This is a genomic window from Dactylosporangium salmoneum (assembly GCF_039532525.1).
GTDB lineage: Bacteria > Actinomycetota > Actinomycetes > Mycobacteriales > Micromonosporaceae > Dactylosporangium > Dactylosporangium salmoneum.
The window spans coordinates 31,511-83,653 of sequence record NZ_BAAARV010000012.1 but is presented as its reverse complement, the minus strand read 5'-3'; the positions used below and the strand labels follow the sequence as shown (position 1 = coordinate 83,653).

At 74.6% G+C, this 52,143-nt stretch carries 54 protein-coding genes; 24 read left to right on the top strand and 30 right to left on the bottom strand.

Annotated elements, in window-relative coordinates; translation table 11 throughout:
• On the top strand, positions 1–233 hold a 233-nt coding region (locus tag ABD352_RS06770), incomplete at its 5' end, for a hypothetical protein (protein ID WP_344611344.1).
• Between the two features lie 559 nt (positions 234–792).
• On the top strand, positions 793–1,656 hold the full coding sequence (locus tag ABD352_RS06765; RefSeq protein ID WP_344611343.1) for a S1 family peptidase: 864 nt from the start codon (positions 793–795) through the stop codon (positions 1,654–1,656).
• Positions 1,657–1,781: 125 nt separating this feature from the next.
• On the opposite strand, the gene ABD352_RS06760 is transcribed toward ABD352_RS06765, so the two are convergent.
• Positions 1,782–2,225, bottom strand: coding sequence for a nuclear transport factor 2 family protein (locus tag ABD352_RS06760; RefSeq protein WP_344611342.1), 444 nt, complete (start codon positions 2,223–2,225; stop codon positions 1,782–1,784).
• 91 nt (positions 2,226–2,316) lie between these two features.
• Here ABD352_RS06760 and ABD352_RS06755 point away from each other — a divergent pair, with 91 nt between their 5' ends.
• From ABD352_RS06755 to ABD352_RS06680, 16 genes are all read left to right on the top strand, one after another.
• Positions 2,317–2,886, top strand: coding sequence for a TetR/AcrR family transcriptional regulator (locus ABD352_RS06755; RefSeq protein ID WP_344611341.1), 570 nt, complete (start codon positions 2,317–2,319; stop codon positions 2,884–2,886).
• Between the two features lie 62 nt (positions 2,887–2,948).
• Positions 2,949–3,413 (top strand): peroxiredoxin, encoded by a 465-nt coding sequence (locus ABD352_RS06750; RefSeq protein WP_344611340.1) that lies wholly within the window; start codon positions 2,949–2,951, stop codon positions 3,411–3,413.
• Between the two features lie 68 nt (positions 3,414–3,481).
• Positions 3,482–3,784 carry an urease subunit gamma gene (locus tag ABD352_RS06745; RefSeq protein WP_344611339.1) on the top strand — a complete coding sequence of 101 codons (303 nt, stop codon included), beginning with the start codon at positions 3,482–3,484 and terminating at the stop codon, positions 3,782–3,784.
• 11 nt (positions 3,785–3,795) lie between these two features.
• Positions 3,796–4,407 carry an urease subunit beta gene (gene ureB, locus ABD352_RS57540; RefSeq protein WP_425553489.1) on the top strand — a complete coding sequence of 204 codons (612 nt, stop codon included), beginning with the start codon at positions 3,796–3,798 and terminating at the stop codon, positions 4,405–4,407.
• Between the two features lie 3 nt (positions 4,408–4,410).
• Entirely contained in the window at positions 4,411–6,126 is a 1,716-nt protein-coding gene (locus ABD352_RS06735) for an urease subunit alpha (RefSeq protein WP_344611338.1), read from the top strand.
• 15 nt (positions 6,127–6,141) lie between these two features.
• Positions 6,142–6,672, top strand: coding sequence for an urease accessory protein UreE (locus ABD352_RS06730; RefSeq protein WP_344611337.1), 531 nt, complete (start codon positions 6,142–6,144; stop codon positions 6,670–6,672).
• Entirely contained in the window at positions 6,669–7,361 is a 693-nt protein-coding gene (locus ABD352_RS06725) for an urease accessory protein UreF (protein WP_344611336.1), read from the top strand. The genes ABD352_RS06730 and ABD352_RS06725 overlap by 4 nt, the downstream gene beginning before the upstream one ends.
• A 37-nt stretch (positions 7,362–7,398) precedes the next feature.
• Positions 7,399–8,025, top strand: a complete 627-nt coding sequence (ureG, locus tag ABD352_RS06720) for an urease accessory protein UreG (protein WP_344611335.1) — start codon at positions 7,399–7,401, stop codon at positions 8,023–8,025.
• Positions 8,026–8,035: 10 nt separating this feature from the next.
• Positions 8,036–8,944: an urease accessory protein UreD gene (locus ABD352_RS06715; protein ID WP_344611334.1), complete on the top strand. Its 909-nt coding sequence runs from the start codon at positions 8,036–8,038 to the stop codon at positions 8,942–8,944.
• A 37-nt stretch (positions 8,945–8,981) separates the two neighbouring features.
• Positions 8,982–9,986, top strand: coding sequence for an urea transporter (locus ABD352_RS06710; RefSeq protein WP_344611333.1), 1,005 nt, complete (start codon positions 8,982–8,984; stop codon positions 9,984–9,986).
• 49 nt (positions 9,987–10,035) lie between these two features.
• On the top strand, positions 10,036–10,941 hold the full coding sequence (locus tag ABD352_RS06705) for a PfkB family carbohydrate kinase (RefSeq protein ID WP_344611332.1): 906 nt from the start codon (positions 10,036–10,038) through the stop codon (positions 10,939–10,941).
• Positions 10,942–11,020: 79 nt separating this feature from the next.
• The gene (locus tag ABD352_RS06700; protein ID WP_344611331.1) at positions 11,021–11,740 is read left to right on the top strand and encodes a VOC family protein; all 720 of its coding nucleotides are present in this window, start codon (positions 11,021–11,023) and stop codon (positions 11,738–11,740) included.
• 26 nt (positions 11,741–11,766) lie between these two features.
• Positions 11,767–12,573, top strand: coding sequence for a class I SAM-dependent methyltransferase (locus ABD352_RS06695; RefSeq protein WP_344611330.1), 807 nt, complete (start codon positions 11,767–11,769; stop codon positions 12,571–12,573).
• 22 nt (positions 12,574–12,595) lie between these two features.
• Positions 12,596–12,907: a nucleoside triphosphate pyrophosphohydrolase family protein gene (locus ABD352_RS06690; RefSeq protein WP_344611329.1), complete on the top strand. Its 312-nt coding sequence runs from the start codon at positions 12,596–12,598 to the stop codon at positions 12,905–12,907.
• Between the two features lie 42 nt (positions 12,908–12,949).
• Positions 12,950–13,726, top strand: coding sequence for an alpha/beta fold hydrolase (locus tag ABD352_RS06685; protein WP_344611328.1), 777 nt, complete (start codon positions 12,950–12,952; stop codon positions 13,724–13,726).
• A 207-nt stretch (positions 13,727–13,933) separates the two neighbouring features.
• Entirely contained in the window at positions 13,934–15,271 is a 1,338-nt protein-coding gene (locus ABD352_RS06680; RefSeq protein ID WP_344611327.1) for a condensation domain-containing protein, read from the top strand.
• On the opposite strand, the gene ABD352_RS06675 is transcribed toward ABD352_RS06680, so the two are convergent.
• Positions 15,259–16,104, bottom strand: a complete 846-nt coding sequence (locus ABD352_RS06675) for an alpha/beta fold hydrolase (protein WP_344611347.1) — start codon at positions 16,102–16,104, stop codon at positions 15,259–15,261. The two genes, ABD352_RS06680 and ABD352_RS06675, sit on opposite strands and share 13 nt — an antisense overlap.
• Before the next feature lie 74 nt (positions 16,105–16,178).
• On the opposite strand from ABD352_RS06675, the gene ABD352_RS06670 reads away from it, so the two are divergent.
• Positions 16,179–16,724 carry a helix-turn-helix domain-containing protein gene (locus ABD352_RS06670; RefSeq protein WP_344611326.1) on the top strand — a complete coding sequence of 182 codons (546 nt, stop codon included), beginning with the start codon at positions 16,179–16,181 and terminating at the stop codon, positions 16,722–16,724.
• 1 nt (position 16,725) lies between these two features.
• Here ABD352_RS06670 and ABD352_RS06665 read toward each other — a convergent pair whose 3' ends face one another.
• From ABD352_RS06665 to ABD352_RS06595, 15 genes are all read right to left on the bottom strand, one after another.
• Complete coding sequence (locus ABD352_RS06665) at positions 16,726–17,664, bottom strand: GH25 family lysozyme (protein WP_344611325.1); 939 nt, start codon at positions 17,662–17,664, stop codon at positions 16,726–16,728.
• 39 nt (positions 17,665–17,703) lie between these two features.
• Entirely contained in the window at positions 17,704–18,081 is a 378-nt protein-coding gene (locus ABD352_RS06660; protein ID WP_344611324.1) for a VOC family protein, read from the bottom strand.
• 200 nt (positions 18,082–18,281) lie between these two features.
• Complete coding sequence (locus ABD352_RS06655) at positions 18,282–19,727, bottom strand: FtsX-like permease family protein (protein ID WP_344611323.1); 1,446 nt, start codon at positions 19,725–19,727, stop codon at positions 18,282–18,284.
• The gene (locus ABD352_RS06650; protein ID WP_344611322.1) at positions 19,724–20,407 is read right to left on the bottom strand and encodes an ABC transporter ATP-binding protein; all 684 of its coding nucleotides are present in this window, start codon (positions 20,405–20,407) and stop codon (positions 19,724–19,726) included. Before ABD352_RS06650 ends, ABD352_RS06655 begins: the two co-directional genes overlap by 4 nt.
• A complete protein-coding gene (locus tag ABD352_RS06645; RefSeq protein WP_344611321.1) occupies positions 20,404–20,940 on the bottom strand; it encodes a PadR family transcriptional regulator in 537 nt (178 codons plus the stop codon). The genes ABD352_RS06650 and ABD352_RS06645 overlap by 4 nt, the downstream gene beginning before the upstream one ends.
• A gap of 67 nt (positions 20,941–21,007) precedes the next feature.
• Positions 21,008–21,517: a DUF1360 domain-containing protein gene (locus ABD352_RS06640; RefSeq protein ID WP_344611320.1), complete on the bottom strand. Its 510-nt coding sequence runs from the start codon at positions 21,515–21,517 to the stop codon at positions 21,008–21,010.
• 75 nt (positions 21,518–21,592) lie between these two features.
• Entirely contained in the window at positions 21,593–21,799 is a 207-nt protein-coding gene (locus ABD352_RS06635) for a hypothetical protein (RefSeq protein ID WP_344611319.1), read from the bottom strand.
• 129 nt (positions 21,800–21,928) lie between these two features.
• Positions 21,929–23,806 carry a ricin-type beta-trefoil lectin domain protein gene (locus ABD352_RS06630; protein WP_344611318.1) on the bottom strand — a complete coding sequence of 626 codons (1,878 nt, stop codon included), beginning with the start codon at positions 23,804–23,806 and terminating at the stop codon, positions 21,929–21,931.
• 94 nt (positions 23,807–23,900) lie between these two features.
• On the bottom strand, positions 23,901–24,926 hold the full coding sequence (locus tag ABD352_RS06625) for an aldo/keto reductase (protein WP_344611317.1): 1,026 nt from the start codon (positions 24,924–24,926) through the stop codon (positions 23,901–23,903).
• Positions 24,927–25,027: 101 nt separating this feature from the next.
• Positions 25,028–25,537, bottom strand: coding sequence for a hypothetical protein (locus ABD352_RS06620; protein ID WP_344611316.1), 510 nt, complete (start codon positions 25,535–25,537; stop codon positions 25,028–25,030).
• A 143-nt stretch (positions 25,538–25,680) separates the two neighbouring features.
• Positions 25,681–26,685 carry a hypothetical protein gene (locus ABD352_RS06615; protein ID WP_344611315.1) on the bottom strand — a complete coding sequence of 335 codons (1,005 nt, stop codon included), beginning with the start codon at positions 26,683–26,685 and terminating at the stop codon, positions 25,681–25,683.
• Between the two features lie 12 nt (positions 26,686–26,697).
• Complete coding sequence (locus ABD352_RS06610; RefSeq protein ID WP_344611314.1) at positions 26,698–31,341, bottom strand: hypothetical protein; 4,644 nt, start codon at positions 31,339–31,341, stop codon at positions 26,698–26,700.
• Positions 31,338–33,458 carry a CHAT domain-containing protein gene (locus ABD352_RS06605; RefSeq protein ID WP_344611313.1) on the bottom strand — a complete coding sequence of 707 codons (2,121 nt, stop codon included), beginning with the start codon at positions 33,456–33,458 and terminating at the stop codon, positions 31,338–31,340. The genes ABD352_RS06610 and ABD352_RS06605 overlap by 4 nt, the downstream gene beginning before the upstream one ends.
• Entirely contained in the window at positions 33,455–34,852 is a 1,398-nt protein-coding gene (locus ABD352_RS06600; RefSeq protein WP_344611312.1) for a hypothetical protein, read from the bottom strand. Before ABD352_RS06600 ends, ABD352_RS06605 begins: the two co-directional genes overlap by 4 nt.
• 123 nt (positions 34,853–34,975) lie before the next feature.
• Complete coding sequence (locus tag ABD352_RS06595) at positions 34,976–35,650, bottom strand: MmyB family transcriptional regulator (protein WP_344611311.1); 675 nt, start codon at positions 35,648–35,650, stop codon at positions 34,976–34,978.
• Here ABD352_RS06595 and ABD352_RS06590 point away from each other — a divergent pair.
• Positions 35,630–36,007: an SRPBCC family protein gene (locus tag ABD352_RS06590; protein ID WP_344611310.1), complete on the top strand. Its 378-nt coding sequence runs from the start codon at positions 35,630–35,632 to the stop codon at positions 36,005–36,007. The genes ABD352_RS06595 and ABD352_RS06590 overlap by 21 nt on opposite strands.
• Here the strand turns inward: ABD352_RS06590 and ABD352_RS06585 are convergent.
• Positions 35,917–37,275: an FAD-dependent monooxygenase gene (locus ABD352_RS06585; protein WP_344611309.1), complete on the bottom strand. Its 1,359-nt coding sequence runs from the start codon at positions 37,273–37,275 to the stop codon at positions 35,917–35,919. The genes ABD352_RS06590 and ABD352_RS06585 overlap by 91 nt on opposite strands.
• Before the next feature lie 82 nt (positions 37,276–37,357).
• On the opposite strand from ABD352_RS06585, the gene ABD352_RS06580 reads away from it, so the two are divergent.
• Genes ABD352_RS06580 through ABD352_RS06570 form a run of 3 tightly spaced genes read left to right on the top strand, consistent with a single transcriptional unit; the run spans position 37,358 to position 39,118 of the window.
• Positions 37,358–38,002 carry a TetR/AcrR family transcriptional regulator C-terminal domain-containing protein gene (locus ABD352_RS06580; protein WP_344611308.1) on the top strand — a complete coding sequence of 215 codons (645 nt, stop codon included), beginning with the start codon at positions 37,358–37,360 and terminating at the stop codon, positions 38,000–38,002.
• 59 nt (positions 38,003–38,061) lie between these two features.
• The gene (locus ABD352_RS06575; RefSeq protein WP_344611307.1) at positions 38,062–38,871 is read left to right on the top strand and encodes an SAM-dependent methyltransferase; all 810 of its coding nucleotides are present in this window, start codon (positions 38,062–38,064) and stop codon (positions 38,869–38,871) included.
• Between the two features lie 28 nt (positions 38,872–38,899).
• Complete coding sequence (locus tag ABD352_RS06570) at positions 38,900–39,118, top strand: hypothetical protein (protein ID WP_344611306.1); 219 nt, start codon at positions 38,900–38,902, stop codon at positions 39,116–39,118.
• Here ABD352_RS06570 and ABD352_RS06565 read toward each other — a convergent pair.
• The 7 genes from ABD352_RS06565 to ABD352_RS06535 form a co-directional block, all read right to left on the bottom strand.
• Positions 39,115–39,261 (bottom strand): hypothetical protein, encoded by a 147-nt coding sequence (locus ABD352_RS06565; protein WP_344611305.1) that lies wholly within the window; start codon positions 39,259–39,261, stop codon positions 39,115–39,117. The genes ABD352_RS06570 and ABD352_RS06565 overlap by 4 nt on opposite strands.
• Positions 39,262–39,390: 129 nt before the next feature.
• Positions 39,391–39,978, bottom strand: a complete 588-nt coding sequence (locus ABD352_RS06560) for a hypothetical protein (protein WP_344611304.1) — start codon at positions 39,976–39,978, stop codon at positions 39,391–39,393.
• A gap of 226 nt (positions 39,979–40,204) precedes the next feature.
• Positions 40,205–40,462: an SDR family NAD(P)-dependent oxidoreductase gene (locus tag ABD352_RS06555; protein ID WP_344611303.1), complete on the bottom strand. Its 258-nt coding sequence runs from the start codon at positions 40,460–40,462 to the stop codon at positions 40,205–40,207.
• A 44-nt stretch (positions 40,463–40,506) separates the two neighbouring features.
• Positions 40,507–41,397 (bottom strand): Ppx/GppA phosphatase family protein, encoded by an 891-nt coding sequence (locus tag ABD352_RS06550; protein WP_344611302.1) that lies wholly within the window; start codon positions 41,395–41,397, stop codon positions 40,507–40,509.
• Between the two features lie 81 nt (positions 41,398–41,478).
• Positions 41,479–43,395: an elongation factor G gene (locus ABD352_RS06545; protein ID WP_344611301.1), complete on the bottom strand. Its 1,917-nt coding sequence runs from the start codon at positions 43,393–43,395 to the stop codon at positions 41,479–41,481.
• A 129-nt stretch (positions 43,396–43,524) separates the two neighbouring features.
• Complete coding sequence (locus ABD352_RS06540; protein ID WP_344611300.1) at positions 43,525–43,851, bottom strand: alkaline phosphatase D family protein; 327 nt, start codon at positions 43,849–43,851, stop codon at positions 43,525–43,527.
• Between the two features lie 68 nt (positions 43,852–43,919).
• Positions 43,920–45,065: a hypothetical protein gene (locus ABD352_RS06535; protein WP_344611299.1), complete on the bottom strand. Its 1,146-nt coding sequence runs from the start codon at positions 45,063–45,065 to the stop codon at positions 43,920–43,922.
• 228 nt (positions 45,066–45,293) lie between these two features.
• Between ABD352_RS06535 and ABD352_RS06530 the strand changes: the two genes are divergently transcribed.
• Positions 45,294–46,547 carry a glycoside hydrolase family protein gene (locus tag ABD352_RS06530; RefSeq protein ID WP_344611298.1) on the top strand — a complete coding sequence of 418 codons (1,254 nt, stop codon included), beginning with the start codon at positions 45,294–45,296 and terminating at the stop codon, positions 46,545–46,547.
• A gap of 101 nt (positions 46,548–46,648) precedes the next feature.
• Here the strand turns inward: ABD352_RS06530 and ABD352_RS06525 are convergent, their stop codons facing one another.
• The 5 genes from ABD352_RS06525 to ABD352_RS06505 form a co-directional block, all read right to left on the bottom strand.
• Positions 46,649–46,792 carry a hypothetical protein gene (locus tag ABD352_RS06525; protein ID WP_344611297.1) on the bottom strand — a complete coding sequence of 48 codons (144 nt, stop codon included), beginning with the start codon at positions 46,790–46,792 and terminating at the stop codon, positions 46,649–46,651.
• A gap of 44 nt (positions 46,793–46,836) precedes the next feature.
• Positions 46,837–49,257 (bottom strand): SpoIIE family protein phosphatase, encoded by a 2,421-nt coding sequence (locus ABD352_RS06520; protein WP_344611296.1) that lies wholly within the window; start codon positions 49,255–49,257, stop codon positions 46,837–46,839.
• A gap of 143 nt (positions 49,258–49,400) precedes the next feature.
• Positions 49,401–50,546 (bottom strand): ROK family transcriptional regulator, encoded by a 1,146-nt coding sequence (locus ABD352_RS06515; protein WP_344611295.1) that lies wholly within the window; start codon positions 50,544–50,546, stop codon positions 49,401–49,403.
• 138 nt (positions 50,547–50,684) lie between these two features.
• The gene (locus tag ABD352_RS06510; RefSeq protein ID WP_344611294.1) at positions 50,685–50,948 is read right to left on the bottom strand and encodes a hypothetical protein; all 264 of its coding nucleotides are present in this window, start codon (positions 50,946–50,948) and stop codon (positions 50,685–50,687) included.
• A 77-nt stretch (positions 50,949–51,025) separates the two neighbouring features.
• Positions 51,026–51,919, bottom strand: a complete 894-nt coding sequence (locus ABD352_RS06505; RefSeq protein ID WP_344611293.1) for a GNAT family N-acetyltransferase — start codon at positions 51,917–51,919, stop codon at positions 51,026–51,028.
• Between the last annotated feature and the right edge of the window lie 224 nt (positions 51,920–52,143).

Sequence of the window (52,143 nt, the reverse complement as noted above, 5' to 3'; positions counted from 1 at the left end):
TGCTGCTGGCCGAGCCCGCCGCGCCGCGCGGCACACCCGGCCTGCTGACCCTGGCCGCGGAGACCGCCGCGGCCGCTCCGGGGCCGGTCCGGATCGCGGGTCTGGCGGAGGTCGCCGCCCGGCGCGGGTCGACCCGCCTGGTCACCGAGGCCCGCCGCCTCGCCGCCATGCCCTGCGTTGGCGTCGAATCCGCCGACGCCTCGACGCCCGCCTCCGGCCCGCCCACAGGCTGACCACCGCAAGGACGCTCACCTTCGGCCCGCCCACGCACTGACCACCGCTAGGACGAACGCGGCCGGGTCTTCCAAACATCTTGCGCGCGACGCACCGGCCGGCACGTTTCCCGCGCCTTGCGCGCCCGGGCAGGGACGACCGGCGGACGCCCGGGCCCGCGCTGTCACCGGCGCCGCCGCTGCCCTGCATGACGGAGACGGCGTTGTCGAGCACCTCCCGCAGGCGGCCGGCCTCCGGGCCCTCGCCTTCACCGCCGACGGCCGGCTCAACGGCGAACGATGACCGCGCCCGCGAGCGGGCGTGTCCGGCCGGCCCCGCGCCCGCTGACGGCCCGCCCCGCACTACCCAGCCGGAGCCGGCTCGCGGTCGGGGCGGCAGCCCGATTCGCACGGATGCCCGCGCCCGCTGACGGCTCGTGGTCGGGGCGGCGGCCCGATTCGCACGGATGGTCGCCGTCGCACCACTTGCGATCTTATCGATAGATATAAATACTCAGACGCACGCGTCAGGAAGCCGGCGGGACCACCCTCCACCCGCCCGGCCTGAAAGGAGTTGACGATGGTCAACACGATGCACGCACGACGCCACGTCGCACGGCTGATCGCCGTCGCCGCTGGTGCACTCGCGGCCGGGGCCCTCGCCCTGCCCGGGGCCGCCTCCGCGGCGCCCGTGTCGTACAGCTCGGGCCAGCTCGCGGCCGCCAGCGACGCGGTGGAGCGCACCGGAGTCGCCGGGATCGCCTGGCACACCGACGCCGCCACCGGTCGCGTCGTGGTCACCGCCGACAGCAGCGTCTCCGACGCCGCACTCGCCAAGATCCGGCAGAGCTCGGGCGCGGTGCGCATCGAGCGGACCGCCGGGGTGTTCTCGCCACTGCTGTCCGCCGGGGCCGCGATCTACGGCGGCTCGTACCGCTGCTCGCTCGGCTTCAACGTGGTCAGCGGCAGCACCTACTACTTCCTCACCGCCGGGCACTGCGGGGCGGTGGCCTCCACGTGGTACACCAACTCGAGCCACGCCACCCTGATCGGCTCGAACGTGGGGTACACCTTCCCGGGCAGTGACTACGCGCTCGTGCGCTACTCCAACACGTCGCTGTCCCACCCCGGCGGCTTCACGGTCGCGGACGCCTACGTCGGCGAGAACGTCACCCGCACCGGCTCGACCACCGGCACGCACACCGGCAAGGTGACGGCGCTCAACGCCACGGTCCGCTACAGCGGCAGCCCGGGCGGCACCGTGACCGGCCTCATCCAGACCACCGTGTGCGCCGAGGGCGGCGACTCCGGCGGCCCGCTCTACGACGGCAACAAGGCGCTCGGCCTCACCTCCGGCGGCAGCGGCAACTGCACCAGCGGCGGGACGACGTTCTTCCAGCCCGCCCGCGCGGCGGCCAGCCACTTCGGCGTGACGATCTACTGAACCCGGCTCCAGCAGGGCCCGGCCGCTTCCCGGCCGGGCCCTGCTGCGTGCGGCACGGCCGCGTCAGCCCTCGCGGGCGGGCGGCACGGCCGCGTCAGCCCTCACAAGCGGGCGGCACGGCCGCGTCAGCCCTCGCGGGCGGGCGGCGCAACCAGGGCGTCCAGCTGACCGCGGACCTTCGCGGAGGCCAGGTGGTCGAAGTAGTCGCGGGAGCTGACGATCTGGCCGTCGCGGACGCGCAGGACGAAGATGCCCGGCAGCGCGAACGGCTCCCCGGTCCCGGCGACGGTGCCCTCGTACTCGAACTCGGCCACGACGACCTCCGGGTCGGCCGTCTCGTGGATGGTGATGTTGACCGGCCGGCGGATCAGCAGGGGCCCGAGGCCGGTCGGGCGGAAGTGTTCGCGCAGCTCGTCGCGGGTGCGCAGCGCCGGGGCGCGCCGCGGGTCGAACGGGTGCACGACGTCGGTCTGTTCGGCGTACAGCTCGGGAAGCTCCTCCCAGCGACCCTCGGCGACGCCGTGCACGAGGGCGAGGAAGACCTCGCGCGGGGTCCGGGGCTCGGCCATGCGATTCTCCTGTCACCAGCAACGCAATATCCGAAGTCTTGACTCCGATACTACGGAGTCGCGACTTCGGATACAAGGGACGGAGGACGGGATGGGCGAGCGGACCCAACGCGTCGACGCGCGGGCCAACCGCGGGCGCATCCTGGACGTGGCCGAGGACGTGTTCGGCCGCGGCGGGGAGGCCGCGTCGACCGAGGAGGTGGCCCGCCTGGCCGGGGTTGGCATCGCCACCGTCTTCCGGCACTTCCCCACCAAGGCGGTGCTGCTGCAGGCGGTCCTCGTGCGGCGGTTCGACCGGCTGCGCTCGCAGGCCGAGGCGCTGCTCGGCGCGGCGGACCCCGGCGCGGCCTTCTACGACTTCTTCCGCCACCTCGTCGCCGACGCGGCCACGAAGATCGCCATCGGCGACGCGCTGCTCGGGGCGGGTGGCGACGTGAGCGGCGAGGCCATCGAGGCCGGCAACGGGCTGCGCCGGGCGGTGGGCGCCCTGCTCGAGCGGGCCCAGCGGGCCGGCGCGGTGCGCGACGACGCCGAGCTGCCCGAGGTGTACGCCCTGCTGGTGGCCATGTCCCGGGCCGCCGCCCACCGCAGCCTCGACGACGAGGTCCGGGACCGGGCGCTCGCCATCGTGTTCGACGGCCTCGCCCCGGCGACCCGGTAGCAGACGGCGGACGGCGGGCGGGCACGATAGAGGCGGACATGATTCCCGGGAAGGAGAACACCGTGGACGTCGGTGACGTGGTCGAGGACTTCGTGCTCCCCGACGAGCAGGGCACGCCCCGCTCCCTCGGCGAACTGCTCGCCGACGGCCCCGTCGTGCTGTTCTTCTACCCGGCCGCGCTCACCGCCGGCTGCACCATGGAGGCCTGCCACTTCCGCGACATCGCGGCCGAGCTGCGGGCGGCCGGCGGGCAGCCGGTCGGGGTCAGCGGCGACGAGATCGAGCGGCAGGCCGAGTTCGCCGCCAAGCACAGCCTCGGCTACCCGCTGCTGTCCGACCCCGAGGGCACGGTGCGCGAGCAGTTCGGGGTGCGCCGCTCGATCGGGCTCCTGCCGACCAGGCGCGTCACGTTCGTCATCGACACCGACCGGCGGGTGCTCGCCGTGGTGAAGAGCGAGATCCGCATGGGCGTGCACGCCGACAAGGCCCTCGACGCGCTGCGGAAGCGGACCGCCCCGCCGAGGTGAGCCGCCGGGCCACCTCACCTGCGTACGGTCGTCGCGGCAGACCGCCGTACACGCAGAAGGGGCCGGCTGTGCATCTGACGCCTCGGGAGCTGGACAAGCTCACGATCCTCTCGCTCGCCCAGATCGCGACCGCGCGCAAGGAGCGCGGCCTGCGGCTGAACCATCCCGAGGCGGTGGCGGTCATCGCCGCGGCCGCGCTGGAGGGGGCCCGCGAGGGGCGGACCGTCGAGGAGGTCATGGCGCACGCCCGCACGGTGCTGAGCCGCGACGACGTGATGGACGGTGTGGCCGACATGGTGCCGTTCATCCAGGTCGAGGCCGTCTTCACCGACGGCAGCCGCCTCGTGACCGTGCACGGCCCGATCCAGTAGGGGGCCGCCTCATGCCGACGAACCCGAAGAAGCAGGCCCGCCCGGCGAAGACCGCGGCGCCGGGCAAGGCCACGACCGCGAAAGCCGCACCCGCCAAGGCGGCGAAGGCCGCACCCGGCAAAGCGGCGAAGGCCACGCCCGCCAAGGCCACGAAAGCCACGAAAGCGAAGGACGAAGCCAGCCGCCCCGGGCCGGTCGCGCACGGCCACCCGAGCGAGCTGGCCGTGCACACGATCGGCGGGTACGTCCTGCGCGACGAGCCCCTCCAGCTCAACGAGGGCCGGCCGACCGTCACCATCGAGGTGGCCAACACCGGCGACCGCCCCATCCAGGTCGGCTCCCACTTCCACTTCTTCGAGGCCAACCGCCTGCTGCGCTTCGAGCGCTCGAAGGCCTTCGGCATGCGCCTGAACATCCCGGCCACCACGGCGCTGCGGTTCGAGCCCGGCGACAGCCGCACCGTCGAGCTGGTGCCCTTCGGGGGCCGGCAGCGTGTGTACGGCTTCAACGGCCTCGTCGACGGCTGGTCCGGCGAGGGCCCGCGCCCCGGCTACCAGCCACGGCGGGTGGAGGCCGAGAGGCTGGCCGAGTTCCGCGGCTTCCTGACCCGGAAGGAGTCCTGACGGGTGGAGATCTCCCGGCAGCAGTACGCCGACCTCTTCGGCCCCACCACCGGCGACCGGATCCGCCTGGGCGACACCGGCCTCTTCATCGAGATCGAGCGCGACCTGCGGATCCTCGGCGACGAGGCGGTCTACGGCGGCGGCAAGACGCTGCGCGACGGCATGGGCAGCGACACCCAGCTCACCGCGGCCGGCGGCGCCCTGGACCTGGTCATCACCAACGTCACCGTGCTGGACGCGGTGCAGGGCGTGGTGAAGTGCGACGTCGGCATCAAGGACGGCCGGGTCGTGGGGCTGGGCAAGGCCGGCAACCCGTCCACGATGGACGGTGTCAGCCCGGACCTCGTGGTCGGGGCGGCGACCGACGCCATCTCCGGCGAGCACCTCATCCTCACCGCGGCCGGCATCGACACGCACGTGCACTACATCTCGCCGCAGCAGGCGTACGCGGCGCTGAGCAACGGCGTCACCACGTTCTTCGGCGGCGGCGCCGGGCCGACCGACGGTACCAACGGCACGACCATCACCTCGGGCGTGTGGAACCTGGAGATGATGCTGCGGGCGGTCGAAGGCCTGCCGGTCAACTACGGGTTCCTGGGCAAGGGCAACTGCGCCGGCCGCGGCCCGCTGGACGAGCAGCTGGCGGCCGGCGCGGCCGGGCTGAAGATCCACGAGGACTGGGGCTCGACGCCGGCGGTGATCCGGGCCGCGCTGGCCGCCGCCGACGAGTTCGACGTGCAGGTGGCCATCCACACGGACACGCTGAACGAATCCGGGTTCGTGGAGGACACCATCGCCGCGTTCGAGGGGCGGACCATCCACACCTTCCACACCGAGGGGGCCGGCGGCGGGCACGCGCCGGACGTCATGAAGGTCGCCGGCGAGCTCAACGTGCTGCCCAGCTCGACCAACCCGACGCTGCCGTTCGGCGTCAACTCGCAGGCCGAGCTCTACGACATGATCATGGTCTGCCACAACCTCAGCCCGAAGATCCCGTCCGACGTCGCGTTCGCCGAGTCCCGGGTGCGCGCGGAGACCATCGCGGCCGAGAACGTCCTGCACGACCTCGGGGCCATCTCGATGATCTCCAGCGACTCGCAGGCGATGGGCCGGGTCGGGGAAACCTGGCTGCGGGCGATGCAGACCGCCGACGCGATGAAGCGGGCCCGCGGGCCGCTGCCGGAGGACACCGGGGGGCACGACAACGCGCGGGTGCTGCGCTACGTGGCCAAGGTGACCATCAACCCGGCCGTCGCGCAGGGCATCTCGCACGTGCTCGGGTCCGTCGAGCCGGGCAAGATGGCCGACCTGGTGCTGTGGGAGCCCGCGTTCTTCGGGGCCAAGCCGAGGATGGTCCTCAAGGGCGGGGCGATCAGCTGGTCGCTCATGGGCGACCCGAACGCGTCGCTGCCCACCCCGCAGCCGGTGCGCTACCGGCCGATGTTCGCCGCGTACGGCGGCGCCCGGGCCGAGACCTGCGTGACGTTCCTGTCCCGGGCCGGCGTCGAGGCCGGCGTGCACCAGCGGCTCGGGCTGCGCCGGCAGGTACTGCCGGTGTACGGCACGCGCACGCTGACGAAGCGGGACATGGTCCGCAACGACGCCGCCCCGCGCATCGAGATCGACCCGGAGACCTTCTCGGTCACCGTCGACGGCACCCAGGCCACCGTCCCGCCCGTGCAGTCGGTCGCGCTCGGCCAGCTGTACTTCTTCAGCTGAGCCGGGGGGTACCGGATGCTGATCGAAGCCGTGCAGGGCAACATCGCCGACGAGCGCTGGCGCGGCGCCGAGGCCGACGAGCTGGTGCTGGACCAGTGGGAGGCGCAGAAGAACCGGCTGCGCAAGGCGACCCGCGGCGGCACCGTCGTGGCCCTGTCGCTGCCGCGCGGCACCCACCTGCACGACGGCGACGTGCTGTGGTCCGACCCGTCCCGGGCCTCGGTCATCGTGGCGCGGCTGGAGCTGGGCGAGGTCATGCTCGTCGACCTGCCCCGCCCGGACCCGGCCGACCCGGACGCCGCCATCCGCGCCGCCGTGGAGCTCGGCCACGCGCTGGGCAACCAGCACTGGCCGGCGGTGGTCAAGGACGCCCAGCTGTTCGTGCCGGTGACCGTGGACCGGGCGGTGATGGACTCGGTGATGCGCACCCACCACTTCGCGCTGAGCCGCCACCGGTTCGTGCCCGGCGCCGAGGTCATCCCGTACCTGGCCCCGCACGAGGCCCGGCGCCTCTTCGGCGCGGCCGAGCAGCACACCCACACGTGACGGCGGACCTCGCGACCGTCGTCAAGGCCGTCCAGCTGGGCGACTCGTTGTTCCCGGTCGGCGCGTTCGCGTTCTCGGCCGGCCTGGAGACCGCGGTCGAGGAGGGTGCCGTGCGCGATACCGGGTCGCTCGCCGCGTTCGTGGAGGGCGTGGTGCACCAGACGGCCGGCTGCGACGGCGTGGCGCTGCTGGTCGCGCACCGGGCGACCGGCCGTGGCGACGACGACGGGATCCTGGCGGCCGACGCGGCGCTCTACGCCCGCAAGCTCAACGAGGAGCCCCGCCAGCAGTCCGTGCGCATGGGCGGCAAGCTCGCCGCGGCCGGCTCCGTGCTCACCGGCGCGCCCGCGCTGCACGGCTGGCGCCGGGCGATCGCCGAGGGCCGCACGCCGGGCACCTACCCGGTGGGGCTGGGCGTGCTGTGCGCCTGCCTCGGCCTGCCGGAGACGGCCGCGTTCGCGGTGCACCAGCACGGCACCGCCGCCATGCTCACGGGCGCGGCCATGCGCCTGATGCGCCTGGACCACCTCGACGCCCAGCGGGTGCTGTGGCGGGCCAACGAGCGGGCGGCCGAGGACTACCGCCGCGTCCGGGCGCTGTCCCTCGATGACATGTCGTCCTTCGCGCCGCACCTCGACGTGCTGGCCGCCGCCCACGTCGACGCCCACGTGCGCATGTTCATGAGCTGAGACCCCGCACCTGTACCGCACCAGCCAGGAGGACACCGTGAAGAAGATCAGCCGGATCGGCGTCGGCGGCCCGGTCGGCAGCGGCAAGACCGCCATCATCGAGGCGATCGTGCCGCACCTCGTCCGGCACGGCCTCAAGGTCCTCGTCGTCACCAACGACGTCGTCACCACCGAGGACGCCAAGCACGTCCGGCGGGAGCTGACCGGCGTCCTGGTCGAGGAGCGCATCATCGGCGTGGAGACCGGCGCCTGCCCGCACACCGCGGTGCGCGAGGACCCGTCGATGAACCTCGCCGCCGTCGAGGACATGGAGGCCCGCTTCCCCGACACCGACGTGGTCCTCATCGAGAGCGGCGGCGACAACCTGACGCTCACGTTCAGCCCGGCGCTGGTCGACTTCTTCGTGTACGTCATCGACGTGGCGGCCGGCGACAAGATCCCGCGCAAGAACGGCCCCGGCATCGCCCGCTCCGACATCCTCGTCGTCAACAAGACCGACCTCGCCCCGCACGTCGACGCCGACCTCGGCGTGATGGCCCGGGACGCGGCGGCCCAGCGCGGCGGCAGGCCGGTGGTCTTCACCAACTGCCGCACCGGCGAGGGCATCGACGAGCTGATGACGCGCCTCGGCGAGGACGCGCTGTTCGACCTCGCCCTGACGTGACGCGCCCGGCGTGAACACCGTCCCGCCCGAGCTGGCGCCCTACGTGGATGAGCCGGCCCAGCGCCCGGCCGGCAGCGTGGGCAAGCACGGCGTGCTGCGGATGCGGCTGCAGCCCCGCCGCGGCCGCACCGAGCTGATCGAGCTCTACCGGCAGGCGCCGCTGCTGGTCCAGCAGGCCCTGCACTACGACGAGACGCTGCCCGACTGCGCCTGCCTCGTCATGGTCACCACCGGCGGCGGCGTGGTCCAGGGCGACCGCTACGACGTCGACGTCCGGCTCGACCCCGGCGCCCGGGTCCACCTCACCACCCAGTCGGCGACCAAGGTGCAGCGCATGGACGCCAACCACGCCACCCAGCAGCAGACGCTGACCCTGGGCGAGGGGGCCTACCTGGAGTACCTCCCGGAGCCCACCATCCCGTACCGCGGCAGCCGCTACCGCGCGCACACCCGGGTCGTGCTGCCGGCCGGCGCCACCGCCCTGCTCGCCGAGGTGGTACTGCCCGGGCGGCTGCACCACGACCCGGCCGAGCGCTTCGGCTACGACCTGCTCTCCCTCGGCGTCGAGGCGGCCCGCCCGGACGGCACCGTGCTGTGCGCCGAGCGGCTGGTCGTCGAGCCGGCCGCGTGGCACCCGGCGCGCCCGGGCGGCATGCACGAGTACGCCGTCTTCGGCACCGTCTGGATGCTCACCCCGCCCGAGCGCGCCGAGGCCGTGCGGCCGCGGCTGCCGGTGGGCACGGACCGGGCCGGGGGCTGGGCCGCGGGCGCCACGCGGCTGCCCAACGACGCCGGCCTCGGCTACCGCGTCCTCGCCCGCGACACCGAGACGGCCAAGCGGCTCGTGCGCGCCTGCTGGGACGCCACCCGCCGGGCGGTCACCGGCCGCCCGGCCCCGCCGCCGTTCGCGTGGCGCTGACCCGACGGCCGCCACACCGAGAGGACGACGACCACCGATGCGCTTAGCCGTCCGGTTCGCCACCACGCTGCTGCGCGGCGCCAGCCAGGTGTACCTGCAGAACCACCCGGCCACCGGCGCGCTGTTCCTGCTCGCCATCGCCTGGGCCGCCGCGTCCGGCCACGACCTGGACATCATCATCGGCGCGGTCGTGGGCCTGGCGGTCGGCACGGTCACCGCGATCCTGCTGGACGTGGAGGTGGGGTCGGTGGGCCAGGGCCTGTACGGCTTCAACGCCCTGCTGACCGGGATCGCGCTGCCCACCTTCCTGCCCAACACCGCCCACCTGTGGATCCTGCTGGTCGCCGGCACCGCGGTGACCGCGATCATCACCCTGGCCATCGGCAACATCGCCCAGGAGTGGGGCGTGCCGCCGCTCACCTCCCCCTTCGTGCTCACCACCTGGCTGCTGCTGCTCGCCGCGTACCAGTTCCGCAACGCCCACGCCGCCTCCCTGGGCCCGCCGCGGCTGCCGTCCCCGATCGACGCGCACGCCGCCCACGCGAACCTCACGCCGGGCTCGTTCTGCGCCGCGGTGCTGCGCGGGGTGGCCCAGGTCTCCCTCCTCGACAACTGGGGCAGCGGCCTGTTCATCCTGGCCGGCCTCGCTGTCAGCAGCGCCTGGGCCGCGGTCTACGCCCTGGGCGGCAGCCTCGTCGCCACCCTCTACGCGCTCTGGGTCGGCGCCGACGCCGGGCTCACCACCAAGGGGCTCTACGCGTTCAGCGCCGTGCTGACCGCCGTCGCCCTCGGCACCGTGTTCTACCCGGTCACCGGACGCACCGCCGTGTACGCGCTGCTCGGCACCCTCTTCGCCGTCGTCGTGCAGGCCGCGCTGGACACGGCGCTCTCGCCGGTCGGCGTGGCCACCCTGACCGCGCCGTTCGTGGTGGCCACCTGGCTGTTCCTCATCCCGGCCCGCGACCACGCCCCGATCATCGGGCACACCCGGCTGCGCGACCGCCTGCTCAGCCCGCACGACGGCCCCCCGCCCGAGTCATGATCGGCCGGTCCGGTTGCGCCCCGCGGCCCCGTCTGCTGCGCTGTGCCTCATGAGCGTGTCCGTTGTGGTGGTCGGCAGCGCCAACCTCGACCTGGTGGTGAGCGCCCAGCGGCTGCCCGGCCCCGGCGAGACGGTGCTCGGCGGGGACTTCCGCACCGTCCCCGGCGGCAAGGGCGCCAACCAGGCCGTGGCCGCCGCCCGGGCCGGGGCCGCCTGCGCGTTCGTCGGCGCGGTCGGCGGCGACGCCTTCGGCCGGCAGCTGCGCGACGGCCTCGTCGCCGCCGGGGTGGACGTGCGGGGGCTGCGCACCGCGGACGGCCCGTCCGGGGTCGCGCTCATCACCGTCGACGCGGCCGCGGAGAACTGCATCGTCGTCGCGCCGGGCGCCAACGCCACCCTGACCACGCTGGAGCCCGCCGACCGGGCCGCGATCGCCGCCGCCGACGTGCTCCTGCTGCAGCTGGAGGTGCCGCCGGGGGTCGTCGCCGAGGCCGCCGCCGCGGCGTCCGCGGCCGGCACCACGGTCGTGCTCAACGCCGCCCCGGCCGCGCCGCTGCCCGGGGACCTCCTGGCCCTCGTGGACGTCCTCGTGGTGAACGAGCACGAGGCCACCATCGTCGCCGGGGATGCCTCGATCGACGCGCTCCTGCGGCTGGTGCCCCGGGCGGTGCTCACCCTCGGCGCCCGCGGGACCGCCTACGGCGACCGGTCCGGCGCCCGGGTGCGGGTCGCCGCCCCGAGCGTCGAGGCCGTCGACACGACCGCCGCCGGGGACGCGTTCACCGGCGCCCTCGCCGTGGCCTGGGCCGAGCTCGGCGCGGGCGCCGTGGAGCACGCCCTGCGGTGGGCGTGCGCCGCCGGGGCGGCCTGCGCCGAACGTCCCGGCGCGTCGGTCGCGCTACCCGGCCGGGCGCGCATCGACGCGCTCTTCCACGCCGCCTACGGCCGAGCCTGACGGTGAGGGTCACGGACGCAGGCACGCCGCCATCGTGCCAGTGGCGACGTCGCCCGGGTGGCCCCCGTATCCTCGGCAGATGATCGGGACCCTGGACGTGGTCGTGCTCGACGCCGCGGACTACCGCGGCCTGGCCGCCTTCTACGGCGCGCTGACCGGCTGGGAACAGACCTACGCCGACGAGGACTGGGTGTCGCTGAAGGCCAACGACGGCTGGAAGGTCGGCTTCCAGCTGGCCCCGGACCACACGCCGCCGCAGTGGCCCGGCCAGGACCGCCCCCAGCAGGCCCACCTGGACATCCGCGTCCCCGCGCTCGAGCCCGCCCTGGAGCGGGTGCTGTCCCTGGGCGGCACCCTGCTGCGCCGCAACGAGCGCTGGATCACGGTCGCCGACCCGGCCGGGCACCCCTTCGACCTGGACTGGCAGCCCGGCGCCACCGGCTGGACGCTGCTCGGCCCGGTCCTGGACTGCCCGGACCCGTGGGCGCTGAGCCTCTTCTACACCGCCCTGCTGGGCAAGGAGCTGACCCAGAACAACGGCGACGGCCTCACGATGATCGGCGAGGCCGGCGACCGGCCGATGCTGTTCCAGGAGGTCGCCGGCTACAACCCGCCGCGCTGGCCCGACCCGGCCCACCCGCAGCAGCTGCACCTGGACGTCCTGGTCGACGACCTCGACGCCGCCGAGGAGGCCACCCTGGCCCTGGGCGCGACGAAGGTCGCGAGCACCGGGCGCACCTTCCGCGTCTTCCTCGACCCGGTGGGCAAGCCCTTCTGCCTGTGCACCGAGCCCGGCTGACCGTCCACCGCGTGTAACGTGGCCGGATGCCGATGAGCTTCGACGAATATGCACGCCTGCAGTACGCCGGGATGGGCGAGGCCTACGAGCGGCTCTTCGGCGAGCTGTGCGGCCATCCTGCGCAGCGGCTGCTGGACCTGGCCGGGGTGACGGGCGGGATGCGGGTGCTCGACGCCGGGACCGGGCCCGGGACGGTGGCCGGGCTGGCGATGGCGCGCGGGGCCGACGTGGTCGCCGTCGACGCCGAGCCGAGCATGGTGGAGGTGGCCGAGCGCCGGCTGCCCGACGTGCGCCTCGCCGTGCTGCCCGAGCTGCCGTTCGCCGACGGGGAGTTCGACGCCGTCGTGGCCAACTTCGTCATCAACCACCTCAGCGATCCGGGGGCCGGGATGCGGGAGCTGGGGCGGGTGGCGCGGCCCGGCGGCCGGGTCGCGGTGACGATCTGGCCGGTGCCGGCGCCCCCGATGCAGCGGCTCTGGGGCGAGGTCTTCGCCGCCGCGGGCGGGCGGGCGCCGGCGGACGTGCCGGCCATCGCCGCCGACAAGAACTACGAGCGCACGCCGGACGGGCTCGCCGGGATGCTGAAGGCGGCGGGGCTGCGCGACGTCGGGGCCGAGCTGGTCGAGTGGGTGCAGCGCACCGGCGTCGAGGAGCTCTGGCAGGGTACGGCGAGCGGGTTCGGCGCGCTCGGCGCGCTGCTGCTTGACGAGTCGCCCGAGATGGTCGGCCGGGTCCGCCGGGAGTACGAGCGGGCGATCCTGCCGTACCTGTCGGGCGACGGGTCGCTGGCGATCCCGACGGGCGCGGTGCTCGGCTGGGGCGCCGCCGGGTAGCCGCGGCGGCTACGCTGCGGCGATGGATCTCGAGGCGCTGCAGGCACGGGCGATCGCCATCGCCGACCTCTACGACCGCCGCAACGTCGCCGCCGGGCGCGGGGCGTGGAGCACCGGCGACCTGGCGCTCGGGTTCGCCGGGGACGTCGGCGACCTGGCCAAGCTCGTGATGGCGGTCGACGGGCGGCGCGAGATCGAGAACGCGCGGGAGCGGCTCGGGCACGAGCTGGCCGACTGCCTCTGGTCGGTGCTCGTGCTCGCCGAGCGCTACGGCGTGGACCTGCCCGCCGAGTTCGCCCGGATGACCGACGGGATCGAGCGGGCGCTGAGCTGACCGTCGCCGCCTAATACGGAACCCGCGGGGTAGCTGCGGGCGATGAGGATTCTCCTGGCCGCCGTGCTCGGCCTCGGGGTCGCCGCGGCGGCCGGCCGGGCGCCCGCGGACTGCGCCGTGAAGCCCACCGTCGTGCTCGTGCACGGGGCGTGGGCCGGGACGTCGAGCTGGAGCGGAGAGGTCGAGCGCCTGCAGAACCAGCACTACGTGGCGCGCGCGGTGCCCAACCCGCTGCGCGGGCTCACCGGCGACGCGGCGAGCGTGGCGGCCTTCCTCAAGACCGTGAAGGGCCCGATCGTGCTGGTCGGGCACTCGTACGGCGGCTCCGTCATCACCAACGCGGCGGCCGGCAACGCCAACGTCAAGGCGCTGGTCTACGTCGACGCCGCGATGCCGGCCATCGGGGAGACCACCGCGCAGCTGAGCGGCAAGGGTTCGGCGCTCGGCGCGGCGCCGGCCACGCTGTACGACAGGGTCGGCGACGACCTCTACCTCAAGCGCGAACCGTTCCTGCGCTCGTTCGGGCCGGACGTCGCGGCGCCGGCCGCCGAGGTGCTGTGGGCCACCCAGCGGCCCGCCGCCTCGGCCGCGTTCACCACGAAGTCGGCGGCGCAGGCGTGGAAGACCATCCCGTCGTGGTCGGTCATCGGGGCCGACGACCGGATCATCACACCCGAGTCGCAGGAGGCCATGGCCCACCGGGCGCGGGCGGCGGTCCTGTCGGTGCCGGGCGGCTCACACCTGACCCTCATCACCCATCCCGACCCGGTCACCGACCAGATCCTGGTCGCGGCCCACGCCGCGTGCGGGGCGCGATGAGCCGTCCGGCGGCCAGACGTCAGAACTCCCGCCAGCAGCGGCATCGCCGCGACGTCGCCCGGGCGCCGATGCACATCGGCCATCCGCGCACGGTACAGCGGATCATGGTGCACCTTTCACGGGCCCGCGGGCCGATGCGGCTCGTGGGAGCACCGGACGTACCGAATCATTGACATCGACGGATGCACGGGCGAACCATTCCGGGCTGTGGACGGCAGGACGAGCCGGGTGATGGTGGGCTTCCGCGGCGCCGGGGCGGGCGAGGAGGCGCTGACCTGGGGTCAGCGCGACGTCTGGGACCTCATGCGCCGCACCGGGCGAACGATGAACATCGGTGGCACGGTCCGGGCGGCCGGCGGCGAGACCGTCGAGGGCGTCGCGGCGCTGCTGCGCTTCCTGGTGACCCGGCACCAGGCGCTGCGCACGCGCATCCGGCTGGTCGGCGGCGAGCCGCGGCAGGTGGTCTTCGAGTCCGGGGAGCTGCCGCTGGAGGTCGTCGACGCGGCGGACGGCGCCGAGCCGGACGTGGTCGCCGAGGCGGTCCGGGTGCGGTACCAGACCACGCCGTTCGACCCGGCGCGGGAATGGCCGGTGCGGATGGCGGTGGTGCGCGCCGGCGGACGGCCGACCCACGTGGTGGTCATGTACTACCACGTCCTCGTCGACGGCTTCGGCATCGACGCCGTGGTGCGGGACCTGGCCAACCTCGGGCACGACGACGCGCCGGTGACCGGAGTCGGCCCGCTGGAGCTGGCCCGCCAGCAGCGCGAGCCGGCCGCGCGGCGGCAGAGCGACCTGGCGCTGCGGCACTGGGAGCGGCAGCTGCGCCGCCTGCCCGCCCGCGGGGCCCGGCCGGTCAACGCGACCGCTGACCGGGGCGAGCCGCGGTTCTGGGAGGTGGTCTGCGAGTCGCCGGCGCTGGCGCTCGCGGTGCGCGCGGTGGCCGCCCGCACCGGGGTCGCGTCCGGGCCGATCCTGCTCGCCGCGTACGCCGTGGCGCTGGCCCGGGCCACCGGGGCGGCGGCGGCCGTGGTGCAGGTGGTGGTGAGCAACCGGTTCCGGGCCGGGTTCGCCGAGGCGGTGGGCAGCCTGCGGCAGTTCGGGGTGTGCGTCGTCGACGCGGGCGGCCCGTTCGACGACGTGGTGGCGCGGGCGTGGACGGCGGCGATCGGGGCGTTCAAGCACGGCTACTACGACGCGCTCGCGCACCGGGAGCTCATGGACCGGGCCGCGCGCGGGCTGGCCGACGACGTGGACCTGTCCTGCTACCTCAACGACCGGCGCACCGAGACCCGCGACGAGGCGACCGGCCCGGCGCCGGACCCGGCGGCGGTGCGGGCCGCGCTGCCGCGGACCACGGTGCGCTGGGGCGTGCGCGAGCCCACCTACGACGGCACCTTCTACCTGCACGTGGAGGAGGTGCCGGGCGCGATCGGATACACGCTGTGGGGCGACACGCACCGCTACCCGCCCGCCGTGATCGAGCGGTGCGCGCGGGACGTCGAGGCGGTCGTCGTCGACGCGGCGCTCGGCTACGAGACCTGATCGCGGGCCCGCAGCAGCTGCCGGACGGCGGCGGCGACGTCGCCGGGGCGCTCGGCCTGCAGCAGGTGGCCCGCGTCGACCTCCGACCACCGCCCGGCGGGCAGGCTCTCGGCGTAGCGGCGCTGGTGCTCGCGGTTGGCGGCGTGCTGGCCTTCCCGCCCCTTCGCCGCGCGGGTCACCGACAGCACGATCGCCGGGCACCGCGGCGGGGCGGGCGGGTGGTCGCGGAACTCGTGGACGGCGGCCGCGACCGCGCGCAGCTCCTTGCGGGTCTGCGCGGTACCGGCCGGGGTGAGGTCCTCGGCGAGCATGGTGGCGTAGGTGTCCGCGGCGTACAGCCGGCGCAGGTTGGCACTGAACAGCCGCGCGAGGGGGCGCAGCCGGGTGAGGGCCTGCGTCACGGCCATCATCCGGTCGATGCGCCCGGTGGTGCGGTCCCAGGTGTCGTACACCGGGGAGCTCTCCGGCAGCGCGTCCGCCAGCAGCAGGCCGCGCAGCCGGGGGCCGAGCCGTTCGGCGGCGCGCCGGGCGACCAGGCCGCCCATGCTGTGCGCGACGAGCACGAACCCGCCCGGCACCACCGCCTCGGTCATGGCGACCAGGTCGGCGGCCAGGTCGTCGATGCCCGGGGTGGCGGCCGTGCGGCCGCTGAGCGCGCGGCCGGCGCGGTCGTAGGTGACCAGCCGGGCCTCGGCGGACAGCTCGGGCAGCACCGGGTCCCAGCAGGTCCGGCCGCAGCCGGCGCCCGCCTCGAACACCACCCAGTCCCGGCCCTCGCCGGACTCCTCCACGTAGACGGTCCGGCCGTTGACGGGCACCAGCCGCCCGGGCATGTCGCGCACGGCTCCTCCAAAGGTATCCACAGTTTCAACTTAGATAATGGTATCGCATGTGAGATAGTACGACCGTGAACGCCGTCGAGCTCCTGCTGCACCCCGTCCGGCTGCGCATCGTGCACGCCCTGGCCGGCGGGCGGGAGCTGACCACCGCGCAGCTGGGCGCGCTGCTGCCCGACGTGTCGCGGGTGACCGTGTACCGGCAGGTCGCCCCGCTGGTCGAGGGCGGCTTCCTGGAGGTGGCGGGCGAGGCGCGGGTGCGCGGGGCCACGGAGCGGCGCTACCGCCTGCGCCGGGACCGGCCCGTGATCGACGCCGGGGCGGCCGCGGCGATGAGCGTGGAGGACCACCGGCGCGGGTTCGCGGCCGCCATGGCCGTGCTCATCGCCGAGTTCAACGCCTACCTCGATCGCGAGGGCGCCGACCCGGTCGCCGACGGGGTGTCGTACCGGCAGGGGACGCTGTGGCTCAGCCCCGAGGAGCTGGCCGGGCTGACCCGGCGCATGGTGGAGGCGCTGGGCGACGTGGCCGGGCAGGGCCCCGCACCGGGCCGGGCGCCGTACCTGCTCAGCCCGATCCTGTTCCCCGCGGGCCCGCAGGAGGAGGCCAGGGAGTAGGTCAGCCGCCGGGCGGTGGCGGCCAGGCCAGGGCGCGCAGGGCCTCCGGGCCGCCGTTGACCACGTCGCGGTCGTGGCTGTGGCGCTGGTCCGGGTCGCCGGGGGCGTACTGCCACAGCGCGAACGTGCTCCAGCCGGCCGGCAGGTTCGAGGCCTTCGCCGTGTAGTTGGCGATGTCCAGCGGGTACGAGCCGTAGGAGGCGTCGTTGCCCGTGCACGGGTTCCACCAGTACGTGTTGGTGTAGATCATCGGCTTGCGCCCGACCGACTCCTCGATGCGGCCGATGAACGCGCGGATCCACTCCCGCATCTGCTGCGGAGTGAGCCCGTAGCAGGGCCCGGTGCGCAGCCCCGCGTACGGCCACTCCAGGTCGACGAACGGCACCAGGGTGCGCTCGTCGCGGGTGAACCGGGCGTGGCGCAGGAAGTGCTCCGCCTGGCCGATCGGGTCGCCACGGTCCGGGCGGGCGTACACGTAGGCGCCCACGTACCGCCCGGCGGCCCTGGCGGCGGCGTAGTCGGCGGCGAAGTGCGGGTTGACGTACGAGGCGCCCTCGGTCGCCTTGATGTAGACGAACTCGCTGCCGGCCGCCACCTCGGTCGGCCAGTGCACCGGGTACCTGCCGTGGTCGTGGCTGGAGATGTCGAGACCACCGACCGGGTAGCCGGGCGGCCGGCCGGCCTGGATCGCCGCGACCGCCTCCGGCGAGGGCGGCCCGGCCGGCGGGAGCAGCGGGCGCGGCGGGCCGGCCGAGGCGACGCCCCACACCGCGCCGGTCAGCACGAGCAGCGTGAAGGCCACCCAGCGGCGGCGCGGGGGCGTCCAGTCGATCGACCGGAACCACCGCCACCCGGCGCCGAGCAGCGCGACCAGCGCGAGCAGCGACAGGAGCGCGCCCCAGCGCAGGCGGCGTCCTCTCGCGACCCAACGCTCCCGCACCACCCCAGTGTGCCCGCCGGGCGCGAACCCGGCGAACCGTCAGGCGTGCCGCTCGCTGTCCGCCCTGGTGACGCAGAACTCGTTGCCGGCCGGGTCCCGCAGCACCGCCCATCCGGCGCCGTCGGCGGTGCGGTGGTCGGCGAACATGCCCGCGCCCAGCCCGAGCAGCCGCTCGATCTCGGCGTCGCGGCCCCGGTCGGCCGGCTGCAGGCACACGTGCACCCGATTCTTCACCACCTTCTCCTCCGGCACGGCCTGGAAGTACAGCCGCGGCCCGGCCGGCGGATCGATGACCACCTCGTCGTCGCCGGGCGCGCACTCGGGGTGGATCGGGTGGTCGATCACCCCGGCCCAGAACCCGGCCAGGGCGTAGGGGTCGGCGCAGTCGAACGACACGTTGCGGATGAAGGCGGCCATGCCCGGACCATATCCCGGTCGACGGATCGGACCACGACGGATGTCAGGGGTACGCCGCCGCGGACCCTGTGATGCTGTGGGCATGGTCGTGCTGTATTTGTGTGGCGGTGGGCTGCCTCCTCGGCCTCGCGCTCGGCCTGGCCGCGCCCCGGCGGTCAGGCGGCGCGCAGCTCCTCGAGGTCGACGCTGCGGCGCAGCAGTCAGGCGGCGCGCAGCTCCTCGACGTCGACGCTGCGGCGCAGCAGTAGCAGGCCCGCGCCGGTCGTGACGAGCACGGCGCCGACCCCGGCGGCGGCGTCGCGGGCCAGCTCGGGCCACGGGATCGGGACGGGGACGGAGCGGACCGGGGTGGTCGTGGGCCGGCAGACCTGGGTCTGCGGGGTGTCGCTGACGCAGGTGTACGACCCGGAGGTATCGACGGTGGCCCGGGTGCCCAGGGTGCGGCTCAGGCCGAGCCCCGCGAGCACGGCGAGCAGGATCGCCGGGACGGCCGGCAGCAGGGTCTGCCACAGGATCGAGCCGGCCAGCGTCGCGCGGGGCACGCCGGTGGCGACCAGCGCCGCGTACTCCCGGCGGCGGCTCGCCACGCCCTCGGCCACCACGACGATCATCGCGATCGCGGTCAGCGCCACGGCCACCAGGATCGCAGCGTCGATGAGGTCCATGGTGCGGGCGTAGAACGGGTCGGCCTCCTGCCGCAGCGAGACCTCGGCGAGCAGGTAGGCCCGCACGCCGGCCGCGCCCGCGCCGAAGAGCACGCAGATGAGCAGCACGGCCAGGGTGCGGCTGCCGCTCCACGGGTCGCTCACCAGGCGGGCCGCGGCCAGGGTGGTCGAGGCGCGGCGGGCCCGGCGCTGCAGCACGCGCCCGCAAACGTGGGTCAGCCAGCCGGTGCCGAGCACGATGCCGAGCCCGGTGGCGGCGGCGCCGGCCAGCAGGAGCACCCACAGCCGTGGCACGGCGCCGCCCACCGCGAAGGCCGCCATCCCGGCCGGGACGAGCAGGCCCGGCCACGGGCGGGGGCCGGTGGTGCGCCGCGCCCGCCGTACGACTCCCAGCGGACCGACCGTCACGCGGCGCATCGCCACCGCGGCCGCGAGCGCGGCGAGGGCCGGGACCGCCACGACGGCGAGGACCAGCAGCCACGCGGGCGGGCGGACGTCGGTGGGCAGCGGCAGCCGGCCCTCGGCGTCCGGGTGGCCGAGCAGGTCGCGGCCGGCCAGCAGCGCGGCGAGCCCGGCCAGCCAGCCGGCCAGGTCGGCCACGCCGGTCTCCGCGGCGGCCACGGCGACGGTCTGCGCCGGGGTGGCGCCGGCGAGCCGGATCGCGGCGAGGCGCCGGTCGCGGGCGGGCGCGCCGAGCCGGGCGCACTGGCCGGCGAGGGCGAAGACGGGGATGGTGAGCAGCAGCAGGGTGAGCACGACGCCCGGGCGCAGGCCGGGCTCGCGCAGCAGCGCGTTGCTGTACTGCTCCGCCCACTCGTTCGAGCCGACGCCGTGCAGCGTGAGCGGGCCGATCGCCACCACGTTGGCCGCGGCCAGCACCGCGAGGGTGGCCAGGGCGGTACTGAGCGCGGTCAGCCCGACCCGCACGGTGTCCAGCCGCGAGCCGGCCAGGCCCAGCCGCAGCAGCGTGCCCGGCCTCATCGGGCGATTCCGAGGCCGGCCGGGTCGACGGCGCCGTCGCGCAGCACGACCTCGCGGTCGGCGTACCCGGCGACGCGGCCGGAGTGGGTCACCAGCACCACGGTCACGGACCGCTCCCGGGCGACGCCGACGAGCTGTCCCATGACCTGCTCACCGGCGAGGGTGTCCAGGGCGCCGGTCGGCTCGTCGGCGAAGACCAGCCGCGGCTCGGTGACCAGCGCCCGGGCCAGGGCGCAGCGCTGCTGCTGCCCGCCGGACATCTCCCCCGGCCGCGCGCCGGCCACGCCGGCGACGCCCAGGCGCTCCAGCCAGGACTCGGCAGCGCCGTGCGCGTTGCGCCGGGTGGCCCCGGCCAGCAGCAGCGGCAGGGCCACGTTCTGGGCGGCGGTGAGCTCGGCGACCAGCTGGCCGAACTGGAACAGCACCCCGAACTCGGTGCGCCGCAGCCGCGAGCGGTCGGCCTCGGATCTCGTGTCGAGGCGCTCGCCGCGGTACCGGATCTCGCCCGCGTCCGGCCGGATGATCCCGGCCAGGCAGTGCAGCAGCGTGGACTTGCCGCAGCCGCTGGGCCCGGTGACGGCGAGGATCTCGCCGTCGGCGACGTCGAGCGAGACACCGCGCAGGGCGGGCGTGGCGCCGTAGCTGCGGGCCACGTCCCTGGCTTGCAGTACCGCGGTCATCCGACAACCCCCGATGGCAGTTGGGCGACGCGCTGCAGCGTGGTGCGCAGCCACACCAGGTCGGCGTCGAGATGGGCGATCGCGTAGTCCGCGGCGACCACGTCGCCGAAGGCGGCGCCGGGGGCGGACTTCGCGGCCGTGAGCTCGCGCAGCCGGTCGGCGTGCGCCTTGCGCTGGGCGGCCAGGTAGGCGGTGGCCCGCCCGGTGTCGGGCCACAGCAGCGCGACCATCACCTTGGCCAGCAGGACGGAGCCGACGTGCGGGGCGGGCGGCTCGACCTCGGCCACCCAGCGCTCGAGGGCCTCCCGGCCGGCGTCGGTGATGGCGAACGTGGTGCGGTCGGGTCCGCCGGCGCGGTCCTGCCCCACCTGCTCGACGAGGCCGTCGCGCTCCAGCCGGCCGAGGGTGGCGTACACCTGGCCGAAGCCGAGCGCCTTGGCGCGCGGCAGCGTCCGGTCGTAGGCGTGCTTGAGGTCGTACCCGTGTTTGGGCCCGTCCCACAGCAGCCCCAGCAACACGAACGGTGCGGACATGCCCCCCACTATTCATCGAATGAATAGTCGGGTCAAGAGACGCCGCCGGAAATCATCCGCGGGGCCGTCAGCCCGCGGCCTTGCGCTTGGCCGCGTCGTAGGCGAGGTGCAGGAAGTCGGAGCCGGCGATCGCGGTCGCCACGCCCATCCCGAAGCGGGTCGCCCGCGGGGCGAACACCAGCCCCGCGGCCAGCCCGCCGGCGACCCACACGCCGGTGCAGAACGGGCAGGTGAGCAGCTCGCCGAGGGCGTGGCGGTGGCCCCGCCCGCGCGGGCTCTCGTTGAGCTCGGCCTCCCCCGCGGGCTCCTCGAACCGGGTGAACGGCGCCCGCAGCGGGCTGGTCACCGCGTCCTTGGTGACCAGCCGCGAGATCTTGTGGGTGGCCACGGCCAGCAGCGCCAGGTCCGCCGCCGGCGGGCGCCCCGGCAGCCGCCGACCGGACAGCCGGGCCGCACCGGCGACCGCCCCGGCCGCGGCGGCGAACACGCCGAGCACGGTCGCGTAGCCCCGCAGCGGGCGCTCGTCGGGCGCGTTGCGCGCGTACTCCCGGGCCGTCTGGGAATCGACATCCACCATGGCCACTCGCCTACCCCGCCACCCTCGCACAGAAACGCCGGACGGCCCGGGGCGCGTCACACCCGGCCGGTCAGCTCAGAGCGCCGGCTCGGCGGGGCGGTCCGGCTCGGTGGTGGGGCGCGGCGGGGCGATGGCCGCCACGACGTCCTGCGCGTAGGTGGCGGCCGGGCAGGGCATCGGCCGCTCACACACGACGCAGCCGCCGTCGGCGGCCGGCGCGTGGCGGGCGAGCAGTTCGGAGGCGGTGAGGGCGAGGATGCTGTCGGCGCGGATGTGAGGCACGGGCCCCCGGCTTCCCATGCGCGCGGCCCGGCAAACAGTTTGACTCGTGATCTTCACGTGAGCCCGGTCACCCGGCGGGCGGCGGCCCGAGGGGCTCGGGCCGCCACGTCGATCACCCGCCGGGAAGGGCTACGGCAGGGTCCAGCGCTGGTTGGCGGCGCTGGTGCAGGTCCAGATCTGCAGCTGGGTGCCGTCGGCCGAGCTCGGGCCGGTGGCGTCCAGGCACTTGCCCAGCGACTGCAGGCTGCCGTCGGCGCCCGCCGCCCACTGCTGCGCCGCGGTGCCGTTGCAGTCGTACAGCTGCACCTTCGTGCCGTTGGCCGAGCTGGCCGCGGCCACGTCGAGGCACTTGCCCAGCGCGCGCAACGTGCCGTCGGTGCCGACCGTCCACTGCTGGGCCGTCGTGCCGTTGCAGGTGTACAGCTGGATCTTCGTGCCGTTCGCGGTGCTCGCGCCGGCGACGTCGACGCACTTGCCGCCGTAGCCGGTGATCTGGCCGGTCCGGGTCGACGGGGTGCCGCTGTCGGCGCCGGCCCAGAGGTACGTCCCGACGGTCTTCGCCGGCAGGGTGCTGGAGACCTGCTGGTTGCCCACCCGCAGCGTGAACGGCTGGCTCGCCGCGGTCTGGTTCACCACGACGGTGACGAGCGTGCCGTCGGGGTTCTGGAAGGCGACGTTCGTGACCGTCCCGGTCGAGCCGTAGCCGGTCGACACGCGCCGCGCGCCGGCCGCGACGAACTTCGAGAACTGGGCGACCATGTAGTAGTCCGGCAGCGCCCAGAACGTGTCGCGGCTGGTCGGGCTCTGCACGAGCATGGTCGGGTCGGGCGAGCCGGACCACCGCTCGGGCGAGCGGTTCTGGTCCAGCATGCTGACCCAGCCCTCGTACAGGGTGGCGTTGTTGCGGAAGTACTGCACGATGCGGTCGGCTCCCGACGTACCCCAGACGGAACGCTCCGTCATGAGCACGTCCTTGTCCGGGTAGCTCGCCTTGACGGTGGACATGGCCGACGGGTCGCCGGCGTAGTCGTGGAAGGCGATGCCGTCGACGGACGAGTACGCGTCGCTGTGGCTGGACGAGCTGCCGAGCACCCCGGCGGCGTAGGACACGCCCTCGCTGAAGTTGTGGTCGAAGGCCCAGATCTTGACGCCGCCGAGCGCGTTGTTGCTCAGCTCGGTGCGCAGCGCCTTGGCCAACTGCCGCTCCTGGTCGGCGCTCACCAGCATGCCGGGGTAGTCCGCCGGGGAGAACAGCGGCTCGTTCTGCAGCGTGAGCGCGTAGATCGGGATGCCCTGCGCGGCGTACGCCTGCACGGCCCGGCGGTAGTACGTCGCCAGCGTCGCGATGTAGGTGCTGTTGAGGCTGCCGCCGATGATGTTGTTGCTGGTCTTCATCCACGGCGGGGCCGACCAGGCGCTGGCGAAGATGCGCAGGTTGGGGTTGATGGCCAGGGCCTGCTTCAGGGTGGCGATGATGTTGTAGTCGATGTCGCGCTGGATCGAGAACCGCGACAGCGACGGGTCGGCCGCCCCGTCGTCGTAGGTGTAGAAGTCGTGCGACGTGAAGTCGCTGGTGCCGAAGGTGATGCGGGCGACGTTGAAGCCGGCCCCGGTGGCCGGGTCGACGAGCGTGCGCAGCGCCTTGTCGCGGCCCGTCGCGCTCATCCGCGACAGGTTGTAGATCGTGGACTCCTCCAGCGACGAGCCGACGCCGAGGATCGACTGGTACTTCGTGCCGGTGTCGACGGTGACGGTGGCACTCCCGGTGGCGGCGACGATCGGGGCGTCGGCCTGCCGGGAGAGCTGGTACGGGGTGCCGGCCAGGCCGGTGGCCGGGCTGGTGTACCAGTTGCCGTTCTTCGGCTCGTAGCCCGCGGTGCGCGACTCCGAGCTCCAGTAGACCTGAACCGAGGTAGCTGCCGCGGCGGCCGGCAGCTGGGCTGATGTGAGCAGGGCGGCCGCGGTGGCCGCGACGAGCAGTGCAGACAACGGCCGGGTTGGGACCATGTGCACGCCTCCTGGCGGGGGGGGGGGTTAACTTCGAGACTTGTATTAAGCCTGGAGGCTATATATCTGTCAATGTTCCTAACAGATGAGCCGTTCACCCCGGCAGCGTGCGGGCACGCTGGTCGACGCCGAGCGGGCCGTACGGGTAGTCGCCCATCACCGGCGCGCTGACCTCGGTGAGCAGCCCGGTCTCCTCCCCCGACAGGCGAAGGTCCGCGGCGGCGAGGTTGTCGTCGAGCTGCTCCACCGTGCGGGCCCCGAGGATCACCGAGGTCACCGCCGGGCGGGCGGCCACCCAGGCCAGCGCCACCTGGGACATCGACACGCCACGGCCCTCGGCGACCCGGCGGACCGCGTCGAGCACCCGCCAGGTGCGCTCCTGGGCGTTGCGCGGCCCGTAGGCCTCCATGCCGCGGCCCGGGTCCTCGCCGAGCCGGGTGGCGCCGGTCGGCGCGGCGTCGCGGGCATACTTGCCCGTCAGCCACCCACCGGCCAGCGGCGACCAGGGCAGGATGCCGATGCGCTCGTGCCCGCACACGTCGACGAGCTCGAGCTCGATGTCGCGAGCCAGGAGGTTGTACTGCGGCTGCAGCGTCACGATCGGCGCCAGCCCCCGCAGCCGGGCCAGCAGCGCCGCCTTCTGCAGCTGCCAGCCGAGGAAGTTCGACACCCCGGCGTAGCGGATCTTCCCGGCCCGCACGGCGTCGTCGAAGAACCCCAGCGTCTCCTCGATCGGGGTCAGCGGGTCCCAGGCGTGGGCCTGGTACAGGTCGACGGCCTCGACCCCGAGCCGGCGCAGGCTCGCCTCCAGCGCCCGGGTCAGGTGCGCGCGGGTGAGGCCGGCGTCGTTCGGGCCGTCGCCCATCGGGAAGCGGCCCTTGGTCGCGATGACCACGCCGTCGCGCCGGCCGGGCGAGGCGGCCAGCCAGCGGCCGACGATCTCCTCGGAGCGGCCGCGGGAGTACACGTCGGCGGTGTCGATGAAGTTGCCGCCACGCTCCACGAACCGGTCCAGCTGCGCGTGGGCCACCTCCTGCGCGCTCTCGTTGCCGAAGGTCATCGTCCCGAGGCATTGCGCGGACACCACCGTGCCCGTCCCGCCCAGCGTGCGGTACTCCATGCTCCATCGCCCTCTCGATCGCGGTTCGTCCTCAGGATGACTCCCGGCCGGGGCACCCGGTTGCCGGGGCGGGGGGCCTGGACCCACCGCGCGCCCGCCGCTCAGTTCCGGTATATCCGGCGATGCCACCAGGGCAGTGGCTCGCCGGTCCACCGCGCCTTGGGGGTGGAGTCGGGCAGGGTGCGCAGCCGCAGCTCGCGGTCGAGGCGCGTCAGCAGCCGGCGCAGCTCCGCTCGGGCCGGCGGCGGCAGGAGCCGGGTCACGGCCTCGAGCGCGTCCCGCGCGACCGCCAGGTCGTCGTACTGGCAGCCGGGGCAGGCGGGACACAGCGAGGCCTCCAGCCGGAGCCGCGCGCCCGGTTGGCGCAGGAACTTGCGGTACTGCACCAGAAACGACGCCGCGTGCCCGGGCCGGACGTGCTCGTGGAACGGGTCGGGGTCGTAGCCCGCGAGGTCGCGCGGGCGAGGGCCGAGCCGGCCGCCGTGCTCGGTCGCGCGGACGGCGGCGGCCGTGGCTGGGGAGAGCCGGTCGAGGGGGCCGCCGTCACGCGCCCACTGGCGGACGGCAACCCGTTGGGTGGCGCGGATCGCGCCGGGCCGTCTACGCGGCATTGCCCTTTCGGGAGATCATCACCTCATCATGCTGGCACAGTCACCGTGTCCCGGCTCGCGGGGCCGCCGACAAGCGCCGCGGACAGGGCCGAGCCGATGCCGTCCTCGCTGCTGAGACTGCTCCTGGACGATGCCTGACCCCGTTACAGGAGGTCGTTCAGGCGCAGCGAGGCGATGTCCGGGTCCCTACGGCTGGGCAGGGCACGCGCGGCGGCCTCGTCGAGCGGGCGGGCCGGCCGGGCGACCGCGCCGAGCTCCTTGATCGCGTCGATCTCCTCGGCGATGAGGCGCGCCAGCCGCTTGCGGTCAGGACGGACGAAGTCGGGACAGTTCCAGGCGGCGGTCACGGCCTCGGTGCGCAGCGCCTCGAAGGTCTCCTGCTGGCGGCGCAGGTGAGCGGCGCCGGCGTCGTTGACGAGCTTCTCGAACCGGGCCAGGCCCCAGTGGTCGGGCTCGGCGCGGCACTCCAGGCGCAGCACCAGGAAGTCGACGCCGGTCGGGCGCTGACCGGATACGTACAGCAGACCGTCCGGGAAGGACAACGGGCCGAGGGTGCCCGGGGCGGTGTTGGCGACGACGAGGTATCCGGAGCGTACCTGCGGACCGCCCCCGGTGTCTCCGGCCGCGACGAAGCTCTGGTGGACAGTGAGGACGGGCCGCTCGCCGGCCTGCTTGACCACCGCGTCCAGGCCGGTGCCGATCCGCTCGACGACCGCCGCCGCCGTGGACAGCGGCGGCCCGAGCAGCGGCGTCAGGGCGCCGACCAGGTCCGCGGCCGCGGCCAGCGGTCCGGCGGTCGTGGTGCGAAACAGCGCCGCCTCCACCTCGACCACGCCGCCCTCGTACGGCAGCAGTGGCGTCAGCTGGAAGTTCAGCTGCACGCCGGGCCCGGTGATGGCCGCCGGCGCGCGGGTGAACTTCGCGAACACCTGCAGGTCGCGGCCGGCGAAGTTGAGGGCCGCCCCGCCGTGCAACGCCGGGAAGTGGTCATTGCCCCACGTGCGGGCCTTGGCGAGATAGCCTTCGACGAGCCACACCCGCACGTAGCCGCGGTCGGGCCGCAGCACCTCGGCACCTTCGTCCGGCACGAACGCCACGGTGGCATGCCCGGCATCCGCCAGGAACGCTGCCTTGATCGTCTGCCACATCTACCGGCTCCTTCACCGTCGCATGACGAGCTGAACATCGACCACCGGCCGTTCCCCCCACGGCGTCCTTTCCGGCTCGAACTCGGCCACCGTCGCCTTGAGATCCCGCAGCAGCTCCAACAGCTCGTCGCGCCGGAAGCCATCGTCCCAGCGCGCTGCGGCGGCCTCGACCAGCCGAACGGCTCGCGCCGCGGCCTCGTCGGGCAGCGGCGGGACGAGGAACACCGCGCTCGCTCCGGCCTCGACGGCGGCGCGGGCGAGGGTCAGGTAATCGGCGCCGTCGGCGCCGAAGCACCGCGCGGGGCCGTCGATCGGCGGGGCGTGCAACACCAACACCTGGCCTCGGCTGGCGATCCGGTCGAGGCGCAGCGCCGAGCGCCAGAGCTCCGCCTCGGCCGGGGTCTCGTCGTGAACTACGAAGAGCAGCTCGATCCAGGTCTTCAGCGGTGCCCCGACCATGTGGCGGACGAGTGGGGAAAGCGGCGGGACACCCGTCCCAGGCGGCGCGAGATAGAGCGGCCCGAGATACGCAATGCCCTTGCAGTCGCGCGGCGCGGCCATGGCGATGGGCACGATGCGGTGCCAGAGGACGTTTGCCAGGGCCGCCGACTCGGCTCGCTGGCCCATGGCCTGCTCCCACCGTTCGGTCCACCGGTCCGTGGTCCTGTCGATGGAGAGGCTCATCCTGATCGGGCGCCGACGGGCGCGCCGGAACGCCCGGTCGAGACTCGGGAACGGCGGTTCCATGTCGAGCGTCACCGGGTTGACCCGATGGCGCAGCCACGGCCTGAGGCGGGAGCGGCGTGGCACGATCGAGCGCCTGCGGACGGACGTGGTGCAGGTCGTCGAGAGCCGTCGGCCCGAGACGGAAACGTGCAACCCGATGCTATTCACCGGCAGTGCCCGACGAGCCAGGAGCAGCAGTAGCGCGAGGGCGAGCAGAACGGCCGTGCCAGCGAGGCTCACGGCTGGGAACCGCAGCGCGAACACGGCCGTGGCGGGCACGAGGATGACGTTCAGGAGCGCCAGCGCGGACCGCCTCCCTCCGGTCACCTCCAGCCGGTTCGTGGCGACCGGCCGGGGCAGCCAGCCTGGCATGGCCCGCCGCCGGCTCCGCCAGCCTTCGCCCATCGCTACCGGCGTGATACCGAGCCGCGTTTCGAGCTGCCGTGCCAGGCGGGTGGCCCGCACGCGCGGCCGGGCGGCGCCGACCAGGGCCGCGACGGAACGCCCGGCCGCCAGCCGGGCGAGCACCGCGGCCTTCCACGCCTGCTCGGGTGAGCGGTCGCACATCTGCGCGGCCGCGTCCACCAGCACCTCGGACGCAAGCTTCGGTGCGCGGATGGCCAACACTTCGCCGGCACCAACGAGGGCCGGATCGACAAGCCGCCGCGGCAGCCCGGGCGGTGCTTGGCTCGTCGCCATCCGGCGTGCGATGTGGTAGCGCTCGTACTCCTCCAACGCGTGCGGCAAGAGCAGCGCGGCGGCGACAGCTGAGCGCCGCGGCGGGGAGCCGGACAGCCCTGGCCTGATCAGCTCGTAGTCCGCGACCGTCGCCGCGGCACTGCCTGCGAACAGCTCGTCTTCGTCGCGCATCTCGCTGCGGGCCGCCCGGTCCTTCGTGCAGGTCCGCCACCAGCCGTAGAAACTCCCGGCCGCTTCGACGCTCGGCGGTACCAGGTCCTGTATCAGGGCCAGGGTCAACCACGCTTCGGCGCGTACGTGCGGTGTGCCGAACCGGGCGAGGTCCTCAATATTGGGCAGGTGGGCGATCGTACGATCGGTCCGGCAGCGACGCAGGAGGGCCAGCTGACACTGCTCGACATGGTCCGGGTCGTCGCCGGCCACCGCGACGGCCGACAAGTGCTGCTCGAGCAGGGTGACGCCCGCGGGCGTGCCCAGACGGTCAGCGACGGCCACCACGAGGGGCGGCACCTGTTGATGCAGCCAGTGTCTCGGCCGGCGACCGAGGACGTATCCGAACGTCGCGGCCTGGGTGAGCTTCTCGTCCGGCTCGGCGTCCGCGTCGAGGGCACACAGGGCGGACATCAGCCGCTCCGCGTCCACCGCGTGCGGGCGGGTGGCCGCCTCGGCCCACCAGCGGTCGAGCCCGGCCCGGGCCGGTCGAACCGAGGGCTCGGCGATCGAGGCGAGCAGTACCGCGAGGCGGCAGCGGTCCAACAGGTGCTCCGGGACCACCCAGTCGGCGTACGGGACCCGGTCGGACGGACGCAGCCGCTCCGCCGCCGCAGCGGCCTCGCACGCCTCGGCTCCGGCCAACTGGTCACGCTGCAGGCTGAGCACCGCACGGCACAGGCCAAGCGCGACCGCCGCCACCGGGTCGATGCGCTCTTGCAGGGCAACATGCCACAACAGGGGCCCGGCGTCGGCCCCTCGGTCGATGAGCCGCTCGATCGCGGCGACCACAGCGGCGATCGGGGCGGCCGCCAAAGCATCGGCGGACGGGAGCGGCACACCGACCTCGCCGACGCGGCCGAGCGCAGCCCGGGCCGCAAGCCGGGCCCGATGCGCCGGGTCGGGATGGCGCTCGGCGTGACTGGCCACGTCGGCCCAGATCGGGGACGTGTCGGTAGTGAGGCCCGCGTGCAGCCGGGAGGCGGCCTGGGTGGCGAGGATCGCGGCGAGGATGCTTGGACCGTCCGGGCGCAGTTGCGCTTCCACGCCGGCCGCGCGGGCGCTGACCTGGCCGGCCCAGGCCCACTCGCGCTGGGCGACGACACGCTCCTCGAGGTCGGTCCAGAAGGCTCCGACCTCAGCCACCGGCAGCAGGTGCAGCGCGGCCTCGACGGTCTCGGCCGGGATGTGGCCGAGGTCGCCACGGCGCACGACTGCGGCGGCGTCCCGGCCGAGGGCGTCCCGATCAACCGGTTCGCGGGCGGCTAGCACCACCCGCAGCCGCCCGCACCAATTCGGGTCGATCTCGATGAGATCCGGCATGCCGGTCGGGCCGACGGCTATCGTGCTGACCCACTCCTGCGCGGCGAGGTCGCGAAAGGCCTCGCTGACGTCGATGCCGAGCCGGTCCAGCGACGGGGCGACGAGGGCCACGTCAAAGCGTCCGAACGCGGCGGCGACGGGGAGTGCGCGCCGCGCGGGGCTCTCGCCGAGCCTGCCGAGTATGCGCAGTTCGATGAGCGGATCGCCGGGCACGCCAGCGAGCGCGCCGACATCCAGGTCGGCATCGTCGCGCACCCATTCGCAGTACCCGTGAAGGTCGAACGGGTTGTAGTCGTTGTCGCCGCCGCGCCGGGCCACCGTCTCGAGCACGGCCTCCGCGTGCCGCTCCTGTGGTGTGCCGGCCAGCCGGCCCTGCACATAACTGCGCGCCTCGGTCGCGTCGAAGCCGTGCATGGTCAGCACTCGCACGTAAGGCCGCTCACGCAGCCGCGGCTCGGCCGCCCGCCGCAGCGGATCCGCGGACGGCACCAGAAGCCGGCGGCCCAGCAGCAGCACCCGGACACCCTGGAACCGGTCGTGGATCTGCTCGAGCAGCTCGAAGGTCCGGTCGATGGCGGGCGCCGAGGCCCCGGCGGTGTACAGCTTCGCCAGCTCTTCGCATGTGTCGAGGACGAGCAGCGGCGGCGCGGGCAGCTCACGCAGGAAGTCCACGAACCGGTCGATGACCTGGCGCTCGAACTCGACCACGTTGTGCTCGAGCAGTTCAGTGCGGTGCAACTCCTCGTGCAGCGCGTCGGCGGCGGTGACGAGCTGGAAGTGCGCTTGGCTCGCGGCCCGAGTCTCCCGATGGCCGAGCAGGTCGAAGGCGAGGGCGAGCAGCAGGTCGGCGGGCCGATCCTTCGGGTAACGGGGCGGGAGATGGTCGAAGTCGACCCGGGCCACCGGCCGCGTGCCGCCTGACTCCTCCAGGAATCGCCGAGAGGTGAGGTACCGCACGAGCATGGTCTTGCCGACGCCGGCCGCGCCGCGCAGGTGCAGCGCCCAGTGCCGGCCGTCGAAGCTCAGAAGGTGCTGGACAGCTGCTTCAGCCTCCCGCCGATTCATGTAGTGCTGCATGTAGAGGGCGTCGCGTTCGCTGCGGTGGGCTCGGTCGATACGCCACTGGACGCGTTTCGCGACGTCCGCGAGCGGGACGCCGAGGATGTCGCCGAGCACGCTGACCGCGGCGACCAGCGTCACCGCCTCAGGCAGCCGCTGGCCGTCAACGAGCTCGTCGACGGTGCGGATCAGGCGCAGGCCGGTGCGGTCGCCGAGGAAGTCCTCGACGACCGTCAGCCATGGGCGCAACCGGTAGGCGTCAATCGTCTCCTCGTCGAGGCGCTGCACAGCGCGGGCCAGGTCGTCGAGGTCGCCCCGCAGGTCGGTCCTACGCACAGTACGCAGATACAGGCCGACCTCGGCCCGTTCACTCGTGCGCAGCCAGAAGGACCGGCCGCGGCGGCCGCCGGCCTCCACTGTGGTGCGTGTGTCGATGAGTCCGGCCTCGGCCAGCGCTTCGATGTTGAGCGTCCCGCCGGCGTCGAGGCTGAGCAGCTCGGCGAGGCCGCCGGTCCACTCGGGCAGCAGCGCGAGGCGGGCCAGTACCGCCGAATCGACCATGGCCAGGCGGTCCTTGCGGGCCCGCTCGACCGCCTCGGTGACCAGCCGGTCGAAATCCAGTTCGGCGGGAAAGATCATGCGTACCGCTCCGCGAAGTCGGCGTAGACCTTGTCGTCGTCGACCTGCTCAAGCAGGCCGAGGTCGCTGAGGGCGCCGGCGAGAAGGTACAGATCGCCGTTGACCGCCTTCGGCTGACCGCTCAGCCGCAGCAGCGTCTTGGCCAGCATTGCGTGGTCGGTGCTGGTCGGTGCTACGTAGGCCGGGTGCTCACCCCAGGGACGCATGAGCACCCACTGGAAGCCCAGCGCCGCCTCGGCGCTGCCCAGGGCACGCAGCTCTTCGTAGAGGTACCCCGGCTGGTTCTTCCGGGGGCTGATGAACTGCCGGACCGCCTCCCCGTCGCCGGCTGACAGTGAAGCGGTGGCGATAACCGGAATCGGCAGCCTGGCCGTGCCCAGGCCGCTGGGGCGGACCAGGCCGAGCAGCTGGCGCACCACGCCCTCCCACCGGTGCAGCTCGTCGAGGAGCAGAACCGGGGTGGTGTGCGCGCCGAACGGCGGCCCGGCGTCAGCCGCGGCGAGGGCCAGCGCGTAGAGGTCGGAGCGCAGGCGGCTGCGGGTCCTGTCCGGCACTACCGCCGACGGGTCGCGCTGCGACAGCTCGTAGCTGGCGGTGTAGTAGGCCTCGATCTCGTCCTCGGCGGCCGGCATCGGCCAGTCGGTGGTGCCGCGCAGGCCGAGCAGGCGTGACGCCGGCAGCCGCACTTCAGTCTGCTCTGCGAACTGGGCCATCTTGGTCGTGATTTGGCAGATGACCTGCAGCAGGGTGGTCGGCGCCATCTGGCTGAACGGGCCGAGCAAGATGGGCAAGTGGCCGCGGCGCAGCAGCCGGTGGCCGATCTCGCGCAGCAGCCGCGTCCCGCCGAGCGAGGCGATCGGCCCGTCCCGCCCGACGATGACGAGCCCTGTGCCGGGCCGGCGCTCGGGTGGGAACGCCGCGTCGATCTGGCTGAGGAACGCGTTGCGCCCGATGAATACCGGCTGCATGAGCAGCTCCAGCTCGCGTGCGATGTCGCCGAGGCGGTGAGCCTGCTCCGGGTCGATGAGACGGGCGCCCGGCTCGACGTTGCGGGCCAGGAACAGCGCTGGCATCGCCCAGTCGAGCCGGTGCAGCGAGGACATCTCGCCGATCAGTGCCGCCCGCCGGCCCCGGGCAGCCGCCGCGACCAGCGGCTCGCCCTCCCGCAGCGCCTCGAGCATCTTGTTCGTGTACAGCCGGCAGGCGGTCTCGGCGATGTCGCCGGTCATCGCCACTACGACCGGGATGCCGCCGCCAACGAGCTGAGCCGCGAGCGGCAACGCGCCTGTCCTGGGGTTGATCGAGCCGGAGCGGCAGGCGCTGAGGATGACCGCGGCGGGCCGCCCGCCGTCAGTCAGCGCCGCGAGCAGCTGCGCTCCGTCCACGTCGCCGCCGCCGGGCCGCCCCGAGCCGAGGCTCACCACGCCGCTCTCCCCACCGGCAGCGCCGTGCGCGATGAGGTGCACCAGGTCCGGCCGGAACTCGCGGCAGGCGTCGGCCAGGTGCTGCGCGGTGACGTGCAGGTCGACCCGGGGCGAGCACATGCCGGTGGTCTCCAGCGCGCGAACCAGGCCGACGAACATGGCTCCTGGGCGGATGATTGCGTCGGTGAGCGGCGCTCCGCAGGCCAGCAGCATCCGGGCGGGCCGTTGCAGCTCGTACGGGCGCTCGGCAACGTCGGTAGGGACCAGCCGAGTGACGGCGACGAGCAGGCGGGGATGCCCGGCCAGCGGGTGGTTGCCGTCGTACATCGCCTCCCACAACATCGAGTGCAACGCAGTCTCGCTGGCCGGCCACTGCAGCGCGAGCTCGACGCCGCGAGCCTCGACCACGTCGGGCCGCATCTGGATGGCCGGCCACGCGGGGGCGAGCAGGGCCTCGTACAGCAGGCACCCGTATTCGCGGACATCGGCGGCGTCGGTGGTGTTGTCGTCGATCCGCTCCAGCATCGACGCGACCTTCGCCGGGTCGGCGCCCGCCGGGGCCGGGAGGCGGCGTCCGCCGGGCAGCTCCAGCGCCGGCATCCGGTGCTCCAGCGGCGGTGTGGCGCAGCCGACGCTGACGATCCAGTCGGGCCCGTCCGGGCGCACGTCGATCACGATCCGCGGGAGGATCATCGGGCCTCCTTCAACGCGCGCACGATCAGGCCGGCGGCATCCGCCGGGTGCATCCCGACCGCCCCGCCGGGGGCCAGCGTTCCCGGCGGGCCGGCCTTCGCCATGGCCGCGACGAGCCGTTCGTGCAGGCCGTCGGAGGCACCGGCGCGGTACGCCCGCACCCCGGCCAGCACCGTCAGCCGGGCCGCCTCGGCGCCGCCGATCGGGTGCAGGTGCGGATCGGGGCCGCGCAGCTCGACAGTCCAGTCCGCCACCCGGCCGCGGGGGGCGAACCACCCGGCGCGGTTGTCGAACAGATCGGCCAGCCGGCGGCCGCCCACCGGCAGGTCCAGCAGGGCCTCGGCGGCCGGCGCGGCCAGCGTCAGGTGCGCCGCGACGTCGTCCTCGGCGATCCCCGGCAAGGCCGCGTAGCGCAACCACTGGCGGACGTCTTCGGCGCCCGGCGGCCAGGTCCCCGTGCCCAGGCGGCGCACGGTCTCGCCGGCGACGGCCAGCCGGATCGCCGGAGGCGGGTACGCGCCCCCGTCAGGGGTGGCGAAGAACGCGGTCGGCGCGGTGTACTCCAGCTCGTGCGTCGCCCACGCTCCGGCCTCGGCGACGGCGACCGCCGCGAACGCGTCGGCGAACAACTCGGCCGCCCATGTCGGCCAGAGCGCGCCGCGGGCCGGATCGTGATGCCCGAGTGCGTCGGCGAGCGCGTCCGCGGCCCGGTCCTCGAGGCTTTCGTCCCCGTCCCGGCCGAGGTCGCCGGCGACGTGGTGGCCGACCTCATGCGCGGCCAGCGCCAGCCACCAGCCCTGCCCGGTGACCGTCTCCGGCAGCGAGATGACCGGGATCGGCAGGGTCCGCACGAGGTCACCCACCAGATCCGGCGCGTCCCTGCGCAGGGGCCGGGGTACGGCGTCGCGGACCGTGGCGCACGCGCCCCACTGCGGTGCCACGAACGTCAGCGGCCCGGTCGGGCACGGCACGCCGGCCCGCCGGAACGGCTCCACCCAGCAGGAGCGGACCAGTTCGTCGGCGGCGCCGAGGACCGAGGTGAGGCGGTCATTGCACCGCTGGTCGTACTTCTCCGCGTACCAGGCGAAGAGCCGGTGGACGACGGCGAGGCCCTGCTCGACCGCGCGGCACCGGTCGTAGACGGTCCCGGGCCGGTCGTCGTCGGGCTCGCCGATTTCGGCCCGCAGCCGCTCGGTCGCGCCCGCCAAGGCCGGTTCCAGGAAATCGAAGTGCACGCCGAACCGGTCGAAGCGGCGGTCCTGACGCCGCGTTGCGAACCACGCGTCCATGAGCCGCACGAGCCGGCCGGCGGCGGCATTGGCCTCGTCTGCGCGGCGACCGGTCCGGCCGGCCCAGTCGGTGCCCGCAGCCGCGACCGCCGCGATCTCGCCCATACGTCCCCTCGCCGCCGTCATGATGCGGTGAGGGTCGCAGAACGTCGGCCGGTATGCCCTGGACGGATCGGCCGCCTTCGTTGCCGTCCGTGCAGATCGCGTGACCGAACGGCGGAGTTCGCGTCAGGAGACGCTGCGAAGGGTGCCGGTGTGGGCGGCCAGGATGGTGCGCAGCTTCTCGGCGTCGGGCTCGGTGGCCGGGGTGACGGTGAAGAGGTACTGGTCGGAGCCGTCCCGCGTGCCCAGGGCGTCGTAACAGACGGTCAGCTCGCCCGCGGCCGGGTGCCAGAGGCGCTTGCGGCCGTGGCTTCGCTCGTGGACGGTCTGGTCGTGCCACCAGGTGGCGAACTCGGGGCTGTCGCGGCGCAGCTCGTCGATGAGCTCGCGCAGGCGCGGGTCGGCGGGGTGGCGGGCCAGGTTGGCGCGCAGGTTGCCGACCGTCTCGCGGGCGATGCGGGTCCAGTCGAGCTGGGTGCGGCGGGCGTCGCCGGCGAGGAAGAGCATGGCCTCGCGCCCGACCGCCGCCGCGCCCCGCAGGGTGCGGCGGCCCTCGGGCGTGTCGGCGTCGAGGCGCACGTCCGGGTCGAGCAGCGCGACGAGCGCGGCCAGGTCGCCGTCGCGGGCGGCGGCCAGGAACGCGGCCATGGCCCGTCGCTGCCGGGCGAGGTCGGGGTCGGGGACCGGCGCCTCGCGGGCCCGGCGGCGGCCCCGGCTGGCCAGCTGGCGGGTCGCGGCCACCGAGCGGTCCAGCAGCGGCGCGATGTCTGGCAGGCCGACGTGCGCCGGGTCGAGGTGCACGGCGGCGGGCGGTTCACCACGGTGCGCCGCGTCGCCGGGGTGGATCAGGGCATGCTGCAGGAGGTCACCGAGGATTCCCCGCCGCACCGGTGGGCGGCCCGGGCGGTCGCCGGGGCGGTGCGGCCCGCCGCCACCGTGACCGTGGAGCCGCTCGACGGCGGGGCGCGGTCGCGGGTCACGTTCCGGCTGGACTTCGAGGGGCGCGGCGCGGGCGACCTGCTGGTGCCGCTGGTGCGGCGGATGGCCGCCCGGGCCGCGCCGCGCAGCTACGCCCGGCTCAAGGCGCTGCTGGAGGCGGGGCCGAACCAGGACGCCAGCGCCTCGCGCAACCCTTCGCCGCCGGACCAGGCGACGTAGCCATCGGGGCGGATCAGCCGCTCGCGGCCGCCGGCGGGCGCCAGGTCGACGCGGTCGGACCAGGGCTCGGCGGTGGCGAGGCTTTCCGCGGTACCGAAGAGCATCGGTCCGGCGGTTGCCAGCGCGACGTCGGCCGCCCGCTCGCCCTGGTCCAGGCCGACGATCATCTCGGCCAGGCGGCGGTTGGCGTCCTCGACGCTCAGCAGCCCGGACATCGTGGCGCGCAGGGCGTCGACCTGGGCGCCCGGCCGGGACAGCGCGGTCTGCGCCCGGGTGTTGTCCAGCACCCGGGCCGCGACCGGGCGCCGTTCGGCCTCGTAGGTGTCCAGCAGCGCGTCGCCGGCCAGGCCGCGCGCCACGAGGCCGAGCTTCCAGCCCAGGTTCGCGGCGTCCTGCAGGCCGGTGTTGAGGCCCTGGCCGCCGGCCGGCCAGTGGATGTGCGCGGCGTCGCCGGCCAGCAGCACCCGGCCGGCGCGGTAGGCGGCGGCGAGGCGGGCCGCGTCGTTGTAGCGCGACACCCAGCGCGGGCTGTGCATGCCGAAGTCGCGCCCGCTGATCGCGACGAACGCCTCCCGGAAGCCGGCGAAGTCGAGGACCGCGTCGCGGGGCGCGACCCGGTCGTACTGGTTGACCATCAGCCGGTGGGAGCCGGGCTGCAGCGGCAGCACGGTGAAGTCGCCGAGCGGGGTGCGCCGCTGGAAGATCGGGCCAGCCGGCGGGTCGGCCAGCTCGACGTCGGCCAGCATCGAGCTCAGCGTCGCGTCGGTGCCCTCAAACGCGATGCCGGCCAGGCGGCGGATGGTGCTGCGGCCGCCGTCGCAGCCCACGACGTACTGCGCCCGGATCACCTCGCCGCCGGCCGTGGTGACCTCGGCGTGCGAGGCCGTCTGGGTGAGGCCGGTGACCGGGGACGACCAGCGCACCCGGGCGCCGAGCTCGGCGGCCCGCTCCTCCAGCAGCTCCTCGACGCGGGCCTGCACGAGACCCAACACGAAGGTGTACCGCGTGCCGAGCCCCGACAGCTCCAGCCAGATGCCGGCGAAGTGGGCCGCCGGCACCCGGCGGCCGCGGGCCAGGAACCGCTCGGCGATCCCGCGGTGCTCGAGGATCTCCAGGCTGCGCGCGTGCAGGCCACCCGCCCGCGACTCGCCGCTGCGGCCCGCCGCCGCGTCCAGGACCACCACGTCGAGCCCGGCCAGCCGCAACTCGCACGCCAGCATCAGGCCGGTCGGGCCGCCGCCGGCGACGACCACCTGGGTCTGCTCCATGTCCGTCCCCCATCTCTCTAACGTTGTTAGAGGCGCTCTAACGGCGTTCAGGATGGCTCTAACCCTGTTAGAGTGTCAAGCCGTGGCCATCACACCCGACGCGATCGCCCGGACCGGGCTCGAACTGCTCGCCGAGACCGGGCTCGACGGGCTCACCATGCGGCTGGTCGCCGACCGGCTCGGGGTGCGCGCGCCGACGCTGTACTGGCACGTCAAGAACAAGCAGCACCTGCTCGACGCCATGGCCGGGGTGATGTTCGCCGAGGCGATGGACGGCCTCGAGGCGCCGCAACGCCGCGTGAGCTGGTCCGACTGGCTGGCCGGGCGGGCCCGCACCCTTCGGAAGGTCCTGCTGCGCTACCGCGACGGCGCCCGCGTCTTCGCCGGCACGAACCTGACCGGCCCGGACCTGCCGCGGGCCATGGAGCTGACCCTGCGCACCCTGCTCGACGCCGGATTCGCGCTGCCCGACGCCGCCCGGGGCTTCGCCGCCATGCTGCACTACACCGTCGGCTACACGATCGAGGAGCAGGCGCGGCTCGGCGCCGGGTACGACGACGGCAACCCGTACCGCCCGGAGCGCCTGGCCGAGACCTTCGACGCCGCGAAGTACCCCCTGTCGGCCCTGGCCGCGTCGCAGATCCTGCTGCCGGCCGACCCGGACGCCGACTTCGAGCACGGCCTGGGCTTCGTACTCACCGGCCTCGCCGCACGGCTGCCCGGGTAGCGCGGACTATCATCCAGGCCGGCACGAACGACGGCCGGCCGACACGGACGGAGACTGCGGTGGCGGGAACCTCGGACTGGACCGATCGGGTGGACACGAGCGTGGCCCACCCGGCCCGGCGCTACGACTACTGGCTCGGCGGCAAGGACAACTTCGCCGCCGACCGCGAGTCCGGCGACGCCATCGCCGCGGCGTTCCCGGCGATCCGCACCGCCGTGGTGGAGAACCGGGCGTTCCTGCGCCGGGCGGTGCGGGTGCTCGCCCAGGAGCACGGGATCCGGCAGTACCTCGACATCGGCACCGGCATCCCCACCAGCCCGAACCTGCACGAGGTGGCCCAGCGCACCGACGCCGGCGCGCGGGTGGTGTACGTCGACAACGACCCGATCGTGCTGGCCCACGCCCGGGCGCTGCTGACCAGCGCGCCGGAAGGTGCCACCGCCTACGTCGACGCCGACCTGCGCGACCCCGACGCGATCCTGGCCGACCCGGCGCTGCGCGCGACGCTGGACCTGTCCCGGCCCGTGGCCCTGATGCTGGTGGCCGTCGTGCACTTCCTGCCCGACTCCGACCGGCCGTACGACATCGTGGGGAAGCTGCTGGGCACCCTTGCCCCCGGCAGCTTCCTGGTCATGTCGCACGCCACCACCGACGGCCTCGCCCCCGAGCTGGCCGCCCAGATCCAGGCCGGCCGGCACGGCCCGGGCAAGCTGCGCGACCGGGCCGAGTTCGCCCGCTTCCTCGACGGCCTCGACGTGCTGGAGCCCGGCATCGTCTCGGTCGCCGAGTGGCGGGCCGCCGGGGAGCCCGAGCCCCGCCCGGCCTTCGACGAGGTCGCCGTCTGGGGCGCGGTCGCGCGCAAGGGGTGAGACGCCGCCGGGTGGGTAAGGCCAGAGTATGAGTGAAGAGAACGCCACCATGGGCACGACCGGCACGCCCGGCGGCGACGGCGCCTCCGTCATCGACGAGGAGGACCGCCCCAACGGTTCGGCGCGCGGCGTGTACACCCCGTACGGCCTCGGCGGCGAGGTCGACGACCCGGCCATGCCGTTCGACAAGAAGGTCGACTCCGAGGGCAAGCTCCACCTGCCCCGCAACGCGGTCCAGCGCGGCTAGCCCAGCAAGCCGGCCGAGAGTTCCCACAGCCGCGCGGCGCGGTCCGGGTCGACGGCGTAGGCCGCGACGCCCCGGCGCACGCCCGGCCGGTGCAGTGCGGCCTCCTTGCCCGGCTCGAACGTCGCGGCGATGCACGCTTTCATGATCGGGTCCACCGGGACTATCGGATGCGGCTCCGGTTAGCCGATCGGAGCCGCATCCGTTTTCCTGGTGAGGTGCCGCACGGCTTTCCTGGTGAGGTGCCGCACGGCGCGGCACCGCCCGGACCCGGCTCAGCGGGGCAGGATCGCCTCCCGGAGCCGGCCGGCGACGCCGCGCACGACCGAACGGGGCCGCTGCTGCTCGCCGGCGAACGCCGAGACGGCGATGAGCGCGCCGGTCAGCGCCGGCACGGCCCACTGCGCCACCCGCTGGCGGCGCTGCGCCGCGCGCACCGGCGCCGGCGTGGTGGCGGCGGGCTCGGTCACGCCGACCGTCGGCAGGTCCTGCCCCCGATCCTGCTCCCGCTCCAGCTGGTGGCCGACGCGGCGGCTGTACGCGGTCGCCGCGAGCGCCGCCGCGGTGAGGGACGCCTTCGCCGCGCTCATCGCCGCCACCCCGCGCTGGCCGGTCAGGCGAGACTTGTTGTCGGCCAGCAGCCCGGCGGCGCCGACCAGGTGGGTGCCGATCGCCGCGAGGTTGACCGGCGCCCAGCGGTCCCAGCCGGCGGACGAGATCTGCAGCCGCTCACGTTGCTCCGGCGCCTTGGCCGCGGCGCCGTTCAGCCCGATCGCGCCCATCAGCGAGCCGCCGAACCAGGCGGCGAGGCCCGCGTCGTGCATCGAACGAAGTGCGGTGTTGCGCTCCGTCACCATCGTCATCGTGGATTCCTTCCCCCGCAGGTGTCCATGGTGCGCGTCAGCTACCCGTCCGGCCGCGACAAAAGCCGCCCGCCCGTGGCGAAAGCCGCCAGGCCGCGCACCGGGCCGCCGATCCCACCCTGCGTAGCATCGGGGTGAAAGGCGCCGCGGGCCACGGCCAGCTGGACCGCGATGCTGCCGGTCCGCCGGGCCGCAGGAGCTGGCGGAGCGCCGGCTGGCCCGTCCCTCAGTCGAGGCGGCCGAGCTCCTGCACCGTGCGGGCCACGGCCGCCTCGGCCTGCTCGCGGTCGGTCACGTCGGTGGCCACGACCAGCGCGCGGCCGCCCGCGGACGCGATGCGCCCGGCCAAGTCGTCGAGGCGGCCGGTGCGGCGGGCGGCCAGCGCCACGGCGGCGCCCCGCTCGGCCAGGGCCAGCGCGGCCGCCTCGCCGATGCCGCTGGAGGCGCCGGTCACCAGCGCCACGGTTCCGTCCCGAGTTCCCATGCGGGCCAAAACGTACCGCGCGCCGCGGCCGGGAACCGGTGCGTTCAGCCGCGCAGCTCGTGGTACCGCCGCAGCAGCAGGCCCTCCCGCAGCGCCCACGGGCAGACCTCCAGCGCGGGCAGGTCGAGCTCCTCCATGACGGTCAACGCGATCACGGCGCCGGCCAGGAGCTGGCGGGCGCGGGCGGCCGCGACGCCGGGGAGGGCGGCCCGCTCGACCGGGGTCATCGCGGCCAGGCGGGGCAGCCAGCGGCGCAGCTGCCGGCGCGAGAGCACGGTGTCCTCGCCGGTGACCCGGGCCAGCTGCTTGAACGTCTTGGAGGTGCCGAACACGCGGTGCGGGCCGCCGAGCCGCCCGGCGAGCGGGGTCACGGCGGTGCGCACGTGCCGGCGGAGCCGGTCGACGGCGGCGCGGGGTGCGGGGTGCTCCGGGAGGTAGCGCCGGGTGAGGAAACCCGCGCCGAGGGGCAGCGACACCGCCAGGTCCGGCCGATCGCCGGCGCCGGCCGCGAGCTCCATCGACATGCCGCCGATGTCGAGCAGCAGCAGCGATTCGGGGCGCGGCAGCCAGCGGCGCACGGCCAGATAGGTGAGCCGGGCCTCGTCCTCGCCGCTGAACGAGTGCAGCTCGACGCCGGTCGCCTCGCGCACCCGGCGGCGGATCTCGGCGTTGTTGGTGGCGTCGCGGATCGTCGCGGTCGCCAGGGGAATGAGATCGGCGGCCGGGCGGCGGCGGTAGGCCTCGACGGTCCGCGTCACCGCCGCCACGACGCGCTCCACGCCGTCGGGGCTCAGCGCGCCGTCGGGCGTCACCGACTCGGCCAGGTGGGTGGGCGCCTTGAGGCGGAAGACCGGCGCCGGCGGGCGCCGGTGGTGGGCATCGACGATCTGCAGGTGCGCGGAGTTCGAACCGACGTCCAGCACGGCGAGCAGCACGGGCAACCTCCCTCAAACCCTCAACCATAGCCGACGGAAGCGAGCGGTTACCCGTGCTGTCGGGTTCGAAACAGGTGTGGTCTATCGCACGACGGCCCCCGAGGGCACCGGCGCGTAGCCGGCCGGGCTGGTCGTGAACGTGCCCCGGCCCTGGGTCCGGCTGCGCAGCCGCGTCGCGTAGCCGAACAGCTCGGCCAGCGGCACGACCGCGGTGACGACGACCGTGCCGGACCGGGCGGTGGAGCCGGTGACCCGGCCGCGGCGCGCCGCGAGGTCGCCGAGGACGCCGCCGACCATGTCGTCGGGGACGGTCACGGTCGCCTCCACCACGGGCTCCAGCAGTACCATCTCGGACTCCTTGAACGCCTGCTGGAGCGCCTCCCGGCCGGCGAGCCGGAAGGCCAGCTCGGAGCTGTCCTTCTCGTGCATCCTGCCGTCGGTGAGCGTCACCCGCACGCCGGTGACCGGGTGGCCGCCGATCGGCCCGGCCGCGAGGGCGTCGCGGCAGCCGGCCTCGACCGCCCGGACGAACTCCTTGGCCACGTGCCCACCGACCACAGTGGACTCGAACACCAGCTCCTCACCGTCCACAGGGGACACGTCGATCTGGACGTGGGCGAAGAGGCCCTGACCGCCGTTCTGGTGGACCAGGCGGAAGAGCAGCCCGCTGACGCCGCGCACGATGGTCTCGCGGTAGGCGACCTGCGGGCGGCCGACGGCGATGGCCAGGCCGTTGCCGGTCTGGCGCATCTTCTCCACCGCCACCTCCAGGTGCAGCTCGCCCATGCCGCTGAGCACCGTCTGGCCGGTCTCGGCGTCGCTGTGCACGACCAGCGACGGGTCCTCCTCGACCAGCCGGGCCAGGGCCGTGGCCAGCTTGCCGGCGTCGGCCCGGTTGCGCGCCTCCACCGCCACGGAGACGACGGGCGTCGCCGTGGACGGCGGCTCGAGCACCACCGGGTGCCGCGGGTCGCACAGCGTCTCGCCGACGCGGGCGTGCTTGAGCCCGACGATGGCGACGATGTCGCCCGCGACGGCCTCGGGCACGTCGGTGTGCCGGTCGGCCTGCACCTGCAGGATGCGCGAGACCCGTTCGGTCTCGCCCGCGCCGGGCTCGTACACCTCCGTGCCCTTGCGCAGCGTGCCCGAGTACATCCGCAGGAACGTCAGGCGCCCGGTCGCGGCCGCCTGCACCTTGAAGACCAGGGCGGCCAGCGGCGCGTCGGTGACCGGGGGCTTGTCCAGCGGCGAGGGCAGGTACGCCACCACCGCGTCGAGCAGCTCCTCGATGCCCTTGTTCCGGTACGCCGACCCGCCGAGCACGACGACGGCGGCGCCGCTGAGCGTCAGCTCCCGCAGCGCCTTGCGCAGCGATGCCGGTGTGAGCGTGCCGGTCTCAACGTATTCCTCCAATGCCCCGCTGTGCAGCTCGGCCACTTGCTCGACGAGGGACGCGCCGGGATCGGCCGTCAGATCGGCCATGCCCGCGAAGCCGGACTCGGCGCCGATCGGGGCCTGGATCGCGATCGGCGTCACGCCGAGCCGGTCGCGGATCGAGGCCACGGCGGCGGCGAAGTCCGCGCCCGCCCGGTCGAGCTTGTTGACGAAGGCGATCCGCGGTACGCCGTAGCGGTCCGCCTGCCGCCAGACCGACTCGCTCTGCGGCTCGACGCCGGCGACGCCGTCGAAGACGGCGACCGCGCCGTCGAGCACGCGCAGCGACCGCTCGACCTCGTCGGCGAAGTCGACGTGGCCGGGCGTGTCGATCAGGTTGACCCGGTGCCCGTCCCATTCGACGCTGACCGCGGCGGCGAAGATGGTGATGCCGCGGTCGCGCTCCTGGGCGTCGAAGTCGGTGACGGTGGTGCCGTCGTGGACCTCGCCCTGCTTGTAGGTGGCTCCGGTGGCGAACAGGATCCGCTCGGTGGTCGTGGTCTTGCCCGCGTCCACGTGGGCGAGAATGCCGATGTTGCGGACGCGGTCGAGTTCCTTGCGCACTGTTGCCCCTTCGGGCTCGTCACTTGGACAGGACAGCGCGATTCGCCCCGCGGGGCCGTTGCTAGCCCAGCGCGGGACGCCCCAGTGCCGCCGCGCGAGCGGGCACCGGGAGGAACGAAGACACGCGGATCACCTCGTGCTGCGAGCGGGGAACGACGACAGCGGTGCGGTACTGCACGGCCGGCTCCCTCCACTCGAGTTGGTGTCTACGCCAACCCTAGCGTCGCCGCGCAACCCGTTATTCCATGCGTCCGGGCGCCTCGGCGAAGAACTTGACGCGGTTCGCCTTCGTCGTGACCCGCACGTTGGTGAAGCCGGCCCGCTCCAGGCGCCGCGGCAGCGTGGCTCGTGGTCGTCGGGAATGACGTACACGGGGTGGCGGGCGTGCAGTGCCAGCAGCGCGTCGCGGGCCTTGTACTGCCCGTACCGGCGCCGGTAGTCGTCCAGCGAGACCACCGCCCGGCCGGGGATGCGGCCCGGGCGGCCGAACTCGTAGGTTTCCTCACTGCCCGGAGGCCTTGCGGTCAGCCGAGATCGAGGGCGGCCAGGGTGGCCCGGGCGGCGCCCGTCACGGCGTCCTGGGCGGCGTCGGGTTCCGTCTCCCCGCCATACGCGATGACCAGCACGACGTTGGCGCGCCGGGCCACGACCGCGACCACCGCCCGGTCGATGAGCGTGGTCGTGCCCTGCGGGTTGCCGGCCAGCCAGGCCGCGTCGCCGATGCCGTCGACCTTGTGCGCCGCCCCGCCGAGCGCGCCGGCCAGCTCCCGGGCCCGGCCGGCGGCGTCGGCGGTACTGCTGCCGAAGACGGTGTGCTCGGCCCGGGCGGTCACGGTGAGCGTGCCCTGCGGCACCGTATAGGTGCACGCCTGATAGCGCGGGCCGGCCTCGGTGCGCTCGTGCCCGGTGACGCCGAGCAGCGCGCCGAAGTCGCCGGCGAAGACCGCGCAGGCGTCCGGTGCCCGGCCGGCCACCGCCGCGCCCGGCCACCACGGCTGGTTCCACGGCGCGGCCGTGCCGGCGGCCAGCGGCACGGCGAAGACCAGGACGGCCAGGGTGGCCGCCAGCCGCAGCCGGGGGCCGGGCCGCCGGGCCCGGTACGCGCGCAGCGCCCCCGCCGGGTCCTCGTCCAGCGACGGCGCGTCCGGCCCGCGGTCGGCCAGCTCGACCGTCCCGCCGCTCAGCGCCGCCACCGCCGCCCGCACCCGGTCGGCCGGCACCGACGGCGGCACCGGCACCATGAGGGGCCGGAAGCGGCGGGTCCAGCGGGTGCCGGCGGGGTCCCAGTCGTCGGCGTGCGGGCCGCGCGGATCCGGCGAGAGGCCCAGCCACCGCCCGCCGCCGCCGAGCCAGGCGAGCGGGATCTCCTCCCACGGCAGCGTCACCAGCCGGCGCCGCCAGGGCCGCGTCCGCAGGTGCACCCCGACCCGGTCCAGCCGCGGCGCGGGACCGCCGAGCTGCCCGGCCAGCGCGACCAGGCGCACGGCGAGCGGCACCGCGGCCGCGAGCGCGGCGAGCACGAGGATCACGACCAGCCCGGTGCCGGTGGCGTCGAGCGCCAGCGCGTAGCCGGCCACCACCGCCGCGGCCAGGAGCGGCAGGAGCGCCCACAGGACCAGCCGCCCGCGGGCGGGGGACAACACCAGCTCATCGGCCACCGGGCTCGCCACGCCGTGGAGTGTAGGCGAGGCCGGCGGCCGCCGTGGGCCGCCCGTTTGCGAGCCCGGACGGCTTCCGCAGCTCAGCGCGGGTCTCAGCGGGCTCCCCTGCCCCGGCAATTGCTCCTGCGTCGCAGCCGGAGTAACCCCGCCGTGCCGCGGGCGCCGGGAGAGCGCTCTCTCAAGTTTCGCTTAGACCTGGGTTAAGTCGGTTCGAGCCGGTTGACGGGGTTGCGCGGCGTGCACGAGTTTGTGGGCATGTCGCGCAGGAAGACCCTCTTCGCCGCGCTGGCCGCGGCCGCCGTGGTGGCGGTCGGGCTCGTCGGCCTCAACAGTGCGCTCGCCGGCTCCGGCAGCGCGATCACCGGTTTCGGCGGCAAGTGCGTCGACGTCTCAGGATCCAACAGCGCCAACGGTACGGCGGTGCAGCTCTGGACCTGCAACGGCACCGCGGCCCAGCAGTGGAGCACCGGGGCGAACGACAGCCTCCGGGCGCTCGGCAAGTGCCTCGACGTCGCTGGCGGATCCACTGTGGACGGCGCGAAGGCGCAGCTGTACGACTGCAACGGCACCGGCGCCCAGCGCTGGACGGCCACCGGCGGGCAGCTGGTCAACGCCGGGTCGGGCAAGTGCCTGGACGCGAGCGGCAACAGCTCCGCCGACGGCACCCGGCTGCAGATCTGGGCCTGCCACGGCGGGGCGAACCAGCAGTGGGCCCTCCCCGCCGGGACGCCCACCGCGTCGGCGAGCCGGACGGCGGCGCCCTCCGCGACGAAGAAGGGCGTCAGTACCTGGGCCTTCACCGGCCTGTCGGACGCGGTGCGCAACGTGGGCGCCGGATGGTACTACAACTGGTCCAACAACAACGACAGCATGCCCGCGCCGGCCGAGTTCGTCCCGATGATCTGGGGCGCCGCCTCGGTGACCGACGCGTCCCTGGCCAAGGCGAAGAGCGAGGGCACGGTCCTGCTCGGCTTCAACGAGCCGGACCTGGCCGGCCAGGCCAACATGACCGTCGAGCAGGCGCTGTCGCTGTGGCCCAGGCTGGAGCAGACCGGCCTGCGGCTGGGCAGCCCCGCGGTCGCCTACGGCGGCGACACGGCCGGCGGCTGGCTCGACCGCTTCATGACCGGCGCGCGCCAGCAGGGCCGCAGGGTCGACTTCATCACCCTGCACTGGTACGGCTCCGACTTCAGCGACGCCGCGGTGAACCAGTTCCTGGGCTACGTCCAGCGGGTGCACGCCCGGTACAACCTGCCGATCTGGATCACCGAGTACGGCCTGATCAACTTCTCGGGGACGCCGAAGTACCCGAACACGGCCCAGATCACGTCGTTCATCACCCGCACGACGACCCAGATGCAGGCCACGTCGTACATCGAGCGCTACGCCTGGTTCTCCCTGCCGGCGGTCGGCGACTCGGTGGCCTACGGGCTGTACCGCGACGGCAGCACCCCGACCCCGGCCGGCGAGGCCTACCGCGCGGCGGGCTGATTCGTCCTGCTGAGGAGCCGGCCGGCCAGGTCGACCCCGGTGATCTCGCCGGGGCAGTCCGTGCCGACACGGCGCATCACGTCCCCCGGCCCGGCCGGTGGTCAGAGGCGGCCGCGGACCAGGTCGCGGACCTCGCGGTTGAGGCGCACCTCGGCGACGAGGGCGGAGGTGGCGATCCCGGCGAGGGACCCCAGCAGGTAGATGCAGGGCACGAGCACGAGCGCGGCGGCGACGGACCACATCATGGCCCCCATCATGACCGGTGCCGGTCGCGGAACGGTTGCCAGGCTCAGGCAGGACGGGGGAGCTCGAACCAGACCGCCTTGCCGCCGGCCGGGTTGGGGTCCACGCCCCAGGCCGAGGCGACCGAGGCGACGATGAGCAGGCCGCGGCCGTTCTCGGCCTCCGCGCCGGCCGGGCGGGGGCTGGGCAGGCGCTCGCTGCGGTCGGCGACCGACACGCGCAGGGCGTCCGGGAGCAGCTCCAGGCGCACGACCACGGCGCCGACGGTGTGCTGGATGGCGTTGGTGATGACCTCGTCGAGCAGCAGCAGGGCGTCGTCGGCCAGGACGTCCTCGCCCCAGGCGGCGAGCAGGTCGGCGGCGAAGCGGCGGGCCGCGGAGGCGCTCACCGCGTCGCCGCGGAAGCGGCGCTGGGCGCTGCGGCGGGCGCCGGCGGCCGGGGCGGGGCGGGCGTCGACGGCCAGGCAGACCAGCGCGACGTCGTCGGTGCGCGGGCGCGGGCCGACGCCGGCGGCCAGGACGTAGTCGAGCATGGCGCGGGGGTCGGTCGACGGGGCGGCGCGCACGGCGGCGCGCAGCTCGGCCAGGCCGTCGTCGAGGTGGTAGCGCCTGTCCTCGACCAGCCCGTCGGTGTACAGCAGCAGGTTGGCCCCGCCGGGCACGAGGAACGTGGTCTCGGGGTAGCCGACGTCGGGGCTGACGCCGAGCGGCGGGGCGGGGCGCAGGGTCAGGGTGCCGACCCGGGAGCCGGCCCGCAGGACCGGCGGCGGGTGGCCGGCCAGGACCGCGGTCGCGGTGCCCTCGGACAGGTGCAGCTCGAGGTAGCAGCAGGTGGCCACGGCGTCGGGCTGCAGGTCCAGCAGCAGGCGGTTGACCTGCTGCATGACCATGGACGGGCTGTGCCGCTCGGCCGCGTAGGCGCGCAGGGCGTTGCGGACCTGGCCCATGACGGCGGCGGCGGTGGCGCTGTGCCCGACGACGTCGCCGATGACGACCGCGACCACGTCGCCGCCGAGGGGGATGACGTCGTACCAGTCGCCGCCGACGTCGGCGCCGCGGGTCCACGGCAGGTAGCGGGCGGCGTGGCGCAGCCCGGGGACCTGGGGCAGCTCGGCCGGCAGGAGGGCCCGCTGCAGCTCGCCGGCGATGTTGAGCTGGGCCTCGAACAACAGCGCGCGCTGCATGGCCTGGGCGCACACGGCGGCGAAGGCGGCCAGGTTGGCCCGCTCCCCCTCGTCGAACTCGCGCGGGGTGCCGTAGCCGATGACGAGGGTGCCGAGCACGTCGCCGGCGGTGGCCAGGGGCAGGAACGCCCAGGCCTGGCGGCCGCCGCTGGGGATGGGCCGGCCGGGGCCGGCGGCCTGGGCGACGGCGAACTCGGCCAGCGTGCTCAGGTACCGGGCGCGGCCGGTGCGGGCCACCTGGGTCGCCGGGTACGGGTGGGTGAGCGGCAGCGTGCGCAGCCGCTCGACCACCTGCGGCTCGTAGCCGGCGTGGTAGGTGAGCTCCAGGTGCTCGCCCTGGCGCAGCAGCAGGGCCAGGCCCTGGCCGCCGGCCGAGGGGCGCAGCACGGCGCCGATGGCGGCGTACACGTCGGCGGCGGTGCTGGCCGCGACCAGGGCGGCGGTGACCGCCTGCAGGGCCGCGTTGCGTTCGGCCGCCCGGCGGGCCTGGGCCATGCTCCGCTCGATCCGCTCCTGCTGGGCGGCCTGGCCGCTGACGTCGCGGAACGACACCGCGACCGAGTCGGCGCCGGCCCGGGCCGCGCTGACCTCCCAGACCTGGTCGGTCTCGGGGTACTCCAGCCGCGAGCGCCACGGCGCCCCGCCGGTGACGACCTCGGTCCAGCGCTCGGCCAGCGCGAGCTCGGCCGGGCCCGTGGCCAGCTCGGCCCAGCTGCGGCCGATGGTCTCCTCGGCCGGGCGGCCGGTCAGCGCGGCGCCGACGGCGTTGACGTACTCGCAGACGAAGTCGCGCACCTCGCCGTCCGGGTCGCGCACGGCGCGCAGCAGCGTGAAGCCGTCGAACGCGGCGTCGAGCACCTCGTAGAGGCGGGTGCCGCCGGCCGACTGCGGGCCCAGGGTGACCGTGCGCAGGTCGACGAAGCGCACCGCGAAGCCGTCGCCGCTGGGGCCGATCCACAGCTCGAAGTGGCCCGACAGGCTCGGCCGGTCGTAGTAGACGGTCCGGGTCACCGGCTCGCGGGTCTCGACCACCTTGCGGTACAGCGGCATGGTCGCGTCGTTGACGGTGTCCGGCCACAGCCGCCGGTAGTGGCCGCCGACCAGCTCGGCGCGGTCCCGCCCCAGGTAGCGGCGGCCGGTCTCGTTGATGTACAGCAGCTCGAAGTCCTCGATCTCGCCGGTCCCCGCCGCGCGCACGGCCCGGGCGAAGGCCCAGCCCTGCTGGTCGGCGTCGAGCACGGCGAGGACGTCCGCTGAGGGCAGAACGTCCGGACCGTCGACCATGCGGCCATCATTGCATCCTGTCCCGGCCGGCGCCCCGAGCCGGCAGCGCGAGGATCCGGGGTGTTCGAGGACCGGGCGCCGCGACGGTACCGGTGGCAGCACGCATCAAGGCAAAGGTCCGAGCTCATCTGCGGTATCACCGGTCAGCGGACGGGCTCGGGATAGCCGTCCAGCAGCGGCGTCTGACGGAACAGCGCGGCGATGGCGCCGAGGGCGCCGTCGCCGTCGCCGAGGCGGGCGGCCCGGATGGCCGGGCGCGGGCCGCCGGCGGGACACAGCTCGCCGGCGACGGTCTCCTCGACGCGCCGCACGAACGCGGGCGCGCTGCGCGGCAGGCGTCCGCCGATCACGATCTGCGCGGGGTTGAGCACGAGCGCGGCCACGGCGACGACCCGCCCGACGGCGGCGGTCGCCGCGTCGAGCACCTCGGCGGCGACCGGCGCGCCGCGGCCGAGCGCGGCCTCCAGCTCCTGCACCGTGGCGAGCGCCAGGCCGCGGCGGGCGCAGCTGCGCAGTACCGCCGGGATCGACGCCACCGTCTCCAGGCACCCCCGCTTGCCGCAGCGGCACGGGTCCCCGCCCGGCTGCGCGGTCACGTGCCCGAACTCGCCGGCCGCCCCGCCCGCCCCGGCGACGAGCCGCCCGCCGACGACGAGGCCGCCGCCGATGCCGTCGGAGAGCCGCACGTACATCACGTCGTGCACGTCGGGCCCGTCGGTGATGGCCTCGGCCAGTCCGGCGAAGCGGGTGTTGTTGTCGACGATGACCGGCGCGCCGAACCGCTCCCCGAACATGCCGGCGAGGTCCGGCGCGGCGGGCCACGGCCCGGCCACCCCGACCCCGACGCCCTGCAGTGCCCGGAAGCTGACCCCGGTGCGGGCGGCGACCCGGTCGATGAGGGCGAAGGCGACCTCGACCCGCTGCCCGCGGTCGAGGTCGGGACCGTACTTGGCGTGCCCGGCAGCGATGATGTCGTGCGCGGCGTCGGCGACGGCGATGCGCACCCGGGTGTGGCCGATGTCGACGCCGAGGAACTGCCCCGACGACGGGTCGAGGGTGAGCAGCTCGGCGGGGCGCCCGCTGCCGGCCCGGCGGTGGTGGTCGGTGTCGACCACAACCACGGCGCCGCGGGAGAGCAGGTCGCCGGTGATCTCGGACAGCGTGGTGCGGGACAGCCCGGCCGCGGTGGCGATCTGCCCGCGGCTCAGGGCGCCGTGCTCACGCAGCACGCGCAGGACGCGCGCCTCGTGCGTGCGCCTGACCAGCGCCTGGACTCCCTGAACGGACACACCGACACGGTAGGCACCGGTCCATTTCTCAATCAACAGTCCGGCAGAAATATTCTCTACCAATGTGATGGGCGAAACAGGAATTTGGCCCGGCTCCTCTCGGCGCCTCGACCCCTGGTCCGCCACGGGCCGGCCGGCTCACCGGGCGAGATCCGCCTCGAGCAGGGCGGCGTGCACGGCGATCCCCACCGTGGCACCGTGGCCGCGCCCGGACGCGAGGAACCCGCCGCCGGTGGCCTCGATGCGCTCGACCCGGTCGGTGACGACGCGGATGTCGTACGGCGCCAGCATCGCCCGGCCCGCGGCCAGCAGCTCGGCCGGGGCGGGGGCCGGCTGGCCGAGGAAGTTGTGCACGTGACGGGCCGGGGCGTTGCGCGGGCGGCCGTCGTCGACCAGGACCACCCGGCGGCGGGCCCGGCCCAGGGTCAGGGCCGCCTACAGCCCGGCCACGCTGCCCCCGGCCACCAGGACGTCGGCGGTCATCGCGCGATGAGCAGGTTGGCGACGTCGACCACGGGCCGGTACCCGAGCGCGATGTAGATCTTGTTCGAGACGGGGTTGTCCTGGTCGGTGTAGAGGCAGATCCGCAGGCCCGCCGCCTGCAGGCGGTGCGACAGGTGCGCCACGGCGTTGCCGGCCCAGCCGTTGCCCCGCTCGGCGGGCGGCGTGTACACCGGGCCGAGGCGCACCGTGCCGAAGGCGGGCGGGGTGGCCCCGAGCATGTGCACCGGGCGGTCCCGGTCGTCGACCCAGAGGTACACGTGCCCGGCCTCGATGCGGCGGAGCATGTCGTCCCGGCTCGGCAGCTCGTGCGCGGAGGACCCGCGCGGGCGCCCGGCCTGCTCGTCGGCGTCGCCGCCGAACGCCGCGTACCACTCGACCGTCACGTCGAGGTCGTCCCGCCCGGCATGGCGCAGCCGGCCGGGCGCCGGGGCCGGCCAGGCCAGCTCGCCGAGCTCGAACAGCCGCGTGTGCCGGGACACCTCGACCCGCCCGCCGCCGAGGCGGGCCAGCTCCTGCGCGCACAGGACGGTGGCCGGCAGCGCCCCGTTGACGCCGAGCGTCTCCTCGCCCCGCGCGTGCAGGGCGCGGGCCAGGGCGACCGCGGCCTCGTCGGGCATCGGCAGCAGGTACGGCGGGCGCGGCTCGAACGGCGCGGTGCGCATCCCGGCCCCGACCACGGCGTCGCCCTCGTCGCGCACCACCAGCCACCAGTCCCCGGGCGGCGGCGCGACGCCGGCCTCCCGCGCGGCCACCGCCCGGCGGGCGAAGGAGGCGACGACCGAGCAGGCGACCGGGTCGGCGGCGAGCAGCTCGGCGGTGACGTCCAGGAACTGCGCCGCGTCGGCGACGAACTCCAGCTGCGGGCTCATGCACGCCAATCTATCCGGGCCGACCGAGCCCCGCGGCCCGTCCGAGCGCCGCCGGAGGGCCGGTTGAGGCGGAACGTCCGAAATGCCGAGGCCGGGGAGCTGGCATATCGGATGTTCCGCCTGGCGGGGTATAAGTCCGATAAGTCGCGGCGCACCGGCGCCCGACTTATCGCCGCCAGCAACAAACGGCAGCGCCCGGCTTATCGGACCAAGCAACAAACGGC

Coding starts and splice junctions, on each gene's coding strand:
- ABD352_RS06765 (WP_344611343.1), top strand. CDS start 793: ATGGTCAACACGATGCACGCACGACGCCACGTCGCACGGCTGATCGCC.
- ABD352_RS06760 (WP_344611342.1), bottom strand. CDS start 2,225: ATGGCCGAGCCCCGGACCCCGCGCGAGGTCTTCCTCGCCCTCGTGCAC.
- ABD352_RS06755 (WP_344611341.1), top strand. CDS start 2,317: ATGGGCGAGCGGACCCAACGCGTCGACGCGCGGGCCAACCGCGGGCGC.
- ureB (WP_425553489.1), top strand. CDS start 3,796: ATGCCGACGAACCCGAAGAAGCAGGCCCGCCCGGCGAAGACCGCGGCG.
- ABD352_RS06730 (WP_344611337.1), top strand. CDS start 6,142: ATGCTGATCGAAGCCGTGCAGGGCAACATCGCCGACGAGCGCTGGCGC.
- ABD352_RS06710 (WP_344611333.1), top strand. CDS start 8,982: ATGCGCTTAGCCGTCCGGTTCGCCACCACGCTGCTGCGCGGCGCCAGC.
- ABD352_RS06705 (WP_344611332.1), top strand. CDS start 10,036: ATGAGCGTGTCCGTTGTGGTGGTCGGCAGCGCCAACCTCGACCTGGTG.
- ABD352_RS06700 (WP_344611331.1), top strand. CDS start 11,021: ATGATCGGGACCCTGGACGTGGTCGTGCTCGACGCCGCGGACTACCGC.
- ABD352_RS06695 (WP_344611330.1), top strand. CDS start 11,767: ATGCCGATGAGCTTCGACGAATATGCACGCCTGCAGTACGCCGGGATG.
- ABD352_RS06690 (WP_344611329.1), top strand. CDS start 12,596: ATGGATCTCGAGGCGCTGCAGGCACGGGCGATCGCCATCGCCGACCTC.
- ABD352_RS06685 (WP_344611328.1), top strand. CDS start 12,950: ATGAGGATTCTCCTGGCCGCCGTGCTCGGCCTCGGGGTCGCCGCGGCG.
- ABD352_RS06675 (WP_344611347.1), bottom strand. CDS start 16,104: ATGCCCGGGCGGCTGGTGCCCGTCAACGGCCGGACCGTCTACGTGGAG.
- ABD352_RS06660 (WP_344611324.1), bottom strand. CDS start 18,081: ATGGCCGCCTTCATCCGCAACGTGTCGTTCGACTGCGCCGACCCCTAC.
- ABD352_RS06655 (WP_344611323.1), bottom strand. CDS start 19,727: ATGAGGCCGGGCACGCTGCTGCGGCTGGGCCTGGCCGGCTCGCGGCTG.
- ABD352_RS06650 (WP_344611322.1), bottom strand. CDS start 20,407: ATGACCGCGGTACTGCAAGCCAGGGACGTGGCCCGCAGCTACGGCGCC.
- ABD352_RS06645 (WP_344611321.1), bottom strand. CDS start 20,940: ATGTCCGCACCGTTCGTGTTGCTGGGGCTGCTGTGGGACGGGCCCAAA.
- ABD352_RS06640 (WP_344611320.1), bottom strand. CDS start 21,517: ATGGTGGATGTCGATTCCCAGACGGCCCGGGAGTACGCGCGCAACGCG.
- ABD352_RS06630 (WP_344611318.1), bottom strand. CDS start 23,806: ATGGTCCCAACCCGGCCGTTGTCTGCACTGCTCGTCGCGGCCACCGCG.
- ABD352_RS06625 (WP_344611317.1), bottom strand. CDS start 24,926: ATGGAGTACCGCACGCTGGGCGGGACGGGCACGGTGGTGTCCGCGCAA.
- ABD352_RS06620 (WP_344611316.1), bottom strand. CDS start 25,537: ATGCCGCGTAGACGGCCCGGCGCGATCCGCGCCACCCAACGGGTTGCC.
- ABD352_RS06615 (WP_344611315.1), bottom strand. CDS start 26,685: ATGTGGCAGACGATCAAGGCAGCGTTCCTGGCGGATGCCGGGCATGCC.
- ABD352_RS06610 (WP_344611314.1), bottom strand. CDS start 31,341: ATGATCTTTCCCGCCGAACTGGATTTCGACCGGCTGGTCACCGAGGCG.
- ABD352_RS06605 (WP_344611313.1), bottom strand. CDS start 33,458: ATGATCCTCCCGCGGATCGTGATCGACGTGCGCCCGGACGGGCCCGAC.
- ABD352_RS06600 (WP_344611312.1), bottom strand. CDS start 34,852: ATGGGCGAGATCGCGGCGGTCGCGGCTGCGGGCACCGACTGGGCCGGC.
- ABD352_RS06585 (WP_344611309.1), bottom strand. CDS start 37,275: ATGGAGCAGACCCAGGTGGTCGTCGCCGGCGGCGGCCCGACCGGCCTG.
- ABD352_RS06570 (WP_344611306.1), top strand. CDS start 38,900: ATGAGTGAAGAGAACGCCACCATGGGCACGACCGGCACGCCCGGCGGC.
- ABD352_RS06565 (WP_344611305.1), bottom strand. CDS start 39,261: ATGAAAGCGTGCATCGCCGCGACGTTCGAGCCGGGCAAGGAGGCCGCA.
- ABD352_RS06560 (WP_344611304.1), bottom strand. CDS start 39,978: ATGACGATGGTGACGGAGCGCAACACCGCACTTCGTTCGATGCACGAC.
- ABD352_RS06555 (WP_344611303.1), bottom strand. CDS start 40,462: ATGGGAACTCGGGACGGAACCGTGGCGCTGGTGACCGGCGCCTCCAGC.
- ABD352_RS06525 (WP_344611297.1), bottom strand. CDS start 46,792: ATGATGTGGTCCGTCGCCGCCGCGCTCGTGCTCGTGCCCTGCATCTAC.
- ABD352_RS06520 (WP_344611296.1), bottom strand. CDS start 49,257: ATGGTCGACGGTCCGGACGTTCTGCCCTCAGCGGACGTCCTCGCCGTG.
- ABD352_RS06505 (WP_344611293.1), bottom strand. CDS start 51,919: ATGAGCCCGCAGCTGGAGTTCGTCGCCGACGCGGCGCAGTTCCTGGAC.